General features: G+C 39.4%; 65 protein-coding genes (2 of these 65 running past the window's edge). 22 read left to right on the top strand and 43 right to left on the bottom strand.

What is annotated here, in order from left to right:
* The 31 genes from FTU80_RS02370 to FTU80_RS02215 all read right to left on the bottom strand — a co-directional run.
* A protein-coding gene (locus FTU80_RS02370; protein ID WP_180084089.1) for a tape measure protein crosses the window boundary here: on the bottom strand, window positions 1-3,441 show its 5' portion. The gene continues 207 nt to the left of window position 1, outside the view; the window shows 3,441 of its 3,648 coding nt (coding positions 1-3,441); its start codon is at window positions 3,439-3,441; its stop codon lies off the left edge, out of view.
* A gap of 504 nt (window positions 3,442-3,945) precedes the next feature.
* Window positions 3,946-4,416: a hypothetical protein gene (locus tag FTU80_RS02360; protein WP_180084087.1), complete on the bottom strand. Its 471-nt coding sequence runs from the start codon at window positions 4,414-4,416 to the stop codon at window positions 3,946-3,948.
* Window positions 4,417-4,865: 449 nt separating this feature from the next.
* Window positions 4,866-5,456 (bottom strand): hypothetical protein, encoded by a 591-nt coding sequence (locus FTU80_RS02355; protein ID WP_180084085.1) that lies wholly within the window; start codon window positions 5,454-5,456, stop codon window positions 4,866-4,868.
* A gap of 71 nt (window positions 5,457-5,527) precedes the next feature.
* A complete protein-coding gene (locus FTU80_RS02350; RefSeq protein ID WP_180084083.1) occupies window positions 5,528-6,286 on the bottom strand; it encodes a hypothetical protein in 759 nt (252 codons plus the stop codon).
* A gap of 9 nt (window positions 6,287-6,295) precedes the next feature.
* Window positions 6,296-6,718 (bottom strand): hypothetical protein, encoded by a 423-nt coding sequence (locus FTU80_RS02345; RefSeq protein WP_180084081.1) that lies wholly within the window; start codon window positions 6,716-6,718, stop codon window positions 6,296-6,298.
* Window positions 6,693-7,208: a phage virion morphogenesis protein gene (locus tag FTU80_RS02340; RefSeq protein WP_078193407.1), complete on the bottom strand. Its 516-nt coding sequence runs from the start codon at window positions 7,206-7,208 to the stop codon at window positions 6,693-6,695. Before FTU80_RS02340 ends, FTU80_RS02345 begins: the two co-directional genes overlap by 26 nt.
* 7 nt (window positions 7,209-7,215) lie before the next feature.
* Window positions 7,216-7,656 carry a gp436 family protein gene (locus tag FTU80_RS02335; RefSeq protein WP_180084079.1) on the bottom strand — a complete coding sequence of 147 codons (441 nt, stop codon included), beginning with the start codon at window positions 7,654-7,656 and terminating at the stop codon, window positions 7,216-7,218.
* Window positions 7,657-7,663: 7 nt separating this feature from the next.
* Window positions 7,664-8,020 (bottom strand): hypothetical protein, encoded by a 357-nt coding sequence (locus FTU80_RS02330; protein WP_180084077.1) that lies wholly within the window; start codon window positions 8,018-8,020, stop codon window positions 7,664-7,666.
* 10 nt (window positions 8,021-8,030) lie between these two features.
* The gene (locus FTU80_RS02325; protein WP_180084075.1) at window positions 8,031-9,107 is read right to left on the bottom strand and encodes a major capsid protein; all 1,077 of its coding nucleotides are present in this window, start codon (window positions 9,105-9,107) and stop codon (window positions 8,031-8,033) included.
* A gap of 3 nt (window positions 9,108-9,110) precedes the next feature.
* On the bottom strand, window positions 9,111-9,494 hold the full coding sequence (locus tag FTU80_RS02320; protein ID WP_180084073.1) for a hypothetical protein: 384 nt from the start codon (window positions 9,492-9,494) through the stop codon (window positions 9,111-9,113).
* Window positions 9,494-10,468, bottom strand: coding sequence for a hypothetical protein (locus FTU80_RS02315; protein WP_180084071.1), 975 nt, complete (start codon window positions 10,466-10,468; stop codon window positions 9,494-9,496). Before FTU80_RS02315 ends, FTU80_RS02320 begins: the two co-directional genes overlap by 1 nt.
* 53 nt (window positions 10,469-10,521) lie before the next feature.
* Window positions 10,522-11,136: a hypothetical protein gene (locus FTU80_RS02310; protein WP_180084069.1), complete on the bottom strand. Its 615-nt coding sequence runs from the start codon at window positions 11,134-11,136 to the stop codon at window positions 10,522-10,524.
* Between the two features lie 43 nt (window positions 11,137-11,179).
* Window positions 11,180-12,382, bottom strand: a complete 1,203-nt coding sequence (locus FTU80_RS02305) for a phage minor head protein (protein WP_180084067.1) — start codon at window positions 12,380-12,382, stop codon at window positions 11,180-11,182.
* A complete protein-coding gene (locus FTU80_RS02300; RefSeq protein WP_180084065.1) occupies window positions 12,360-12,707 on the bottom strand; it encodes a hypothetical protein in 348 nt (115 codons plus the stop codon). The genes FTU80_RS02305 and FTU80_RS02300 overlap by 23 nt, the downstream gene beginning before the upstream one ends.
* A complete protein-coding gene (locus tag FTU80_RS02295) occupies window positions 12,707-14,167 on the bottom strand; it encodes a DUF935 family protein (RefSeq protein ID WP_180084063.1) in 1,461 nt (486 codons plus the stop codon). Before FTU80_RS02295 ends, FTU80_RS02300 begins: the two co-directional genes overlap by 1 nt.
* Before the next feature lie 12 nt (window positions 14,168-14,179).
* A complete protein-coding gene (locus FTU80_RS02290) occupies window positions 14,180-15,427 on the bottom strand; it encodes a PBSX family phage terminase large subunit (protein WP_180084061.1) in 1,248 nt (415 codons plus the stop codon).
* Window positions 15,428-15,439: 12 nt separating this feature from the next.
* Entirely contained in the window at window positions 15,440-15,865 is a 426-nt protein-coding gene (locus tag FTU80_RS02285) for a DUF2280 domain-containing protein (protein ID WP_180084059.1), read from the bottom strand.
* 58 nt (window positions 15,866-15,923) lie between these two features.
* Complete coding sequence (locus FTU80_RS02280) at window positions 15,924-16,565, bottom strand: putative metallopeptidase (protein ID WP_180084057.1); 642 nt, start codon at window positions 16,563-16,565, stop codon at window positions 15,924-15,926.
* On the bottom strand, window positions 16,534-16,962 hold the full coding sequence (locus tag FTU80_RS02275; protein WP_180084055.1) for a DUF559 domain-containing protein: 429 nt from the start codon (window positions 16,960-16,962) through the stop codon (window positions 16,534-16,536). Before FTU80_RS02275 ends, FTU80_RS02280 begins: the two co-directional genes overlap by 32 nt.
* 77 nt (window positions 16,963-17,039) lie before the next feature.
* Window positions 17,040-17,858, bottom strand: coding sequence for a hypothetical protein (locus FTU80_RS02270; RefSeq protein ID WP_180084053.1), 819 nt, complete (start codon window positions 17,856-17,858; stop codon window positions 17,040-17,042).
* A 133-nt stretch (window positions 17,859-17,991) separates the two neighbouring features.
* Entirely contained in the window at window positions 17,992-18,570 is a 579-nt protein-coding gene (locus FTU80_RS02265) for a tetratricopeptide repeat protein (RefSeq protein WP_180084051.1), read from the bottom strand.
* 887 nt (window positions 18,571-19,457) lie between these two features.
* Entirely contained in the window at window positions 19,458-19,640 is a 183-nt protein-coding gene (locus FTU80_RS02260; RefSeq protein ID WP_180084049.1) for a hypothetical protein, read from the bottom strand.
* A gap of 392 nt (window positions 19,641-20,032) precedes the next feature.
* Complete coding sequence (locus FTU80_RS02255; protein ID WP_180084047.1) at window positions 20,033-20,473, bottom strand: hypothetical protein; 441 nt, start codon at window positions 20,471-20,473, stop codon at window positions 20,033-20,035.
* The gene (locus FTU80_RS02250) at window positions 20,470-20,880 is read right to left on the bottom strand and encodes a hypothetical protein (RefSeq protein WP_180084046.1); all 411 of its coding nucleotides are present in this window, start codon (window positions 20,878-20,880) and stop codon (window positions 20,470-20,472) included. Before FTU80_RS02250 ends, FTU80_RS02255 begins: the two co-directional genes overlap by 4 nt.
* Window positions 20,880-21,122: a hypothetical protein gene (locus FTU80_RS02245; protein ID WP_180084044.1), complete on the bottom strand. Its 243-nt coding sequence runs from the start codon at window positions 21,120-21,122 to the stop codon at window positions 20,880-20,882. Before FTU80_RS02245 ends, FTU80_RS02250 begins: the two co-directional genes overlap by 1 nt.
* Window positions 21,119-21,889: a hypothetical protein gene (locus tag FTU80_RS02240; RefSeq protein WP_180084042.1), complete on the bottom strand. Its 771-nt coding sequence runs from the start codon at window positions 21,887-21,889 to the stop codon at window positions 21,119-21,121. The genes FTU80_RS02245 and FTU80_RS02240 overlap by 4 nt, the downstream gene beginning before the upstream one ends.
* 1 nt (window position 21,890) lies before the next feature.
* Complete coding sequence (locus FTU80_RS02235; RefSeq protein WP_180084040.1) at window positions 21,891-22,778, bottom strand: replication protein; 888 nt, start codon at window positions 22,776-22,778, stop codon at window positions 21,891-21,893.
* Window positions 22,775-23,083, bottom strand: a complete 309-nt coding sequence (locus tag FTU80_RS02230; RefSeq protein WP_180084038.1) for a hypothetical protein — start codon at window positions 23,081-23,083, stop codon at window positions 22,775-22,777. Before FTU80_RS02230 ends, FTU80_RS02235 begins: the two co-directional genes overlap by 4 nt.
* Window positions 23,080-23,346, bottom strand: coding sequence for a hypothetical protein (locus tag FTU80_RS02225; protein WP_180084036.1), 267 nt, complete (start codon window positions 23,344-23,346; stop codon window positions 23,080-23,082). Before FTU80_RS02225 ends, FTU80_RS02230 begins: the two co-directional genes overlap by 4 nt.
* Window positions 23,347-23,400: 54 nt before the next feature.
* On the bottom strand, window positions 23,401-23,847 hold the full coding sequence (locus tag FTU80_RS02220) for a phage regulatory CII family protein (protein ID WP_180084034.1): 447 nt from the start codon (window positions 23,845-23,847) through the stop codon (window positions 23,401-23,403).
* 21 nt (window positions 23,848-23,868) lie between these two features.
* The gene (locus tag FTU80_RS02215) at window positions 23,869-24,117 is read right to left on the bottom strand and encodes a Cro/CI family transcriptional regulator (protein ID WP_180084032.1); all 249 of its coding nucleotides are present in this window, start codon (window positions 24,115-24,117) and stop codon (window positions 23,869-23,871) included.
* Window position 24,118: 1 nt separating this feature from the next.
* Here FTU80_RS02215 and FTU80_RS02210 point away from each other — a divergent pair, with 1 nt between their 5' ends.
* From FTU80_RS02210 to FTU80_RS02115, 20 genes are all read left to right on the top strand, one after another.
* A complete protein-coding gene (locus FTU80_RS02210; RefSeq protein WP_180063588.1) occupies window positions 24,119-24,898 on the top strand; it encodes a LexA family transcriptional regulator in 780 nt (259 codons plus the stop codon).
* 2 nt (window positions 24,899-24,900) lie between these two features.
* Window positions 24,901-26,133 (top strand): N-6 DNA methylase, encoded by a 1,233-nt coding sequence (locus FTU80_RS02205; RefSeq protein WP_180084030.1) that lies wholly within the window; start codon window positions 24,901-24,903, stop codon window positions 26,131-26,133.
* Window positions 26,123-27,004, top strand: a complete 882-nt coding sequence (locus tag FTU80_RS02200; RefSeq protein WP_180084028.1) for a hypothetical protein — start codon at window positions 26,123-26,125, stop codon at window positions 27,002-27,004. The genes FTU80_RS02205 and FTU80_RS02200 overlap by 11 nt, the downstream gene beginning before the upstream one ends.
* Window positions 27,005-28,969, top strand: coding sequence for a hypothetical protein (locus FTU80_RS02195; RefSeq protein ID WP_180084026.1), 1,965 nt, complete (start codon window positions 27,005-27,007; stop codon window positions 28,967-28,969).
* A complete protein-coding gene (locus tag FTU80_RS02190; protein WP_180084024.1) occupies window positions 28,966-29,874 on the top strand; it encodes a hypothetical protein in 909 nt (302 codons plus the stop codon). Before FTU80_RS02195 ends, FTU80_RS02190 begins: the two co-directional genes overlap by 4 nt.
* Window positions 29,875-30,073: 199 nt before the next feature.
* A complete protein-coding gene (locus FTU80_RS02185; protein WP_180084022.1) occupies window positions 30,074-30,325 on the top strand; it encodes a WYL domain-containing protein in 252 nt (83 codons plus the stop codon).
* A 356-nt stretch (window positions 30,326-30,681) separates the two neighbouring features.
* Window positions 30,682-31,107 (top strand): hypothetical protein, encoded by a 426-nt coding sequence (locus FTU80_RS02180; protein ID WP_257221403.1) that lies wholly within the window; start codon window positions 30,682-30,684, stop codon window positions 31,105-31,107.
* Complete coding sequence (locus tag FTU80_RS02175) at window positions 31,107-31,784, top strand: ERF family protein (RefSeq protein WP_180084020.1); 678 nt, start codon at window positions 31,107-31,109, stop codon at window positions 31,782-31,784. The genes FTU80_RS02180 and FTU80_RS02175 overlap by 1 nt, the downstream gene beginning before the upstream one ends.
* 15 nt (window positions 31,785-31,799) lie before the next feature.
* Entirely contained in the window at window positions 31,800-32,981 is a 1,182-nt protein-coding gene (locus tag FTU80_RS02170) for a hypothetical protein (protein WP_180084018.1), read from the top strand.
* Entirely contained in the window at window positions 32,978-33,235 is a 258-nt protein-coding gene (locus tag FTU80_RS02165) for a hypothetical protein (protein ID WP_180026396.1), read from the top strand. The genes FTU80_RS02170 and FTU80_RS02165 overlap by 4 nt, the downstream gene beginning before the upstream one ends.
* A gap of 94 nt (window positions 33,236-33,329) precedes the next feature.
* Window positions 33,330-33,533 carry an AlpA family transcriptional regulator gene (locus FTU80_RS02160; protein WP_111884584.1) on the top strand — a complete coding sequence of 68 codons (204 nt, stop codon included), beginning with the start codon at window positions 33,330-33,332 and terminating at the stop codon, window positions 33,531-33,533.
* Window positions 33,534-33,647: 114 nt separating this feature from the next.
* Complete coding sequence (locus tag FTU80_RS02155) at window positions 33,648-34,232, top strand: aminodeoxychorismate/anthranilate synthase component II (protein WP_218945341.1); 585 nt, start codon at window positions 33,648-33,650, stop codon at window positions 34,230-34,232.
* An 18-nt stretch (window positions 34,233-34,250) separates the two neighbouring features.
* Window positions 34,251-35,297, top strand: a complete 1,047-nt coding sequence (gene trpD / locus FTU80_RS02150; RefSeq protein WP_180084016.1) for an anthranilate phosphoribosyltransferase — start codon at window positions 34,251-34,253, stop codon at window positions 35,295-35,297.
* Between the two features lie 16 nt (window positions 35,298-35,313).
* Window positions 35,314-36,120: an indole-3-glycerol phosphate synthase TrpC gene (trpC, locus tag FTU80_RS02145; RefSeq protein ID WP_180084014.1), complete on the top strand. Its 807-nt coding sequence runs from the start codon at window positions 35,314-35,316 to the stop codon at window positions 36,118-36,120.
* 106 nt (window positions 36,121-36,226) lie between these two features.
* Complete coding sequence (locus FTU80_RS02140; protein WP_180084011.1) at window positions 36,227-37,210, top strand: hypothetical protein; 984 nt, start codon at window positions 36,227-36,229, stop codon at window positions 37,208-37,210.
* A 111-nt stretch (window positions 37,211-37,321) separates the two neighbouring features.
* The gene (locus FTU80_RS02135) at window positions 37,322-38,011 is read left to right on the top strand and encodes a Smr/MutS family protein (protein ID WP_078191970.1); all 690 of its coding nucleotides are present in this window, start codon (window positions 37,322-37,324) and stop codon (window positions 38,009-38,011) included.
* Between the two features lie 95 nt (window positions 38,012-38,106).
* Window positions 38,107-38,655 (top strand): GTP cyclohydrolase I FolE, encoded by a 549-nt coding sequence (gene folE / locus FTU80_RS02130; RefSeq protein WP_171262632.1) that lies wholly within the window; start codon window positions 38,107-38,109, stop codon window positions 38,653-38,655.
* 120 nt (window positions 38,656-38,775) lie between these two features.
* Window positions 38,776-39,132 carry a cupin domain-containing protein gene (locus FTU80_RS02125; protein ID WP_180084009.1) on the top strand — a complete coding sequence of 119 codons (357 nt, stop codon included), beginning with the start codon at window positions 38,776-38,778 and terminating at the stop codon, window positions 39,130-39,132.
* A 249-nt stretch (window positions 39,133-39,381) separates the two neighbouring features.
* Window positions 39,382-39,831, top strand: a complete 450-nt coding sequence (locus FTU80_RS02120; RefSeq protein WP_180084007.1) for a hypothetical protein — start codon at window positions 39,382-39,384, stop codon at window positions 39,829-39,831.
* A 70-nt stretch (window positions 39,832-39,901) separates the two neighbouring features.
* The gene (locus FTU80_RS02115; protein ID WP_180084005.1) at window positions 39,902-40,453 is read left to right on the top strand and encodes a DUF4385 domain-containing protein; all 552 of its coding nucleotides are present in this window, start codon (window positions 39,902-39,904) and stop codon (window positions 40,451-40,453) included.
* A gap of 8 nt (window positions 40,454-40,461) precedes the next feature.
* Here the strand turns inward: FTU80_RS02115 and FTU80_RS02110 are convergent, their stop codons facing one another.
* From FTU80_RS02110 to hemE, 5 genes are all read right to left on the bottom strand, one after another.
* Window positions 40,462-41,853: a diguanylate cyclase gene (locus FTU80_RS02110; RefSeq protein WP_180084003.1), complete on the bottom strand. Its 1,392-nt coding sequence runs from the start codon at window positions 41,851-41,853 to the stop codon at window positions 40,462-40,464.
* 106 nt (window positions 41,854-41,959) lie between these two features.
* On the bottom strand, window positions 41,960-43,864 hold the full coding sequence (locus tag FTU80_RS02105) for a DUF4105 domain-containing protein (RefSeq protein WP_180084001.1): 1,905 nt from the start codon (window positions 43,862-43,864) through the stop codon (window positions 41,960-41,962).
* A gap of 79 nt (window positions 43,865-43,943) precedes the next feature.
* Window positions 43,944-44,414 carry a DUF3015 family protein gene (locus FTU80_RS02100; RefSeq protein WP_078190276.1) on the bottom strand — a complete coding sequence of 157 codons (471 nt, stop codon included), beginning with the start codon at window positions 44,412-44,414 and terminating at the stop codon, window positions 43,944-43,946.
* A 150-nt stretch (window positions 44,415-44,564) separates the two neighbouring features.
* Complete coding sequence (locus tag FTU80_RS02095) at window positions 44,565-45,356, bottom strand: DUF817 family protein (RefSeq protein WP_180084189.1); 792 nt, start codon at window positions 45,354-45,356, stop codon at window positions 44,565-44,567.
* 40 nt (window positions 45,357-45,396) lie between these two features.
* Window positions 45,397-46,467, bottom strand: a complete 1,071-nt coding sequence (hemE, locus tag FTU80_RS02090; RefSeq protein WP_180083999.1) for a uroporphyrinogen decarboxylase — start codon at window positions 46,465-46,467, stop codon at window positions 45,397-45,399.
* 205 nt (window positions 46,468-46,672) lie between these two features.
* On the opposite strand from hemE, the gene FTU80_RS02085 reads away from it, so the two are divergent.
* Window positions 46,673-47,893 (top strand): L,D-transpeptidase, encoded by a 1,221-nt coding sequence (locus tag FTU80_RS02085; protein WP_111884592.1) that lies wholly within the window; start codon window positions 46,673-46,675, stop codon window positions 47,891-47,893.
* Window positions 47,894-48,084: 191 nt separating this feature from the next.
* The gene (locus tag FTU80_RS02080; protein ID WP_180035541.1) at window positions 48,085-48,780 is read left to right on the top strand and encodes a pirin-like bicupin family protein; all 696 of its coding nucleotides are present in this window, start codon (window positions 48,085-48,087) and stop codon (window positions 48,778-48,780) included.
* A 948-nt stretch (window positions 48,781-49,728) separates the two neighbouring features.
* Here the strand turns inward: FTU80_RS02080 and FTU80_RS02075 are convergent.
* The 7 genes from FTU80_RS02075 to FTU80_RS02045 form a co-directional block, all read right to left on the bottom strand.
* Window positions 49,729-50,928, bottom strand: coding sequence for a hypothetical protein (locus tag FTU80_RS02075; protein ID WP_218948579.1), 1,200 nt, complete (start codon window positions 50,926-50,928; stop codon window positions 49,729-49,731).
* A gap of 103 nt (window positions 50,929-51,031) precedes the next feature.
* On the bottom strand, window positions 51,032-52,462 hold the full coding sequence (locus tag FTU80_RS02070) for an aspartate ammonia-lyase (protein WP_180083997.1): 1,431 nt from the start codon (window positions 52,460-52,462) through the stop codon (window positions 51,032-51,034).
* Between the two features lie 183 nt (window positions 52,463-52,645).
* Window positions 52,646-54,286, bottom strand: a complete 1,641-nt coding sequence (locus FTU80_RS02065) for a thiamine pyrophosphate-binding protein (RefSeq protein ID WP_180083995.1) — start codon at window positions 54,284-54,286, stop codon at window positions 52,646-52,648.
* A gap of 50 nt (window positions 54,287-54,336) precedes the next feature.
* The gene (locus FTU80_RS02060; protein WP_180083993.1) at window positions 54,337-55,803 is read right to left on the bottom strand and encodes an aldehyde dehydrogenase; all 1,467 of its coding nucleotides are present in this window, start codon (window positions 55,801-55,803) and stop codon (window positions 54,337-54,339) included.
* Between the two features lie 19 nt (window positions 55,804-55,822).
* Complete coding sequence (locus FTU80_RS02055) at window positions 55,823-56,614, bottom strand: aspartate dehydrogenase (protein WP_180076850.1); 792 nt, start codon at window positions 56,612-56,614, stop codon at window positions 55,823-55,825.
* Window positions 56,615-56,623: 9 nt separating this feature from the next.
* Entirely contained in the window at window positions 56,624-57,418 is a 795-nt protein-coding gene (locus FTU80_RS02050) for an SDR family oxidoreductase (RefSeq protein WP_180076849.1), read from the bottom strand.
* A 9-nt stretch (window positions 57,419-57,427) separates the two neighbouring features.
* A protein-coding gene (locus tag FTU80_RS02045) for an alpha/beta fold hydrolase (protein WP_180083991.1) crosses the window boundary here: on the bottom strand, window positions 57,428-57,671 show its 3' portion. It continues 605 nt past the right edge of the window; only the last 244 of its 849 coding nucleotides appear in the window; the start codon falls outside the window, past its right edge; the stop codon is at window positions 57,428-57,430.

The raw sequence follows: 57,671 nt of genomic DNA, 5'->3' as shown, positions 1-57,671 counted from the left end.
TTCAACATTGCTTAAGCCACCAAAGAAACCAAAGCCTGATGATTTATAGCCATTCACGCCTTTGGTGCCTTCATAGATATCTTTGGCATGCTGTTTAGCAGCTGCATCCGAATATCCCATGGCTTTAAGCTCAGCTTCGATATCTTCAGCATTTTTAGCCATCTTACCTTTGGTACCTTTTCGAGTCTCATGCATACCACTCGAAGCAGCACTAACGGCTTCTTCCCACGCGCTTTTAACTGAATCCGCTTCGTCTCGACCAGTCTGGCCAAGGTTGCGGAATCCATCTTCAGCGCCAGAGGTTGCATTTCTGACTCGATGCACTGACTGTTCAAGATCAGACATGGATTTAACAGAAGCTTTTCCAGTCTCATCTATTTGGACTTCAAGGTTACGTCCTGCATTCATTGCATTTACAGCTGCAATACGTCCAGCATCACCAGAAGCCGCTGCGGCTTGAGCTGCTCTCTCATAAGCTTTTTGAACGCCCTCAGCAGTTGCTTGACCGCTATCGCGAACATTAATGAAATCCATCAATGCTTGCTGAGCGGCTAGTTTAAGATTTTCCTTTGTCTCAATTCCTAGCCGCTTAAAAGATTCTGTTACTGGATCTATATCGTCTGGAAGCTCTTGAGCCTGAAACTTAACAGCAATTAAGCCCTGCTCTACCTGAGATGTAGAGATTTGACCTTGGTCACCAAACTCCTTTAATTTGGCTTTGGCGAAATCAATTTCAGCCTGACTTTTGGCTGTTTCAAGCCACTTTAACCAGGCCTGGTATGTTACATCTCCAGCCTGTTTGCCAGTAACTCCTGCTTCACTCAGTCGGTTTCTAAACTCATCTAACTCATTCCCAGAACTCGAAAATGATTTGGATACTTTGTTCAATGAAACATCAAGATCGACACCAAATAGTTTTGCCGCGGCTGAAGCTCTTGAGTACGCAGATTCAGCAACTTGACCAGAACCAGTTGTAGCATTGTTGAGTTCGGCAATACGGATATCACGGTTATTCTTAAGCTCAATTTCCTTAGCGTTAATAGCATCTATTGATGCTTGTGCTGAGGCTAATGCATTTAAGTCACCAGTCTTTTTAGCCTCCTCGATCTGCTTATCCAACAAAACTCGCTCAACTGCAGCTTGTTTTTGGTAGGCAAGCAATTCTTCGTCAGCTTTTTTGACATTGTCCTTGGCTAGCTTTAAGGCCTCTTCTTTTACTCTGGCATTTTCTGCTGCCTGCGCTGCGCTTTCACCTGCCTGAACTGAAACCTTACCAGCTTCATCAATGGTGACGATGTAGCCCTTGGTTAATAGATCGGCTTGCATCACGCCATCCATCACACCGCCATTGGCGGCAATGGCAGCTTCAGCAGTTGCTTGAGCTGATGCTAATAAATCGCTATCCAGTTTTGCTTTGGCTGTGGCATGTTCTTTTTCACGAGCTTCCAGTTCATTGGATTTCTGAAGGATTGAATCAATGGTGGACTGGTTGCCGTCCTTGCGAGCCTGATTGATCTGTACATCAATTGCTGCACGCTCATCTGCCAATGACTTGGATTTTTGAGCAAAGTCCTCGTTTTGTTTGGTTAATTCAGCAAAAGTCTCTTTGTTTTTTGAGAGGGTTTCAGCATTTTTTTCGTCTTGGGTTTGCGCAGCTTCCTCCATACGCTTCAAGCCTTTCGACTCAAATGCCATTGCATCCTTATCAGCTTCAGCATAATACTGCTTTGCTTTGTTTTTCATAACATCGGCATTGGCAGCGAATTGTTTACTGACATCACCCCATGTGACTGCCGCTAAGACACTATTCGCAGCTGATGCTAAGTCGAAGAATGCTCCTGCTAGAAGATTTACACCAATTTTTATTGCAGCAGCGCCGTCAGCGATAAAGCCAAACGTGATAGATAACCCTTGAAGTACTCGCTCTAGGAAACTAACCTGCTCACCTGCTGCTGTTGCCCCACCTGTAAATGATGAAAGGACAGCCAAAGCATTGGTAATTGATGTTCCTAAAATATCAACAAGCGTTTTGCCGAAATCAAATAAAGTTGATACAACGTCCTTAATTGCATCATAAGCACTTGTTAGAGCAGATTTAAGGCTTTCAAATATAGATACATCAATAAATGAAAGCTGATCACCAATCCAAACAAAACCAGTACCAACATCATTAAGTAGTGTTTCAACCACACCCATATTGTCAGCAAGTGTCATAAGCCATTGCGCTACAGTTGCTGATGCGCCGTTCGCCTGATCCATGGTGCCGATCAAGATTTGCCATTGTGTAGAAATACGCTGTAATGCATTCCCAATGGTTGTCGGAAATTTAGCGTAATCAGCCTCAATCGCTGCTGACTGATCTTGCAGTGCTTTAATTACTTTTTCTGCTGACAGCTCACCATTTTCAGCCATCTTGCGCAGCTCACCAGTGGTAACACCGAGTGATTTGGCTAATGCTGTTGAAATGCCCGGAGCTTGCTCCATGATCGAGTTGAACTCATCACCACGAAGTACGCCAGATTGCAGAGCCTGAGTTAATTGCACAATTGCGGCTTCACTCGCTTGCGCTGATCCACCACCTGTTTGGATGGCCATGTTAATGGTCTTGACCAGATCTAAGCTTTGCTGCTGAGTCATTCCCATTTGCTTGCCGACATCATTCACTTTCGTGAATAGGCCTGCTGTGGCGTCAAGGCTTGTATTTGTCATCAATGCGACTTGATGAACACCCGCCATGGCCTGAGTGAAATTCCCGCCTTCACTTGTCGCAATGTTGATACGTGCTGAAAGATTAGTATAAGCATCTGCTGTTTCAGCTAGTTCACGAATTCCCAGGCCAACACCAATGGCAGCCATAGCACCAACAAGAGCTGTATACCCAGTCTTAAGACCAGCAATACCTTTCTGGGCGGTTTGAGCAGCACTATCAGTTTCTTTTAAATTATTATTTGCCCTGCCAACTTCAGCGTGAAAATCATTAAATGCTTGGTCTGCTTGCTGAACTTCTTTTTCAAGTTGATCGACTTGTCGTTGTGCAACTTCAATATCGGCTGGTGATGCATTTGTTTTTGAGAATGCCTCTAAATTTCGTTTAGCTTCAGTCAAGTCACTTTTTAATTGACCTAAAGCTTTTTCAGCCTTGTTCCCAAAATCAGTAAAATTACCCGCTGTGGATTTAGCATTATCCCCTGCATCCTGAATGATCCCAGTTGCCGCTGTTAGAGATTGAGTTAATTTATCAGCTAATTCAGTCGTGCCCTTTGGAATAATATTCCCAACTTGGCTTGACGCTGCTTCTGAAGCTTGTTTAATTTTTTCGGATTCAGACTTAATTGAATCAAAAAGTCTTTTCGTTACATCCTCCGATTGCTTTGCAGCAGTGACCAGGCCTTTGCTATCACCATCCAGAATTAATTTAAAAGTAAGATTTTTCCCAGACATGGCAACCTCGAAATATGGGCAATAAAAAAAGCCGACTTTTTAAAAAATCGACTTCGCTTGGTTAAAACTTTCAAAACGTATCATTTTAGAACAATTAGGTGAAAAGCCCGATTAAGCCTTAACCAAACAGAGACTAGAACTGTCATGGAGATTATTATGAATAATATCAACGACCAGCATTTTCATAGTATTTTCAATGACTTCTTACAAGAAAAAGGCTTACACGAAAAAGCTACTGCTGTCGCAATAAAACGCGTTATCGCATCGTAAATAGCCGAAGATATGAAAGCTCAAAAGTTAATTAAAACTACCATGGCTGCATAAATGCACACTAGTCGCGCATCCTTATACCGCCTACTTGATCAGGATGACACTAGCGTTACGCTGACCACACTCACAAGTGCTGCAAACGCTTTGGGCCAAAGAATTCATTTAGGTCTTGTCCCTGTATAGAGTGTTTTTAGATTTAGATATAAAAACCAGAACTTATTGGGTCGGTTTGTTTTAGATAATTTCAGAATCACTCAGATCCTTGGAAATATTTAAATTAATTTTAAAGTCATCATTCTCTCCCCCTATGCCCCAATCACCATAAATTAGAGCTTGTACATTAATTCCAGATTTTTCTGAAAGATTACTTAACTTTAATAATTTTTTAAATTTAACAGCATCCTCGTCTGACAAATACCCTAGTTTGATGTCATTTACCAAAACCATAATTGCATATTCCCTATCTTGATTATTAAGATCCTGAATCAAAAATGCAGTTACGACTACTTCTACAGATTCACCTAATTTTGGGCCAATAATTTCAATGAAGGAATCTTGATAAATATTGCTGTCTAAAATTTTGTGCTGAAATTTATCTTTTTTAATGTGTTTAAATTTACCTGATAGCTTAAAATTTTCGTTAGAGTTCACCATAACAAAAAATGTAATTGCTATTAATAATAAGATAGTAATCAATAGCCACATATTGAGCTCTTTGCCAGAAATTGTGGAATATTTTTAATTGTAGCATTCATCATCTTCAGCAAAGTATTTTGCTTAACTCAAAGTGTTAAAGTACTACTTATAAATATTAGATAAGTCGCCGAAAATCATATACAAACTGCAATATTTTTTTTATTTACCGCAGTGAGAATAAACCCATCTATTTGCAACAGCGTAGGCAGGTTTTGCAATAATATGCCAAAAGAATGTTAACGACTATATAAACAACCAAATACGAGCTTTAAAAAAGATAATATTAAATAAATACATTAACCAGCTAATTTCTTTGGCGTTTTTTAATGAAATTTTGGTTACCACATGTTTTACAAAGCATCATTTGCTGTGCCACTTTAGTAGCCATAATCCAATTCCCCTTGACCGCTTAAACTAATATTATTTAGGCACATATTAAGTGAAAACCGTAACTTACCTCAATGTTTACTTAGCTCAACCTGGAATGCTGTAAAGCCTTTTTTATCGGCATGTTGCGCTGCTCGAATTATATTTGAATCAAACTTGCCTCGGTTGCGTTGATACTTTTCAGCCGCTTTTAAGTAGCCAATAAAAGCCCCATAGGACATTTGCAGAATATCGTCTTGTCTATGGCCATATGCTATCAAGTACTGGAATGAATCAAACCAAGTTTGTTCAACACCACCTTTCTTCTTACGAATTTTAGGGCCTGGCTTAACGTCTTCATTGAAATATGCACCATTTACTTCGATCACATGTTTAAGAAGATGGCTAAACTCCAACGGATCTGATTCAGCGAGATCTAATAGCGTCTCTATTTCAGTGTTTGTACACATTGAGCAAAGTTGAAATACATGCGCGCCATAATCTTTAACCAGGCCTGCGCCGATTAAATCTGAATAATCACTTTGCTTTAGTCTGTCACGAATAACTGATGCAATCGGTGACCAGATATCAAAGTTTTGCATCTGCAGCTGCTTCACTTCCACATCATTGCCAAGCACTTTAATTGTGATCGAGCGATTATTCGCTAAAAAGAAATCATTCATGATTGAATCTCTAGAATTCAGGCACAAAAAAAGACGCTTATGCGCCGTGGAGTTCTTTGTGCCTGAGTTTGTTAGTCTAAGTATACAATTCGACCGAAGCCACCTAACTTTTCATCTTCTTGGCGCACAACGTCAGCTAAGGCCGAGCCATTAATAGCGATTTCACCAGTTTCTTCGTTGATGAAATTCATACTACCGTCAACAGCCGGCTTAAAGCGCCACAGTTCGAGTGACAGACGTTTATCATTAATTGAGTTAATACCTTTGAATAAATAGTAATACTCAGCATCGTCTGGCAATGAGAAAAGCACGGTTGCTTTTGCTTCACCCGTCGTGTAGTCGACAACAAGTGGTTGAGTAATACCGTCTAAATCTAAGATCTTAATCGTTCCATACTCTTTATCTACAGAGTAATGCGTACCCTCGGTAAGCTCAGTCGGAACATCTAGTTTGGAATCACTAACCATTACATCGGAAATATTAAATCCTTCCAACTTAATCTCATCGCCAGCTTTTAGGTCTGGACCTAAAGACACATCCTGAACTGGTGTTGATGTAATTGGCTTAATTTCCGCCTGAAATGCTAATGCAATATCTTCAGGTTTTTGCTCATCCATGGTGATTGATAGAGATACATCGCGAGTCTTGGTCCACTCGCCAACTTTTTGGCGCTTACCTGTTTTTGTTTCATAACGAGCGTACGTCTCTGATGAGATTCCAACTTCAACGTCAGTTTGGTTTCCCAACTCACGTAAAACTTTAGCGCCGCCCGGAACATTGCGTGCTAAAAATGATGCCCCTTGCAGGGATAAAAAATCATAGCCACTCATGGCTTACTCCTAAATAAATTTTTGTGATTCAAAAATAATGGTGATGTACGCAAAGCCAGCACTATATCCATCACGAACAGAAATCAGATCTAATTCATTACGAGAAGACTGCGGCTTCCACCCCGAAAGAAGTTGAATTACTTTTTCAGTTAATAGCCCTGCTTCATCACTGACTGCCCGACCATCATTCTGCTGCGACTGGGCATTGCGACACGCCACTGTCACAGCCCACTGTTGACCTATCTGATTAATACGCCCTTTACCCGCGCTGGCTTTCTTATCTATACGTACAAAGTTGATATGCGCCGATGGAGTGACCTGCGACATTTCTGTGACCACTACTGAATTTAGCGGGGTATAAATCTGCTTAAATTCTGAAATTTCTTTCAGTTTTTCAGCAATCTCATCACGTACCGCGAAGAAGGTACTCATCTATAAAACTTCCTACGATATTTAGGATCATTTCTTCATCTGCAGAATTGATACCTAATTGTGTCCTTGGAGGATTAACCACCTGTTTTACTTTTCTGTATTGACCACCAACAGCAAAGGTAATGTATTGGCTTGTCTTTGGCAGAATCGTAGCACCGAAGTGAAGGTATGGCGCATAAAAGACGTTTGTCCCAACCTCAACACCATTCGAAAGAACGTTGTATGTGTAAGAATTCATCAAGCGCCCAGTATCACGTAGCGTTTGACCACCTTGCATACCCTCTCTTCCCTGCATGCTTGCACGCCAAGATATCTTCCATGGGTTACCATCAACATCAAACCCACCAATGAATCTTTCTTGAACACTGGTTGTTAATGCCAGGCCAATGTCTTCATAAAGTCGAGCTTTTTCAGCATCAATATCCAGCAATTGACTCATTACCGCCTCAATTGCTGAACTATTTGAATCAATCTTGATTGCAAACGCCATATCAGCCTCACTTGATGCTAGGCATCATATTTAAGACATCGTCACCAAATACCCCACCACGATAAGTACTACCGATAGGTAAAGTACTTGGCTTCTTTGTAGGCTCATCATCAATAATCTCGTCCGATTCCTCAGACTGGATCTGTAAATGTGCCTTGTTTTCAGCCAAGCGCTTTAAGAATGAGATTGCATCCTCATAGCGCTTTCGGACTTCTTCAGTTGGTTGCTGGAAATACAAGCGATAGCGTGCAATATCACATGCCATACGTTTCAAGTTACTTGGCACGTTAGGTAGCGGCAAAGAATAACGACCACCTATGTGACCGTTAATTTCCTCTGTCGCGTCTTGAATTGCATCTTCTACAGCAGTGACATTGGGTAGCATCATTAACAATTGCTCCAACTCACCACCGAACCGCGCTACCAAGTCAGATTTAGTCGCATACATAGATCACCTACTTGGCTTCTGCAGCAGCCTTCTTCGCGTCGGCAGTTGCCTTTTTCAGGGCAGCGTCAGATGCAGCCAATGCTTTTTCAAGCTCTGCAACCTTCGCTTTAAGCTCACCATTCTCCTGATCTGATTTGACCTTTTCATCAGTCATCAGCTTATTTGCTGTAAGAAGATCAGTATTGGCTTTTTCAAGCTCAGCTAAGCGAGCGGCTGAACCATCAGCCTTAGGTTCGTCTGGAGCTTTTTCTTCTTCAATAACCCCAGATGCTAAAAGGGCCTGAAGTTGTTTAGCTTCAAGCCCCGTGATTTCTTGGCCAGGACGAAAGTGTCCAAGCGACTGCTTTGCAATGTACTTCGTCATAATAATTTCCTTATACGAACCCGCGACCGCCTACCAGGCCATTCTTATTGTTTGGAATCGCTAGAGGAGATGATTCTGCAAGCATTTGAATGCTTGAAGGGTTCTTTTCTTGCCATTGGCTTAGATAGAACTCTAAAGCTTGGCCAAAAGCTTCTACGTTTTGGATAGCGCAGTGAGCAATCCACCCATTAGCATCTGAGATTAGACCGAAGAAATCTTCCGGAATAAAACGTTCCGGTGTACCGCCACCAATACTGTGTTGAACGTCATACGTCCAAATTTCAATGTTGTCGACCGTACCACGGAATTGTGGCTTATCGATTTGATCAAACGTTGGGGTAAGAGGAACGCTAATGCCTGCATAAGGCGCAATGAACTTCTCCTTGAACTCAGGATCTTTGATTAGTGTGTTGTAGACCTTCGATGTGGTCAGTGCCATGTTTGGAGACGTACCTGAATGTTCTACAGATAGATCAATCATGGTTTGGATATCTTTTACAGGTGTCGCGCCCACTTGCCCCCATTTGATTAATGGTGCAAAAGTACAGGCTGCGTTACGTTCGTAATCGACTTGGTACATTGGGAAGTCAGCAGAAGCGAATGTTGTCTTACCATAGAGCAATACATCACGAGCAATCAGCAACTTTCGATTTTCAATGGACTGGCGCAGGTATAAAGCCTTTTGAGCCTGATCAATCAATAGAAGATCTGCATCGCTTAAACGGTTTGAACCTGTTGCAATGACACCAAATTTACGCAGTTGAGTGATTAGCGCAGTATTTTGCACATCACTTGGCATGACCGTCATCATCGGCTTTAAATAAGCCGGTTTAACAAATTTCACGTTGCCAGATTCACCGACTTTAATTTGGCGACCAGCAGCTGTTGGTGTCACGAATGGCGCGAGCGGCGTTGCTGTATTTAACTCACCTACAGGAACTTCTTTTTTGGTGTACGAGACACGTTGAGGAAAGAAGCGATCCATTAACCACGTGTCTACCTTCTGAGTAGTATCCGTTAATAACACCAACTGAGGTACATCCAGTAGTTCAACCGGTGCGTTCTGAAATGTAAAAGTTTGACTCATTGATTATTTCCCCACGACTTTACGAAGTTCAATTTTGTTAATTAAGGCCTGGGCACGTACCGCATCATATTGAGCTTCCGTTAACGGCGTACCGTTCACAGTTACCACAGCAATATCAAAAGCACCCTGTACGTAAATTGGCATTTCCAGGCCATTGGCCGCATGATAAGTAGCCTGCTCCACAGTCATATCTGTATTGGCAATGGCATTCCAATCACCAACCGCACCTTCTGTTACCACGGGGTGATCTGCAAGGTTGTTTGTAGCCACCTTCAACAAATCACCGCGTTTATATGCAGTCGCCGTTTTTACTTTGGCATTTTCCGTACGTACACCATCACCGACTACAAGCTGTGTAGTGGTGATTGTTTGAGTAATTGTGCCCATTAATTTTTTGCTCCTTGTTGTGCTGCAGCAAATTGGTTAAACGCATGGTCTAAGGCTGTACCTTGCTGATCGCCTTGGCTTTGTTGCCCACTTTGATTGCTATTCGCCTGATGAGTGAATAAGTGTGCAAATTGCGGCGGCACCGTAGTATTTTGCTGTTGTTGCTGACCAGCTGGTGGTTGATTACCAGCAGAGAATTGCTTTAACTGCTGCGACATAAATGCAAAAGCTGCATCATCCATTTCGGTATAGGATTTCTTTTCTTCAGCACTGAATTGTTTATTCATTGCTGTTTCAAGCGACTTGATGTCTTCTTCACGCTTATCAGCTTTGAACTTCTTAAGTTCGGCCTGAGCAGCATCACGATCTGTTTCAGCCTGCTTTAATTTGGCCTGGGTTTGTTCTAATTCGGTCACGTCTGTGTCCTCTTTGGTTGGGTTTGGGTTAGCTTTGCCCGAAAAGGCTTTGATTGAGGTATTACGATCAGCCCCAGTGGAACAGATCGTGAACTCGCGAATGCGGTTTTGACGGAAGATTGTGATAGGACCTTCAAATACTTGACCATTCACAGTGACTGTCTTGCCTTGTGAGACTTCTTCAATAGATCCAGGATCAATCATCATTGACATCTGGAATGGAAAGCCATCATCAGAGTCCTGAACGATTTCCTGCGCCTTAGCATTCGTAAGAAAATCGCCTGAAACATCAATCTTTCCGTTTGTATCTACCGTCTGAACAACACCAATTCGACTTGAGCTAAAGTGTTCTTCAAGTAAGGCTGCTGGCTTATCAATCTCAATCCCATCAAGATCAAAGACCACACCAGAACGGCCCCAATACCAATGTCCATCTACACGACCACCAGCATAAGCAGTGCCGTTAAATTTTCGTTTTTGCCCCTCTTCAGCCTTCGGGACTTCAATAGCTGCAGCATTGAATAGATACTTCAATCGCTCTTCACTTGGATCTGGCATTTTCATGCTCCATAAAAAAACCGCCCTCGTGGGCGGCTTTGTGTAATTCTCTATTAAACCTTAATTGCATTACTCTCGAACTTGTCTATGAAACGTTTGATTTCATTGTATTGGGCTCCTTCAATTAGTAAAATTATGGCAAGCATTGCAGATAGAATTGGCCATGCAAACATATTGAAAATAATTAAATATTGCTTCGAAGCCATCTGACTTTCATAGATTTCAATAAACGAATTGATAAACAGAAACGGTAGTAGAGCTAAAATTGCAAATACAACATAACCAACAGAAAAACCGAATACCTTTAATCTGGAATGAGGATGGTGAATTTTAATTATCTTGCCATTACTATTTTGGATTAACTTCACTTTGTCTTTGCATCGAATGTAATCATTAATCCATCGTTCCATATCACTGTACTGATAAAAAAATAAGACCTCAAAGTAGGTGATTTTCTTGGTCATAAATAATTGCTGAGCAAGTCGATCCTTAACTAAATGAGAAGTTTTCAATTGATGAATTTCCTCAAATCTTTCAGCAATTTTTACATCTTCCTCAAATTCATCTTTTGTGTGTTTCCTTGATAAATGACGATTGTTCCAAAAGGCAATTACTAAAGGGCCAATAATCGAAGCAAGTACTGTTAGTGTTTTTAAAATAAGTTCCATATTATTTTTAATAAAAAATGGTGCCTTAATCTAATACATATAATCAGTTCATTAAAGTTCTCAATTTATAAACCATCACCCCCTCAACCATCTCTATCGAAACAACTTCAAAAGAGCCCCCCAAAGGCAACAAGACTCCTTCACCAGCATTCAACTTTTCAAGATCAATCCCCAGGCCACTCGCATTTTCAATCCGAATCATGATGTTTGACTGACCTGCTAAAAGCATCGGCGCATCTAGAGTCACCACCTTACCCACTTCAAGTGAAGCTGCGTAAGCCAGTGTGGTTGTGCCGGTAACAACTTCAGCAGTGTTTTTAGCAACAGCATGAATCGCTTCTATATCCTGAACCAACCACTGCTTAAGCACTTGGTCAGCCTTAGAAATAGCTTTGCTATTCAAATAGCCTTTAATGGCCTGGTCATTGCCTTGCACATAGTCCAAGAAAGTACGAATAGCACTTGGTCGAATCGATGGATCTAATGGAATAACGGTTTTGGCCACCGTATCGAATAGGTCCCGAGTCTTATCATCCATAGGAGCAAATAGGCTCGTAAGCTTTTTCGATGCAGTCCATTCAGCCTTGATGACTTCTTTCTGCTCGAGCAGGTATTCCTTATCCAGCACTGACACATTGATCTTTTTATCTACCAATGCCTCTAGATCACCAAACTGCAATGGATGAGATGACCAGTCCAATGCCTCAGCAACTTCTGGCAACTTATCATCCGGTGTAATACCGTATTTGAGTGCCTGAGCCTCTGTGAGTGCGATAACAATACAGCGACAACGGAATCCCAACGGCGGGTAATGAGTCAGCCAAAATGGGTGATCAATTGGTAAGACAATTCGATTCAATGCCAAATGTGCAGGACGTACACGACTATCATCGATCGCCGAATACATCAGGTAAGGACGCTTGGCTTTATTTCGATTCTGCTGCTGCCATCGCCCGTGACCATAAGCACTTTGGATATTAGTGCGAAATACAGTATCTAGATAATGCTTAGGTAGAATAATCTCTGATTCAGCAATGAGTTTTTGAAAGTCATTGAAGGTACCACCATTGGCCAAAGTCTTATTCAAGGACTTAATGACTGTCTCAACTTGCTCTAGACTCGATAGAAAGCTCACAGTTGTCGCCATCTGCCGAGTCTTTAAGTCCATTGAGTAAAACTCATCAGGCAGCACAATCTTTTTGTCATGCGCGTACTGCAATGCCTCAAGGAACGTAACCGGTTGCATATAAGCACCCCACAATCCCAACTATCAAACCCAATACAAAGTAAATGGCGGCATGATAGAACCATGGGTGAATAATTTTAAATTCAGAATCATCCAAAGCAATCAAAGGGGGTGGCGGCACAAAATCAGGAATAGCCTCAATACTATTTCTTTTAGAGTAAAGAGGATTTTCACGTAAATCCTTTTCCATAGCCGCTTTAAAATCCTCATGCTCGATCGCAGTCATCGGGGTAGCATAAATACCTTTTTTGCAACTACATGGCGAGTAGCCATTACCATTTCGGCCAATAAAGCCACGGCGACACGAATTACATTTCATATTCATCACTTACCACCCTGCGCAGTCGCATACCCCAATACATCTGCAGCATATAAAGCCTGATCTAAATTGGCCTTAAACTGAGACTCAGATACAGACGGTATCAACTGCATTAAATTGAATGCTAGGCCTTCAGGACTATCAGACTCAGCAACAAGCTGCTTAATCTGCTCATTACTTAAAAGCTGCAGATCCTTCTGGCCATCGGTTAATTCCTCAACTTCTAGCTGTTCAGCAGAAAGTTTATTGGCCTGGGCTTTAAAGCTAAATGCACGTTTGGGTATAGCGGAGAATTGGGTGTTTAGAAAAGGTTGGTTTGACTCAGCGATATCACCATCCTGAAGCCCGTACTCACGCTGAAAATACTGTGGCGTTAGGTTTGCACCAGCATTCTTAAGATGAGCATCACGCTCGGCTTGATCCTTATTGAGTGGTTTAGGTTTTTCACCGAGCATAACCTCATACGCACCCCAACCATTAAGAGCGCATAGCGCATTCACCACTGCTTGCAAAGTAGGCGTAACCAGTCGAATGTCAGATTTGAGTTTATCCATCCTTACATTTTCATGGACTTGACCTAATGCCCTACTACCAACACCATCAGTCCCACTAGTAAGTGTTTGCCCTAAGATGACTTTTTGAATCTGTCGTACAAGCTGATTATTGAAAGACTCAAACGCAGCTCCAGCAGTACCACTCGCACCAGATGTACCCAGTACCTGAACATCGTCTTCAGCATCGATCGACAATACACTTTGAGCATGAGCATTTAATAATGCTCTATTCATGTCTTCAGTTTCGGTATCTTTACATTTACCTAAAAGAATTGGCGTACCAAACCGCTCTAAGAATTTAGCCCAAAATTTGAATCCATTCTGCTTAAAGAAAAATAGCCAATACAGTGTTGCTAGCAATGCTTTTCCATAAGGTTGTTCATATGAAGCTTTACGACGCGTTAAGAAGAATTTAAATACTTGATCGACCTCCTGCTCATTAGCAATCCCTTCCTGACGGTAAATTAGTCGACCATCATTTTTAGGTTCAAACCATTGCATTGGCTTTTCACCAATCCATTCCAGGCCGATGTAACCCTCTGGTTTAAGTTCATAAACAGCTTCTTGAACCGAATAGCCAAAAAACAAGGCATTCAAAGAACCGGCTGCAATCTCATGAAACCATTCTTTGAGAACAAGTGTTAATTTTTCAGCCTCATCTGTATCACTTGGTTCAACTCTTAGCGGTGTAGCCAGTAGTGCATCTATGCGAGTCTCAACGGCCTGGGCAACTTCATCATCATCTAGCAATACGCGTAATCTGTGACGTGTAATGCCAGCCTTACGAAGCACCTCATCGGTATCTGGTTGCTTGCCAAAATTAACTAAAAAACGCGTTACCGCTTCTTGAGTGTATAGGTTGCCAAGAGACAAAGCCTTCTTTGACGCTTTGTCTTTTTTAGACTTTGCCATGTGTTTTCCTTATCAATAAGTTCGACTACCTGCACCAGCAGGTTTTTTGCTGCTTCGACCCTTAATCAATGGCTGTAAGCCATAGCGAATACCATCCATATGATGGTTGTTGAGATCCAAAATATCCGGCAGTACATCACCTGCACGATTGACCTTGTATGAATACAACTTGAACTCTCTAGCTGTTTCAGGGCAATCAGGGTGAATAATGATTTGCTTGAATTTCTTCATATACGTCACACCGTCTTCTACAGATCCAGGCCATTTGTCTGCTGCCTTAATCTTGAAACCTTGGCGTTTCATATAGCTAATAGTTTCAGGTCGCGAATTATCAGCTCTGATTTCGTGAGTACGTACGCCCGGCACTTCATCAAAAAGATTCGGAAGATGATCAATCTCACAACCCACTTGATGAGCTTCATTACGTATATAGAGAATATCGTCATGAATAAAAATACGGTTTAGTGTTGTTGGATCTTGTGAGAACCCCCAATCGGAACCGTAGTACACTTCTGTCCAGTCAGCATCAGGTTCAAACTCATCAACCACATAACGACCAGAGAAGATAATGGCCTGGCTAAATTCAAGGTAAGCACCATGCCAAACATGCTCAAACATAGGCCATGCATTTTCATCACCTGCAGCCTGCATCCTAATTGCACGCTTACGATCTTCCTCGTATTCGTCCAACAGTGTTTGCGGAGCAAATGGGTTGTTGTTGATGTTTACTTCAATAACGATGGAGTCTTCAGGTGCAAACTCACCACGTAGAAAATCATCTATAGGGTCGTCTTTCGATTCGGGGTTCCATGTCGCCCAAATTTGTGACCCCTCAGCACGCATTGTTGGACGTAATAGTCTGAGGGATTTTGCTGAAAGCCTATTAGCTTCTTCAATCCAAGCTATCTTAAAACCCTCAAGGGATTTGATTGAATCAGCTGTGTGGTCTTGCATACCCTGAAAAAGAATTACTCCCTCACCACCCTTTCGCTTGATTAGGTCACGTTGCACATCAAACAGATGTGATACGCCTAGAGCCTTAATCTTGTCCTCAATAAGCTGCTTACTTGAGTACTTAATCGATTTCTGAATCTCACGAATACATACAGCGCGAAGATCTTTATCAATGACGCATTCCTCTACCAGCTGCTCACCTACAAAATGTGACTTACCTGATCCACGCCCCCCATGAGCACCCTTATATCGTGCTGTCTTAAACCAAGGTTTTGACCAACGTGGAGTTTTGATTCTAAGCTCCACAGTGGAATCCTTCTAATCTATAAACTCTCGAATAACTTTGATTTCCAAGTCAGCACCATCTTTACCAGTGTGCTCCTGACGAATTGTCCTGCCATCAGTTTCTTGATGTGCAAGCTTTAATAACTTTTGTTTTGCGACTTTGTTCTTCCCAGAGTCGTCATACATCTTTTGGATTTCTTTCAAACGGTAGAACTTGTTCGCAATTGGAATATCGATTAATCCTGCATCGAAATCCTGACGGGTTTTCTCAAACAATTGGACATATTTCTTGCTTAGGTTTTTCCCACGTCGCTTGGTTGGATCGTACAAAGCCACCTGAGATCGATCGAGAATCAGATCAAACTCTTGCTTCACAAGATCCGCGACCTCTTGAGGGGTGTCACGGCAAGCAAGAGACTGAATTATAAAAATTTTCACAGGCTCTTTAAGTGTTGCCATAAATTCCTCTTTGTGTCGCTACGTGTCGCAAGATAGGCAAAAAAAAGAGCCTTTCGGCTCAGTTAATCACACAGTTTCCGCAACACGCTGCAATGTTTGTCTCCGATACAAATGGAGCATTTTTAGCAATATCCAATAATCGTTGTACTGAGCTATCAATTCCATGCTGGCGTATTTCACCAAAGAACACTTCAACATCATGGCCAGCCAAATAATGCTTCGGCAATCCAGTCATATCGCTATAAATGATCTCACCATCTTCATTGCGCTCTACACCGATGTGATATAGCTCATGTTCAATCAAACGGCAGAATTCACGATCAGAGGTTTGCTCACAAAATGCTGCATCAATCGTAATTAAGTACTGAGGCACAAAGCCGAACCAGTCTCGCATTTGTTGTTCTTGACGAGCTTTCTTCCATCCACCTTGGTTAAACATCACTTTTTCACATTGACCGAGTACCATGCGCTTTTTGGCCATAGCCGCTGAAGATGCCCATGCAAATGCCAAAAACTCTTCATCGTCGTGAATCAGCTCAGCGATATGATCATGGTCTGGGTTATGTAGTTGGCCACCCATAGTTAGGTAATTATCTTTCACCCAGGCCAGTAATTCTTGTGCTGGTGCAAGACGTATAGCGTCTTCTTCCTCAGCCTGATCCATAAGTTCAGTCGGTGGGAATGGTCTGATCTGTTCCATCTACTAATCTCGCTAATTGACTTTGAATCCAATTAATCACTTGCCCTGATTCAATCGCATGCGGATCAAAACGTATAATCTTAAAACCTTGGTCTTCAGCAAGGTCATACTTATTTAGTGAGTTTGCTGTCTTTTTCCCGCAACGACCAACGGCCCATGAGCTGCCCGCAATCTCTATAAGAAGATTCAGTCTTACAATATAAAAATCAAAACGCCAATTTTTGGTTGCTTCAAATTGAAACTTCCGTCGATATCCGATTCGTCGTTCTTCTAATTCTTGGAATAAAGTTTCCTCAGCCTCTAGATATTTTTCTTTAGCTTTAGGTAATGGCCTGGTGCGCGGTTTCTTTTTGGGAGGTAATTTGTTGGTTAGGGTTTTATATGCGTTAGGTTCCATATTTCACCCATTAAAAAACCTCCCGCAGGAGGTTAAATTTATTAGTGGTAATGCGATAACTTTAGCGATTTCTTAAATTACGTATATTTTTTAGCTAATTCAATAATTTTATTTTCAGCTTCAAACTCAGCAAGGGCTCCATCTATATCACCAGTAATAAACTCTTGCTTATTAAAATCTTCAACTCTTGTGGGAATAACTGTAACCTTCACCAACTTAGAACTTGCTTTTCTAGCATTAAGATCAACCCATTTATCCGCATTTTGTCGGTTGAAAAATGTATCAACAGTAACCTCTCTGCGAACAGTCTCGCCTTTCAATAAGCCATTATTTTTCTGACCATAACTATAAGAGTCAACAGCATTATAAGTGGTATAAGGCTCCTTCTCCCCATTAAGGAAAAGTTCTAATCGCCATACGATTAAAGAAATATCTTCTTTACTACCGTTGTGGACATCAAAAGAAATTAAAGGATGCCCTTGTGTCATAAATTCTGAACTGGAGCCTAGATGAATATTACTTGCCTTAATTTTCGAGAGATCATCATAAGTGGCATCCCACGATGGCTTTAATTCTTTTAATCTTTGTAATTCATCAGAAACTATTTGCTCTCTATTTTCAACAGCTTTTTTTAAAATAATTCTATAAGTTACTTTATCGCCATATTGTTCTTTAAAACCACTTAAAGACTGAATGTTATCTAATCCAAGCGTTTTTACGGCCCAATCTGAGACTTTCTTCTCGTCCTCGTCCATCAGCTTTAATTGTTTTGAAGAAGACTCAGATACAGCGTTTAAGCTGGACATATCTAATGGAACATCTAATGGATCTTTACTACATCCAGCAAAAGAAAAAACAGTAAATACGAATATAGGTATAATTAAATTATTCTTCATAATAGTCATATATCATAAAAATAGACCGTTGATTTTAATATACTAAATTTATTTTTTAAAGATTTTATGACTTAAAAATCCAATACCTGCATACAGAAGCTCTACAACTTTGGTTGTTATAGATATCCAGATTTCAGTTTTTATTTTCATTTATCTTTTTGGCTAATTCATGGAGTTCATATGCTTTGTTTTTATCCACAATAACTCCTTCGCCATGATAATACATGTAAGCCAATATCTTAATTGCACTTTCATTCTTATGTTGTGCTGCAGAATTGATCAACTCAAATGCTTTACTTAAATTTTTCTCTACACCAAAACCATTTCTATACGCACTGCCCAATATTAACATCCCAGATATATCCCCTAGTTCTGCACTTTTTCTGTACATTAGAGTGGAAAATTCTGGATTTGCTGGTACGCCATTACCGTTTGCATAAATAAGACCCAACATATTATATGCCTTGGCGTGTTTTTGATCAGCTGCCTTCAGAAACAATTCTTTAGCTTTAAAATAATCTATTTCGTATCCATGGAGTCCATAGTAAAAATTTAATCCAATTATGTGCTGTGCTTCCGCACTACCAATTTCAGCTGATTTTGCTAAAGCTTCTGTTTGCTCAGAGGTAAAATAATCCTTGGCGATCGATAAACTTGAGCCTAATGTACAAATGGCTACTATTGAGCTCATAATTATCTTCTTATACATCATAGATTCCTCCGTTAATTTAATAAACAAATCAAATAATATATAAGTTATTCAAAATTAGTAAGTTAAATTTATCATTTATATAAAAACATCAATTAAAATAATCTAATTAGCCCCTTGGTTAATTTCAATGAATTGATGATTCAATCACATCTACTTTGCAGATTTTTCTGAAGTATTCTTGTAAAACTAAGTATAAATTGCTTCACGCAAATTCCGAATGCGATCTTTCAGCTTAATCATGATGCCATCTATTGCTAGCATTTCATTTCGCGTCAAACCAGTGCGACTAAGATTCTGATATTTCGACAGCTCAGCACTGCAAAATTCTAAGTCGTGTTTTGCCTGTACTTTGTCTGTCATAGGTACCACCCATAAGAAAAGAAAAACCCCTCAACATCTAGAATGCGAGGGGCTTTTGTGTGCCGTAATACGTTCGGCGACTTTCAATCAAAAAAATGCCCACATCATTGGGGTTGATGTGGGCGAAACTTAAAATCCAAAATGTGGAGGTTTCCAATAATCGGTAAAATAGTATGTATTTTATTTGAGATCTAACTCATTTTAAAAAAAACTATTAATTACTAAGTGGTTTTAACGATTAAATTGAATTATGTCACTTTATTTCTTACAAACAACTACGACAAACTCTAATCTCATCACCATCAATGGCGTGGTCAATCTCCGTCACGCCATGCAATCCAAATAAACACATTAGAACTTGGAACATTGTTTTCCCCCATTCAAAAAAAAGCCTACTTTCAGGGAAGTAGGCTCGAAGGATTACCCGTTAGGGTGACAGAAACAACAGCGGTTTCTATTGGTTATTTTCCAAACTATTACATAACTTTACACTGGCGAAAAATGACAATATTTATAACCATATGAATTTAATTAATTGATTTTACAACCCAATTTACAAACTTTTCTTTATCAAAAAATTCCGGTGCAGCGTCCGCATATATCTTTTTTTCAACCCCATTGAATACACCAAAATAAGTAAAGGGTTTATTGGCAATGAATCTGTCTTTTGTCGATTCATGAAGTTCTTCAAAGAAGATATACATCTGCATGTATTTACTCTTAGATTTAATGCTGGGCTTCATGCATACGAAATTATAGATTTGCTCAATCATTAAATGTGAATTTCTATCTGGCATTTTCACTTAACCATACTAAAACAGTCAACTATATATACCACATAAGAAATAAAAATAACCCTATATTTTTTATCAACTTTTCTTAACAGCTTTATAACTAATATTTAAAAAATCGTTCAGTGTGACTTTAATTTTTTGACAAAAAAATACCCGCCTAGGAAGGTCGGGTATATCAACTGTTAATTTCATTAAAAAGCCTAATCATAAGACTAGGCTATTAGCTTGCATATTTATCTAAATAGGTTCAGTGAATTACTACAACTTCGTCCACTATAGCAGAAATATGCCATATCCTGTCCGGACAGTCAAATGATTCTTAATCGCTTATCATGCCCATTCAAAAAGTATTTCCCTGCAAAAATCATGCTATCCAAAGCAGTTCTTCCAAATTTGAATTGATGCTCCATTTGGCGAAGCGACATCCCACGCACATTCTTTTCAATAAAAAGATTAACTGCTACTTTGGCTGAGTCGCAAATACGTGGCGAATACTTTAGATCAATAATCATTTTGCGTACTTCTTCAGCTTCAAAATCTGAGATAGTGCAAATTAATTGATTTTTTCTCGGTGCAACCCCTTTATTGTTCTCACAAATTAACCAGTAAATTTGATTTATTCCCAATGTATCTGGAGTATTCCCTGATTTCATTCTGCAGGTCTGAATGTAAGCACCATATTGTTTAAACCATTCTTCGGCTGTGTATTTAGACCAATCCATTACTTCTAGCTTTGCCGCTGCATTCATCCTAAATCCCCTACCATCTTCTCAATCTGCTGAATTGCTAAACCTGACTTCACTTGCTCTGTACTAAACCGTATAACCTGATAACCCAGCATTGTTGCCGCGTTATATTTCTCCATATCACCGATATACCCTTTACCCCTTGTATGCCGTCCACCACTCCAAATGCCACCTTCAACTTCAATCAAAATCATTCTTCCCTTTAGGTGGAAATCAGCCCTCCATTTGCGACTCTGGTGAAACTTAAATTCCTGTTCGAAATCTATCTTTAATGCTTTAAGCTCCAGCGCAAATTTCGCTTCAAACTCATTGGGAACCTTTTGACTTTTAACCTTAGGTCTTTTGGTGCCTCGTTTAGGTTTGGCACCACCGATCATTTGTTTGTATTCAGCAATTGAGTAGCTGGTCACTACTTCACTCCAAATAACTGCTTTGTTTTTTCAGTAGCGGTATAAGCACGTTCTGCTTGCTTGCCATTACTTTGCAGATACCCTGCTTCTACAAGCTTCTTAAGATGTAAATTTAATTGGCAACGGCCCCAATCAGTCACGTTTTCCTCAAGCTCTAAAGCAGTCACCTCAGCAGTAGAAAATGCGATGTATACAAGTACGTTTTTAATCTCTTCAAATTTTTTAACGAATGAGGTGTTCATGAAGCACCTCCCAATACACGATTAAATCCATTCGCCATCATTGACTGGTATTCACTTGGATTTTCAAATGGATCTGGCCAATCGTTTTGAATCACTGCGCTCGATTTATTTGCCTCTAATTTTTGCGGCTTCGGCACATGACGATTGCGAACATTTATTTTGGCTTTCAGATTGGCCAGCTGTTGTTGAGCTTCATCATTCGCAACCGGCACATGTTTTTTCTCAGATTCACTCCAGGCCAAACTTGGTCGTTCTTGATACCACTCTTGAAATCGCCCCTTGATCTGAGCTTCCAACACATATGCCTCATACAAGCGAATGAATTCTTCTTTAGCTCGGTACATTTCACCGTCATTGATGAGCAGCATGACTTGATCTAATGCGAACTTGGCCAAGGTCGTAATGTCTCGATATTGAGAACTTCCATCTGCCAAAATAACTGGTTTAGGCTTCGTAATTTTTGTGTACTCACATGCTTTGATCCAAGCTTTTTGAGCATTCCACCAATCTTCGCCAATACACATTGTTCGGAAGTCAGCAAAGCTAGGCATGTACTTATTTCCACTGGTACTCAACAAGAGCAAACCACGTTGAAACTGTTCCGTAGTCACCCCAATCATGGCCTTAGCAACTCGGTCTTCAACAACTTGCATTGGGATTGAGTTCTTACCCTCTGCTGGGAAGTTTTTATTGAACTGTGATGCGTAGAGTGTTCGCAAAGTTGCAATCAACTCATGTACGTCGTCACGACAAACCAAGTGATTCATCTCAATATCCTCCGACCAAAGCATAATCTTCTGGCGTCACATCGATGATGCTCGATCCACCTTGTTGATCAAAAGACTGAGCGAAATAACTTGGCTCCTGAATTCCAGTTTGGTCTTGCTGCAGATTCTGCTGTTTTGGAGGGAAAACGCCTTGGTAATTTCCAATGATTGAATTTTCCAAGGATTGGTCTGCTAAAGATCCGTATGACTCGAGTTTTTTCAAAATGAGTTTTACAGCGTTTTCAGTGAGTGGCTTTTTAGCAGCTGTTCGCATATCCACAAATTGATTCCATAGATCCTGATTTACCAATCTTGGTAATTCACATGATTTCGGGTCATATGATTTTTGAGTTTCAACTTTTGGTTTTTCAGTCGAAGGTTGTTCTGGAACACGGGATCTTTTTTTATTTATTTTTTTATTTTGATTAGTGTCTTTTGATAGTGTTTTTTGTGTGTAAAAATTTTTTACTAGCAATGGTAAAAATTCTTTACTAGCGGGGTAAAATTTTTTTACTAGCAGTGGTAAAGAATCTTTACTAGCAACGGCTGCTTTTTCACCTAGTAAAAATTTTTTACTAGGGAATTTTACAGTCCAACCAACACTTGTTTCGTCACCAAGTTTGAAGGTATTTCCATAAATCGTGCTTGGTAATTCAACCAACAATCCAACGTTAATCAGCTCGTTTTTTGCTTTGATGACTGTTGGACGGCTCTTACCCGTAATTTCCTCTAACTGGCTTAGTGATATCGAATCCATCACTTTGTTCCATCCACGTGTTTTACGGCACACCACAAGATAAATCTTGCATGCAGCATCCGAGATTTGGTTAAGCACTTCGTCCACAAATGCGTTAGGCACTTGAAAGCTATTGGGCGTAAATTGGCTCATTTTGAGTTCACCCCTTCATTAATCTGTATAAAACGTCCAAACATCAAAATCATTTCTGAACGCAGTAAGCTTGAGATAATTTCACCGGCATACCAGGCCGAGATCCGATGTTCATTGGTGAGCATTTCGATAAACTCATCACGTGTGACTGCAGCATTGGCTTCATCACGATTGATCTTGCGTAAGTTGGCCTTACGGATATCCAGTATTCCATTAAGCGTGCGTAGCGCTGGGTTATACCAACTCTGAACGCCTTGCAGTTGTTTATGCTCAGGCTGCTTTTTAATTGCCTTGTTGGTGATCATGGAACCTCCGCAAGCGCTTGTTCAGCCGCACTCAATCGACGTTTAGCCAATACCTCTGCAACTGTTGCCGGACGCACTAAATGGCTCAGTGCAAAGTTGTGATTTCCATCCAGTAACACACCATCACTCTGTACTTTGTGTACGGTCATCAAGTGGTCTGGTTTGATTGGATCAGTGAAGACCACGACGTCGCCCGATAGGTAGTCGGCATTTTTGTCTGTGCGTATACCTTTGTTTTGTGGTATATTTGATTTCATATTCATTTGTGATTCCGTCATATTTTGAATTGGAAGCCTGATGTTCGAGATCAGGCTTTTTTATTGCTCGACACATTTGTTTATTTGCATTTCTAGCTCTGCCAAGATCTCGTGCAGCATGTGAATGACCTTTGACATATCAATCGCTTCGCCACGCGTAATTCGGCCATCTGCCATCATTTCTTTGAATAGCGCACATATATCCCCACCCCCCATTCCAAAACTCAGAACTAAGTCCGTCAGCGCTGTATCTCGACATTCGGGAATATTCGGCAAGTTAATGGCCACTTTTCCGTGATGAGCATTCAGTCTTTGTAGGATTCGGTAATCCCCAGTCAGCTCCATAAGTTTTGAAGCCTCAAGCAAGGTGATGTGGTGCGTTTCCGTATTGGGATTCACTTTGCTGTTCAATACCGCTGGGCTTTTAATGCCCATTCGTGGCGCTAATGCATTCGCTCCACCTTGGTAGTCGTGAACTGTGTTGTAAGCAGCATCCAATATGTTCATATCGGTGTCCTTTGAACGTGGTTATTGGAGGGCTGGGTTATTACTATTTTTAGTAGAACGAATGAAAGTCCAATTAATGTCTGGGCGCAATTGCTCAGCTTTAACTTTAGATTTAGTTAATTCTTCGATTGGCAAACAACGTTCTTCAGGAATTTTATTGAAATTCCATTTACTTAGAGCCCAAGGTGTTATGCCTAATCCACGGGCTAATGAAGACTTATTGCCAGCAATTTTTATCGCTTTTTCTAAAGCATCTTTTGGAGTTGACATAATGCACTCATTAAAACTACTTAAAGTAGAAGACAATATACTACCTAAAATAGAATTGGTGCAACTAAAAATACGAGGTAAACTTCTACCATTGGTAGAAAATGGAAAGAAATCCAAAGTGCAGACAGCAAAATATCTTGAATTTGCATCAAGACTTAAAGGCCTTATGGATAAGGAAGGATCTCCTATTACAACTGTTAATCAGTTGAAAGATGCTATTGATGTAACGTATGAGATGGCTCGTAGATACACGCTTGGTATTGCAAAGCCACGTGAAGAAAAAATGCAAATTCTTGCTGACAAATTTAATGTTGATATTAGTTATCTAGATCATGGCACTGGTTTAGAACCAAATGTAACGGCCCCTTTTCCAGTTGCAGGTCGATTAGTTCCAGTTATTTCATGGGTGCAAGCTGGCTCATGGACCACTGTTGATTCTGTCCCAGCTGGTACGCAGTTTGAGGAATGGTTACCGCCGAATCCTAAATGCGGAAAAAATGGCTATGGTTTGGAAGTGGTTGGAGAGTCAATGCTCCCCGACTTTCGGCCTGGCGATAAGATTTATGTAAATCCAGACTTTCAAATAACAGATTTAAAAACAGGTGATTTAGTTATTGTTTCCTGCCAAGGCGATAGTGAAGCGACGTTTAAGAAGCTTATTGTCGAGAGCGGAAATATGTATTTGCAGCCTTTGAATCCTGACTGGCCAGAGAAAACCATTGCTTTAGAGGATGGTTGTAAGTTAGTTGGCAAGGTTGTTGGATTGTATCGGGATGTATAATAATGAATGAATGTGTAGATTTATCATTATTTTATAAAAGTCAAATTAACAATCGTAAGTCTTCGGATAAGCTAGGGCGATATTATACGCCTAGATTAATTGCAGAGACTTTATGCTTACAACTTGGTAAGTATAACAATTGCTCAATTCTAGATCTTGGTTGCGGATCTGGAAATTTAATTACTGGGTCTTTAAAATATTGGAATGATTGCATTTATCATGGGTGTGATATTGATAATAATGCTTTAAATCAATTAAAGAGTCTTAACATTAAAAATTTAAATTTACATAATATTGATATTATTCATGAAAGTTTAAAAATAAATAATTTTGATGTTGTAATTAGCAACCCTCCTTATATTTATCTATCAAAAGATAAAATATTAGACAAATTAGATAATAATACTTTATTAGAAAATGAAATATTAAAGTTAAATAAAATCCCAGCAGCTTTAATTTTTTTAACAAAAGCAATCAAAGCATTAAAACATAATGGCAAAGTAGGAATAATTGTACCTAATGGAATCTTAACAAACCAAAAATACCAAACAATAAGGGACGTTTTAGTTAACTCTTATAAAATTGATTCAGTAATTCAATTGGAACCCTATGTGTTTGAGAAAACAGAAACTTACGCGCATATATTAATTATTAACAATACTAAACCACAAGAAACTCACAAAATAAGCTTCTCTATACTTAAAAACAATAAGCTTGTAAATCAAGATATTAAAACCAATAAAGATGTTTTGGAACGTTTGGATTTTTACAATACTTCACAAGCTGGCTCTATGTCTCTTGGGGATGTTATTCAATCGATTTCAAGAGGAAATCATTCATCTAAATTCATCAAAAATAACCCTGATTGCAATATTTTCCACACTACAGATTTTGATGATATTAATGCAAAATATATTTCTAATAAATTTTATACTGATGAACCCAGATTTGCTAAATATGCTCAAAAAGGCGATGTAATAATTGCCCGTGTCGGAAGGGATTTCTTTAAAAAAATTAAAGTTGTTCATAAAAATTATTTAAAAATTTCAGATTCAATAATTGTAATAAGACCGATTAAAAACAAAACAGATTTTATTTACTCATATTTGAAAAGCAAACAAGGTCAGATGCAATTAAAGGCTAATTCTCAAGGTACTGGGGCTAAATACATTACCCATAGCCAAATCTTAAACCTCCCAGTAATTGATAATATGGACAATATTAATGATTTTTAATTCAAATTTACTTCAATTGAAAAGGGAAATAAAGCAGCTCAGTCAAATTGATCTATGGGATAACATGACTCATGAAAATGTTAAAATTTGGTTGAAGCAATTTAAATCACCAGAGGAAACATTATTAGGGCATTTAATAGTTCGCAATCTCATTATAAGAAATAAAAAACAGATGACTCAATTAATGCAACAAGCTGTTCGAAGGGCAATTTCTAATTTTGTCAAAGAAGAAGATCGTTATCGTTTCAATTGGCTTCAAATACTAAGTGAAGGATACAACAGTAAAACTTTTTATATGGGGCCTGTAAACTTCAATATAGATGGTTTTGGAAAACCGGGAAAAAGTGGCGAAGTAATTATGCCTCTTTTAAAAAATATTGTACCTCGTACAAATTTTCGCTATCCAGATATGTATAAAAATGGATTAAATGCTAAAGAGGCTTTCTTTTTAGTAGATGATGCGATTCTAAGCGGACATCAAATCGAAGAATGGATTAATCAGCATTATAAGGACTTAATGTCCTCTCCAGAGGCGGCTCTAGTGGTAGGGCTAGCCCATGAGGAAGCACTAGACTACTTAAAAATTAAATTACCTGAGCTGAAAGTTTTTTATGGTGAACTACTTCTTAAAGACAATTCATTTACAAAGTTGTGTGATAGATGGTGTGATTCGGGCTTATGGCCTGCAGATTACCCTCCACCATTAGATGTTTTTAATGTTATAAGTGATAGAGCTAGATTTGCAAATAAAGCATATTTTGGTCATTTGAACCAAGCATTGTTATTAGCATATTCATATGGAACACCAGATAATACCATTCAAATCTTAAGAGAAAATTCCGATAATTGGGAATGTTTAGTGAGTAGATAAATGAGCATAATTGATTACAAATTACTTACGAAAACACGAGCCGAAGAACATGATGCAGATGTTTGGGGTTCATTTTATATACCGCCTTATTTTGAAAGGCTAAATTTAGCTAACGCTACAAAGCCAACATATTTTATTGGTAAACGTGGTTGTGGTAAGACCATGCTTTTAAAATATTTGTCATATCAATCAAAATTTTCATTACGTCGTCATCAGATTCCTAAAAGTGAAATTGAGAATATTGGAATTTACTGGCGAATAGATACACATTTTTGTAGCTCTATGTTTAAACGCAACAAATCTACAGAAGAATGGATCAATATTTTTGAAAATTATTTTGCAATTGTTATCGCAAATGAAATTTGTAAGTCATTGTATTATATATCAAGTAGTAATTATGAGCACTTTACACATAATGATTTAAAAAATATTGAGCTACCTGAACTAGCAGATTTTGATTTAGATATCCCTACAAACTTACTGGAATTAGAGTCGTATCTAAAAGCAAAACACAGATCCTTTAGTGCGTGGATCTCTAATATTGAGGTTGTTAAACCCCAGGCTTATCCTCCTGGTTTAAATTTTATTCATACCTTTATTGAATCATTAAAGTCTAATGAAGTTCTTAAAGATATCAACTTTTATATTTATATTGATGAAATTGAGAATCTTCTAAATCACCAACGAAGATTTATGAATACAGTATTAAAACATTCTCAAAAACCATTTATTGTTAATTTTACATCTAAAGTTTTTTTTGATGAAAATATGACAATAGGCAATGAGTCAATCAATGCTACTCATGACTATAATTATAAAGATTTAGATGAACTTATGAAGGAAAATGAAAGAAGATCTTTTTTTTCCGAAGTGTTTTTAAACAATTTTAATCTAACTTTTAAAAATCCTGATTTTGATTTAAGCCTAGTTACAGATGAAACAAGGCTAAATGAAAGAGCTAAGGAGCAATATCAAGATGATATACTAAAAAAAATTAAACAGAAATTTCCAAGCATCACTCTTAAAGAGCATGCTAATAATGCTTATAATTTGAATCGAATTAAAAATCGAGTCGATACACGAATAAATGAACTACTCGATAGTAGTAACATTACACTTGAAGACTTTAAGATTAACAACTTCCAACCAGAAGCATTATTAATTACCCCTTTCCTTTTAGAGAGAAAAAGCAATAATCCAAATGTATTATTACAGGAATATCTAGATTATCATCAACAAAATAAGGGAAAATATAAAGATTGGATTCATAATAATTTATTTGGAGCATTACTAGAACTTTATAGGCCCTTCAGTGACCACAAATGCCCTCTTTTTAGTGGTTTTGAAGCTTTCTATACCATGGCAAATGGTAACTTAAGACATTTCTTAATTCTTTGTTATAAAACGCTTGAAATTAATGAGATGCTTGATTTTGAAAATCATAGTTTTGGTATTGAAATTCAGTCACAATCGGCCTATGAAGCGTCTAATGCTCTCATTAAAGAAATTAGAACGCTAGGAAAATATGGAGAAAAGCTGAGAATATTCACCCTAAGGCTTGGAAATATTTTTAAAGCTTTACAGGAAAATCCGCTTTTAAGTGAACCGGAACAAAATCAATTTACAATTAACTCTGGGAATCGACTTCTAAATAGCGAAGAGCTCGAGTTCATAGAAGAAGCCAAAAAGCATAGCATTTTAATTGAACACTCTGAAACTAAGACTAAATCTAAGGTTGGTTTAGATATAGTAGACTATTTATTAAATCCTATTTATTCACCTTATTTTAACATTTCATATAGAAGAAAGAGGAAAATTGAATTTTCTGTCGAAGATTTTCATTATTTAATTAATGGAACTGAAACAGAGTACAAAAGTTTATTGACGCAAATTTCGCGTCCAAAAAAACAAAATATCAATCAAATTCAAGAGTTTGAAAACATTCAGCTAGGTTTCTTTGAATGATAAAGCATAAAGCACATATTTATACCGATGTATTTAGAAGTTTTGATACAACTGACCTTAATAATATCCATATTTTCAGTGGGCGCGTTTTAGATGATCGTGGTCGTGAATTACTTTCAGTTTTCAGTGATTCTAAGTCTAACATTCATTTAGTTGAATTTAATGCTAATCAAATGCAATTTTCAATCGATGGCCATGTTATTGATTTTAATGACTCTAAATATTTAGAGTCTATTATAAATATAGAAAATAATGTGATGATTGATAGCACAACTTTGGGCTTACCGGAAATTTATTACCTAATTAAACAATTCATTAATCTAAACTTCTTAGAGTTTAAAATCATTTACATAGAGCCTTTGACTTATAATAAGGATGAAAGTGATGAATTTTATAGATTATCCCATTACCCAATAGGGTATAAACCAATTCCAGGTGCTGTTGGTGACCTTCATCATGATGACCTGGAACTTGGTATTTTCTTTATTGGTTTTGATTCTTCGAGAATGGAGATCGCTCTAGAAGAATTCCAGATGATACAAGGAAAATTGATTAAAACAATTTTTGCTACCCCAGCCTTCAGTTCAGGGTTAGAAATGGAATCTATTGTTCCTCATTTAAACATATTAACCGACAATCCCAAATTTGAAATTGATTTCTGTTCTGCACTAGATCCAACCTCTTCTTTTGAGATGTTAAACTTTTATAAGAGATCTTTGGATGACGGAAAGAAATTATTTATTGCCCCTCTCGGCACAAAGCCGACAACAATTGCCACGGCTTTATTTGCGAATCTAAATTCAGATGTAAGTTTATTATATGATCACCCTATGAATCTCGAAAATAGGACATCTGGCGTTAAAGATTGGCACATTTACTCAGTTTATCTAACACCTATCGTATAGTCACAACCCGCATAAGCGGGTTTATTTTTTATATAATTTAATTCAAATTTATGGATTACCTTGCCATAAGGTATACACACATGATGAGATTGTGGAAATCTTTAATTCATTAAGACTAAATACAACATTCAGTGTTAATTAAATATTAAAAACTGCGAACCCGACGCAGTCCTTTAGAATAGATCGGGTGGAGAGTCAAGTGAGCTTTAAAGATGTAATCGCTTCAGCTGGTAGAAATCTGCATACAATCATCATTACAGCAAGAGAAGATGATGGATCAATCGAAACACGAGAAGCTGAACCATATAGTTTCCGCATTAAAGGCGGTACTGAAAAATTCTTCTGTTATGACATTCAGCGCGGCGGCATAAGAAACTTTCATGTTTCTAAAATACTTTCAGTTGAAGAAACAACAAATAGTTTTACCCCTCGGTGGTCTGTCGAGGTGTAGCAATCTCCAAACCAAATTCAATACGGTGTGTGATTGAATCAAGTCTATCGGCGGCAGATGCTAGTTCCAAACAGGCGTGTCGCCATTTTTCATTATTACCAATTATTGAAGCCTCCAACTCAGCTCTTTCTCGTATTTCTACTAATTCTTCGCGCGTCCACATATAAATAAACTCTACTCAATCCACCACCACGGTGGTTATTTTGTTTACTATAAAGCAAAAAACAATTTAAAGTAGTATTATTTTCTACTAAGTATTGACAAAAATTCTACTTAAAGTAGTATTTATCTCACAAACAACAAAAAAGCACATCGTCCTTCTAACTCCGATGTGCTTTGCAAACTGCGAGATAAGTATGAACAAAACATTAACCCCTTTCAATAGCCTCAAGGTAACACTTGTCGCTGCAACAGTAACAGTCGGTGCAATAGCATTCGCTTATAAGCCACAAGCTCTCAACACTCAGGTGCTTCATAAAAGCTTTCCTGAAGTTACTACCGTCGCTGCAATGGAACTCACTTCTAAAACTTCAGGTAGTGCTGTTATCCGTTTAGACAACTTCACCCTAGACGTAAGCTTTGACTTTGAACCATTCGAAGACAGCTACGGGGTACCAGGCAGTGAGTTTGAAACGGCTGAAATCACCCAGCTTTCTATCGAACACATTACCGATGAATACGGCAACCCGTTCCCCGACTTCACGGACTACAACGACCACCGCAACATCAATGAAATGCTGGTGCAGCACATGATTAAAAACCGTTTGTTGGGAGAAGTTTGATGAATGCCTTACAACAAATCCAGTTAGAACTGAAAGCGCCAAAAAGTAAGTACAACAATTTCGGTAAATTTCACTACCGTAGCTGCGAGGATATTCTTGAAGCTGTTAAACCACTACTCCAGGCCACAAAATCCACGTTAATTATCACTGATGAAGTTCAGCAAGTTGGACCAGTGGTGGTGGTTACTGCAAAAGTAGTTTTTACAGATGCTGAGGGTAAAGAAACTGTTGTCACGGCACATGCTGGAGTGGAAATTGAAAAGAAAGGTATGGATGTAGCACAGACATTTGGTACCTCTAGTTCGTATGCAAGGAAATATGCGCTTAACGGCATGTTCCTAATTGACGACACAAAAGACTATGACACTGATGAATATCATAACCAAGTAAATCAGCAGCCCAACCGAGGCCAATCCAATCAAGGTCAGCAGCGTCAATCGGCTCCGGTAAACACTGCACAGCAAAAGCCGTTAGATCAGCGCTTTCAAGATGCTTTGGTATCTATTCGAAATGCGAAGAAGCCTGAAACTTTAGATAAAGCCATTAATACCTTTGGTAATACTAAATTCAACAATCAAATTCGTCAGGCTTGTCGTGCTCGTGCGGATCAGATGGGTTGGTCGGAAGCGCCTCCACAGCAAAATAATCATCAACAGCAAAGTAATGTTCGACATTAAGGGAGTGTACTAAAAATGAATAATATTATTACAAGCTCTCTCGCATACGATGCACTAATGGCTGGCAAACATGTTATGTGTCGCCCAATTGGTGACATGTTAGATTTTAATGACTTGGATCAATTTCCAGCGACAATTTTTGCTAAAGAGGGTTATGAGTTCTGCATCAAAATTGAAACTATAGAAGTTGCAGGCATCACCTTTACTAAACCTCTTAAGCTGGATGAAGTTCAGGTTGGTGATGCTATTTTTGTTGTCCAGGCCAGCGGTGAAATTCATCACTATAAATATGTGGTATGCCATGAAATTTTGAATCAATCGATTGCTCGAGGTTTTGCCCAGCGTGATTTGGAAAATGCAAAGTTACAAGCCGAAGCTTTTTGTAAGCTATTTGATCGTGTATATCGTGCATCCAATGTTATTGAGATACCGGAGCAATCTAAAAAACGCACACGTAAATCTAAAATTGATGAGTCGGATAAGGTTCAAAATTCAACTTCAAATGATGTGGAAGCAAAGACATTCGAACAATCTGCAGTTGAAGAGATTGAAACAGATCCAGTGAAACTGATTGAAAAGTTCACTATGCAAATTAATGCCTGTACCACTAATGATGCGGTACTAGCATTACGTCCGGTGTTCATGGCAAATGTTCATTTAGAACGTGAACACACTCAGCACCTATGTAAATTAACTGAGGACAAGCTGCTTGAACTAGATCCTGAGCAATATAAACCTAAGCCAGAACATACGACTGACAACTTAAGTGTAGAAGAACTCAAACGTTTGCAGGTTGAGGCCGAAAAGTTAGTAGCGAAAAATAAGTTAGCTAGTGAATCAACAGATGATGAATATCAAAATCTTTTGAAAGATTTAATAACCAGTGCAACAAATGCTCAAACACCTAAAGAAGCTACCGTCCTTACCGGTTATACACGCAACTGGACTGAAGCACAGCGCAAACCATTACTAGATGCTATTCATAAGCGCCTACGTGAGCTTGCACCTGCAGAAGCTGAAATTAAAACTCCACCTTCACTTATGGTTCAGATTCAGAATGCACCTGACTTAACTACATTAGATGCTTTGGAAATTGATGTTTCTGCACGTAGTCCTGAAATTCAACCAAAGTTAATGGACTACGTTAAAAAGCGTCGCTTCGAGCTTGAAAATCAAGCAAGTGAGGTGAGCTCATGATTTGTCCTAAATCATTAGTCCCGGCCTTCACAATGTTTTTAGCAAGTGATGGATATCAATGCGTAATTAATAAAATTGTTGGTGAAGCTGTTTTCACTAAAGCAAATAAACCTGGTTTGAAGATTGATAATGCGGGAAACATGAATGGTGCTGCTCAAAAGCGTTATGAACTTTTTCTTAAATTATGGCTAAAGAATGGCAAAGAATTTATTCTTCGCCTTCAAGCCCAGGCCCTTATTTTAAAGGTGGCGTGATGGATCCCAAAGGCGAAGATACAGATATAGGACATGAAAGTATTTCTGAGGATTTTCTTGAATCAGTGAAACAAATTTTAAAGGAGGTGTCTTGATGGAAATTGATCGTCGAGTTCGGGCTAATGATTTTATGAAACTTCTCTCTGTTGGGAAAACTAAGTTCTATAGAATGTTAAAACAAGGAGAGCTTCCCGAGCCAATTCGTTTAAGTGAAAAAGATGTTTTTTGGCACGAATCTCAAGTGAAGAAAGAAGTCGAAAAATACAAACAAGAATCTGATAATATAGCCTGCACTTAGCAGGCTTTATATTTTGTGCCTGATTTAAGTAAAGTTTTTAAAACGGGTAACGTTACGGGTAACAAAAACCTCTAAACAAAATATTAGTATAAATTTCTTAGGGATACGCTTGATATGCTTCTCATGATCGACAATTATGACTCTTTTACCTACAACATCGTCCAATATTTTGGCGAGTTAAATCAGGAAGTAAAAGTTGTACGTAACGATGCCGTGACATTGGAAGATATCGAGCGATGGCAACCGAAGTATTTAGTCATTGGTCCTGGCCCTTGTTCGCCAAGTGAAGCAGGTATTTCAATTCCTGCGATTCAACACTTTGCGGGAAAAATTCCTTTACTGGGTGTGTGTTTAGGCCACCAAGCCATAGGACAAGCTTTTGGCGGCGATATTATTCGCGCTAAAAAAGTGATGCACGGACGTTTATCTGACATGTATCACAGCGATCAAGGCATTTTCAGCAACCTCCCTTCTCCTTTTGCCGCTACTCGCTATCACTCTTTGGTGATTGATCAAGCGACTTTGCCAGAATGTTTAGAAGTGACCTGCTGGACCAATGAAGAAGATGGCACGATGGAAGAAATCATGGGAGTCAAACATAAGACATTGCCTGTCGAAGGCGTGCAGTTTCACCCTGAATCGATTCTTAGTGAACATGGCCATCAAATCTTTAAAAACTTCTTAGAAATTTACGCATAATCGAGTGCAAAAAATATTATGAATATTCAACAAGCTTTAAATAACATCACGAAAAATATTGAACTCACTCAACCTCAAATGGAAGAAGTGATGCGCACCATCATGCAAGGTGAAGCAACCGATGCTCAAATTGGCGCACTGATGATGGGCTTACGCCAAAAAGGTGAAAGTATTGATGAAATCACTGCCGCAGCACGTGTAATGCGTGAGTTTGCGATCAAAATTGATGTCAGTGATTTACCACATTTGGTGGATATCGTTGGTACAGGTGGTGATGGTCAAAACTTATTTAACGTCTCTACTGCGTCTAGTTTTGTCATTGCAGCAGCAGGTGCAACCATTGCTAAACATGGCGGTCGTGGTGTTTCATCAAAATCAGGCTCTTCTGATCTTTTAGAACAAGCTGGAATTAACCTTGACCTGAACATGCAGCAAACTGAACGTTGTATTCGTGAAATGGGCGTGGGTTTCCTCTTTGCACCTAATCATCATAAAGCCATGAAATATGCTGCTGGTCCACGTAAAGAATTGGGCTTCCGTAGTATTTTCAACCTACTTGGCCCGCTTACGAATCCGGCCGGCGTAAAACGTTTTGTGATTGGTGTTTTCTCTACAGAATTATGTCGTCCTATGGCTGAAGTTTTAAAACAACTCGGTGCAGAACATGTCTTGGTGGTGCATTCAAAAGACGGTTTAGATGAAATTAGCCTTGCATCAAGTACTTATGTTGCTGAACTCAAAGATGGCGAAGTCACTGAATGGGAAATTCAGCCGGAAGCTGTAGATATCGAGTCGCAAACCTTAACGGGTCTATCTGTAGATAGTGCTGCTGAAAGTCTAAAATTGATCAAAGATGCTTTAGGTAAAAACAAATCTGCACTCGGTGAAAAAGCCGCGAATATGATTGCCCTAAATGCAGGCGCAGGTATTTATGTTTCAGGCTTAACCAAAAGCTATAAACAAGGTGTTGCATTAGCACATGACATTATCTATGGCGGTCAAGCCTTAGAAAAAATGGGCATTTTGTCTGAATTTACGAAAACTTTAAAAGAATACGAAGCTTAAGATTAGGACTCAAATCATGGTAAATATCGCCAATACAATTTTAGGTAAAATTGTTGAACGTAAAAAAGAAGAATTTGCAACCAGTCTTAAACAACGTAGCTATAAAGATGTCGAAGAGCTAGCCCTAGCAGCTACACCCGTTCGAGGTTTTGCACAAAACCTCGGCTCTAAACGTCCGGGGGTGATTGCTGAAATTAAAAAGGCATCACCATCGAAAGGCATTATTCGTGAAAACTTTAACCCTGCTGAAATTGCGCAGCAGTATCAAGATGCTGGTGCGGCATGTTTGTCTGTTTTAACCGATGTGGATTTTTTCCAAGGTGCTGATGAAAACATTCAGATCGCACGTTCGCACTGTGACTTACCTGCGCTTCGTAAAGATTTTTTAATTGACCCTTATGGTGTAATTGAAGCACGCGCTTTACATGCGGACTGTATTTTATTAATCGTGGCTTGTTTGTCTGATCAACAACTCGAAGAAATGTCGAAAACTGCTTTTGAGCACAATCTCGACGTGTTGGTTGAAGTACATGACGAAGAAGAACTTGAGCGTGCAATGCGTCTTTCTGACAACTGTCTACTAGGCGTCAATAACCGTAATTTAAAAACCTTTGATGTTGACCTCAATACATCATTACGTTTGAAGAAGTTACTTGAGCCTTCTCGCCTACTTGTGACAGAAAGCGGTATTGCAACACCTGCTGATGTCGCGATGATGCAAGAACATGACATTCATGCATTCTTGGTCGGTGAAAGTTTTATGAAGCAGCCACGTCCTGATCAGGCGTTTAAGGAGCTGTTTGGTGTGCCTGATAATATATAAATGAAATATGTAGGGTGAGTTCGCTCACCCTTTTTCTCCTTTGCATCCATATTAAAAAAATTACACATCCTTTTTATAATTTTTATTCAATTGAGAATTAAAAATAATGAAGTCGATTATTACTTCTACTCTTCTATTCATTTCATTAATCTTGGTTTCACTACACCAGATAAGTTGGGCAAAAAATATAACTCTTTATACTGGCTCACCGTATCATATTGACCAAAATCATATCCTCTACTTTAATATTTCCACTATGCCCGAAGGCATCATTGCTGCGCAGATTGACCTAAATCAAATTTTTCCAAATATAAATACTAACGTGCTAAAGGGCAAAAATTATGATTTCAATAATAATCAAATTGAAATCATTAGTTATCAAGGCTTACCAATAGTCATTAATTACTCAATCAATACTAAAAACAAGAATATTGAAAATTCAACCTATTTTTCTATTTCTAAAGGACATAAAAATTCTTTATCAAAACCAATCAATATTAAATCTCACCCTATTTCCATGGAAAAATTAAATCATTTTGAACAAATTTTTTATAAAGATACCCCTCATTTATTGAAAAAGAATTTAGCTGATGAGCCATATTTAATAAATATATTCATGTTCCATGCAGCAATAAATGATTTTGATGATATGAATGATTTTTTCCAAAATGCGATAAAGAACCTGACACAGAAAAATGATATTGATAATTATGAAAAAGCCAAAAATTTGTATCTTGAATATTTAAATTTTGGTGAAAACAATGAATTTTATGATACCACCTTAATTATGGCGGCTATCGAGCACACAGATATTTCTTTAATCAAAAAAATGAAGCTGAGAAAAATAAATGAACTTGTAGTAGATGAAGTTGAACCACAAACATATTATTTCACTAGATGCTCCCCATTAGGTAAAGCTATCCGCCTAAATCAATATCAGATAATTTCTTATTTACTTGAAAAAGGCGCTTCAACCGAAATCGTGTGTATTTCTAAATTTAATGAAGAACAATCAGCATTAGCTCTTGCAGAACAATATAAAAATAAAAAAGTTATTAAATTAATTAATTCAACTTTGAAGCCCAAATAGGACTTGTAATGAATTAAGAGATCTTCTTTATATAAAGTCTTTCCAGTTCAAATCAGTGCCATTTAAGGCTATAATTGCACTAAATTTTTGTATATTTCCCGTTTTTTCATTATGAGCAAACACGATTCTTCGCTTTCAAAAGATCAGTACAACCTACTGAAATCTTTTAAAAAGCAAATTACGAATCCACATTCCTCAACGATTGCTAAACAGCCTGAGCCAACGCCAAAGACTGTTGAACAAGAGCAGGAAGAAGACTTCGCGCTTTTCCAAAAGCAAATGCAAGGTGTTCAAAAAATGAATGCAGGAAATATTGCAAAAATGGAAAAAGTGGGTCGTAAAAAACCTGATGCGCAAACGTTGGCTAAACGTGCTGCTGCAATTGGTCCTATGGAAACAGATGATGCATTACTTTCTGATACGCAAGCGATGCTCAACCCTGTTGCCAGTCAAGCTGCTTTAAGCTATCGCATTGCAACCTTACAACATAAAGTTTTTGAAGATTTGAAAGCTGGTAATCTACGTTGGTTTGAAGCTGTCGACTTACACGGTTGCACTGTTGAAGAAGCCCGTTCTGCCGTGCTGCAAATTATTCAAATGGCGAAAGATGACAATCAAAACGTCATTAAAATTGTGCATGGCAAAGGTCCAGAAGCAATTTTAAAAACTTATGTAAATAGTTGGTTACGTCAACATCGTGATGTATTGGCATTCGTGAGCGCCCCAGAAAAACAAGGCGGCACAGGTGCTGTACTGGTTCTGCTTAAACGTGCAGAAAAGAACCCACAGTTTAAACAATAATCGGATTTAACTCCAAAAGAAGGCATTGTAATAGTTTTCTGCTACAATGCCGTCCTTGTTCAATCTCTCAGTGTAAGTGAACACGTCTTATGTCTATGCAGCAATCCTACGCAAATATCCTAACTGCCGTTGGTGAAGATCTGAATCGCCCGGGTCTTAAAGATACGCCTATGCGTGCTGCTAAAGCTTTTTCATATCTTACTTCTGGTTATAGCCAGACACTTGAAGAAGTGACCAACAATGCGGTTTTCCCATCCGATAACCGTGAAATGGTCTTAGTTAAGAATATTGAATTCTATTCATTGTGTGAGCACCATTTATTGCCTTTTTATGGCCGTGTACATATTGCTTATCTCCCAGAAGGCAATGTTTTAGGTTTATCAAAATTCGCACGTATTACAGAAATGTTTGCCCGTCGCTTACAAATTCAGGAAAACCTCACTCAGCAGATCGCTGAAGCTGTGGCTGAAGTGACTGGTGCGCGTGGTGTTGCTGTGGTGATTGATTCAGCTCACATGTGCATGATGATGCGTGGTGTAGGTAAACAAGAGTCTACAACACGTACCGTTTCTTTTGTCGGTGACTTTAAAACCAATAAAGAAGAACGCCGTGAATTCTTAAGTGCTGTGCCTGAAAGCTATTAACAGAACATTCAGCGTTAGCACTCATAAAAAAAGCCTCAAACTCTTGAGGCTTTTTCTATTTATGTTTTAATGTCGCAGATCGATTTTTTTGATTGCAAAACACCAATTTCAGGATGAATGATGTCAGATGTATATATTGCCGGTCAGGGTTTAGCACAAGCCCAACACAGCATAGACTTCCCTCGCCCAGACCGTTTGGTTCAGGGCAATCCTAAACGTGAAACTGCAAGCCTGTATGTACACCCCAATATGGACTGCGGGATTTGGCAATGTGAAGTTGGCGCATGGAATATTGTCTTTGCACCGAACAAACAAGAGTTTTTTACAATCCTTGAAGGTTTAGTACGTATTCATGATCAACAAGGCGGATATATCGAAGTTTCTGCTGGCCATGCGGGCATTATTCCCCCATCGTTTCAGGGCAAGTTTGAAGTTGTCGAAGCCGTCAAAAAATACTATGTGGTTGTAGAAGTTTAATCGCCCAAAATATTTATTTTGAAAAAATTTTTTTTAAAAATATTGTTTGTAACCGTGCTGTAAGACTTGTAACTCAAAACTACAGCATAAAATTGATATCAATTACTTAATGTATTTCTGTTCATAAATTAAACATTTCATAACATGATTTCACCCCCCATATTCAAGATTAGTCCGTACATTGAAAACAAGATGAATCCTTTAGATTCATTGCTATTTTCTTTTTTTTACTAACTAAGGGTGATCACTATGGTAGCCGCAAAAAAGACAACTGAAAAAGATGAGAAAAAGACAGCGAAAACTACGGCAAAAACTGCAAAAAAAAATGAGGATAAAGTAAAAAAATCAGCTAAAGCATCGAGTCAAGATTCAAAGAAAGAAACAAAGAAAACTGCTGAAAAAAAATCTAAGGACAGCACTTCTAAAAAAGAAACTGCAACTAAAGATGAAAAAGTAAAAGCTAAAAAATCTGCGTCAACTAAAAGTTCGCCGAAATCTAAAGCTGACAAAAAAGAGGCCCCTAAAAAAGCCAGCACATCAAAAACAAGCACTAAAGTTAAAGATGAAAAGCCAAAAGCTGAGAAGAAAGCAACAAAAAAATCTTCAACAGCAAAGAAAACGGATGCTAAGGCAAGCAAGTCTAAGGGAGAAAAACCCAAGACGACCAAAGCCAAATCCACCAGCAAAAAGACAAAATAAAAAGTAGCCCCAACTGGGGCTACTTTTTTAGCTTAAGCTTGAAATAGAGTAAGGTTGTAATGGAGTGAATATGAATAATAAATCCATCCCCACACCTAAGCGTGTATCACGCGTTCATTCCAATAGTTTTGATTACAGTTTAGATTTTAAAAAAATAAATTTTCGCGAACACCCTGAACTTTATAGAATTGGACGTGGTGAACAAGGTGTATTACTCGTAGAGCCTTATAAATCTGAAATTTTGCCTTATTGGCGATTTGCTAATGAAAAAAAAGCCATCGAAAGCAGCACCAAAATTTGGCAACTTTTTGAAGAGTATTTAGACGCTGAAGATTTTGTCGGTGCAGATATGGCACGTAAATTTTTGCAGATGGGTTTTACACGTGCACGTCGCTATGCCAACCATAAAGGTGGTAAAAAATATGAGGGTCCAGTCCCTAATGATAAAAAAGGATTAAGTGGTGCACATGGACGCGAAGAGCTTCCAAGACAAAAAGAGGATTCCGTCAAAGCAGCTGCTGCACGAGTATTTAAACAAAAATGGGATGAAGCTAAAGTTCATCCCAAGTATGTAGAGCAAAAAGCAAAATTTTTAGATTTTCTACAAAGCAAAATTAAGTGAATATCCATTTAGGATGAAGATGATCTTGTTTGCTGATCAGTTTTAGCAACGTAAATACGGTTACGACCAGTATTCTTGGCAGCATAGAGTGCTATATCGGCAGCATCTAGTAAACGTTGATAGTCAGGATGACCATTATACTGCACACAACCAACGCTAACGGTTAAACTAAATTGCTGACCTTGTACTGTTCGGATCACTCCGTTTTCAATATATTGGCGAATATTTTCTGCAACTTTCATCGCACGGTTTACATTGGTGTCCACCAAGAGTAACAAGAACTCTTCGCCACCAATACGGAATGCATAATCGCTACCTTGGCTGTAACGCTGCAAAGCTTCGGCAATAAATTTCAGTGCAAGATCACCTGCCGCATGACCAAACTTATCATTGATCATTTTAAAGTAATCCGCGTCAAAGGCTAGCAAAGACAAAGGCGTTTGATTTTGACGTGCAAAAGTAATTTCACGTGAAATAATAGTACTAAGATAACGACGGTTTAAGAGTTGCGTCAAAGAATCATTGCCTGACTCAATATATTCAGCCACCTGAAATAATTGATCGACTAAATGCTGAATTTCACGATTTAAGTCTCGAATCTGTTGAATCAAATGTTGCAGTTGATCTTTATCCGTTATTTGTGTGGTTTGCTGCGTTAGCTCATCCACTTGATAAATTCGATCAATAATTAATTGAACCTGATCTGAACCCGAAAAAGCATATGCCGCTTTATGAATAAACCACAATCCAAATTCTGACTTTGAAAGTAAGGAATGATAAAAACTGACATTTCCCGAAAAGATTTTAAACATCAATTCATTTTCCCAATTGAGCAATGAACCACGTTGTTTATCTTTATGCACTGCAACATCTTGCATCGCTGAAAATAAGCGATAATTATGCTTGGTTTCTTGTTTTTTTTCCGTATTGATCTCATAAGATCTGCACATAATTTCTGTGCTAAATCCGATAATTTGTACAATATAACTGCACATATGGAGAATATTTTGCGTATGGTTTAGCTCTAAAATTTCAAATATTTTACGTTCTATTTCACGTACACCACGCATAATCAACCATGACGGAATGCCGACACGCGCATGCACCATTCCAACTTTTTGCTGCCTTTTAACCGAAATTTCAAAATCATTATTTAGTGCAACATTAAATGTTTCTAATAACCATTTTCTTAAGGTGTCGATGAGCCTTTTTTGAATAATATCGTCTTTAAAAAATTCAGCTGACGCTGGTTCTCTCGACATTTGTTCATAAAAAACAGTAACTAAATGCTCAACATGCTTCTGGATAAATTGCAAAGCTGCAAGATGTTCATTTTCAGTATATTGATCACAAATATCTTTCCAAGTCTGACTTAGACCTGTAATACATTCTTGATTCATTCGGTGACACAAACCACAGCGATTACAAAGCTAGCAATCATACCTTGCTTTACTTACATAAAAAAACAAATTTATTTGATATTTCACATTTTATCTATCTTAAAAATTAATAGAAAAATACATAACTCAATTTCAATTTATTCCAATCTTGATCATCTTGTTGCTGGTATTCGTATCCTAGTCTTAAAGCATTTTGTTGGTTGACGATATATTGTAATTCAGCATCGAGTTTCAGATTCCATTGATGTGTATCTTCCCAATACGGAAGCTCTGCCTGAACCAAACTGTTGAGTTTTTCTGACCAAATATTTTGACAACCCAGTGTCGGCCCAAGGCTCACTCGCCATCCATCATCTAGAGACTTACCGCCCTGCACTTGCATTTGAGACTGCACATAACACAAATGCGTGCGTTCTTGATTGGCCCAGCTATATCCAGATTGCGCTTTTAATTCAGCTACGCCATGTTGTTTCGTTTCGCTAAATTGACCTGCATCTACAGACACTTGCTGCCAACCAAAATTAAAACCCCAGCTTAGCGGTGTTTTAAATGGCGTGATCGGATTGTAGGAGTTGACCGATAAAAAATCAAAATGATTGAGTTTGAGTTGGTCGTCTCGATATTGGATCGAGCCATCCCAAAACATCAACTGCGTACCAATCCGAAAGCCACCTTGCGGATCGATCAAATCATGATAAGCCTGACGATGACCGAGTTCGATGTATTTTTCACCTTGAACTTCGCCTACTGTAGCTGAAAAATTTCGCGCATGATGTCCATTGACTGGGTCTAGACTTGGCTGCTTAGGTTCAGTCCGTTGTTTTGGTTGCGAAGATTGACTACGTAAGGCCAAGATTTGACGTAATTTAGGCTGCGTTTCTTCCGCACTCACCTTTCTCCCAATCAGTAATAAATACAGATGGTCATACGCCATTTCTAATATTTTCGCTTGCTCTACTTCATTAAACTGAGCGAGTGCTGTCGACATGTTCTCAGGTTCAATTTCAGCGAGCTTATGCGCTTCGCGTGCTAAACGATATCCATGTTGCTGCGCTTGTGACAAAAGCTGCGTTTCTAATGCAGGACGATAAACCGCTGCTTGAATCAGTTGTTCATCATTGATCGCTTTGATCGTCTCAACGGGAATGGAAGCGACTTTAAATTTCTGGGTTAAATTCAGTGTCGGGCGAACCAAATCCATTAGGCCCAATAATCGATAGGCACAGTTATCGCTGGCAAAATAATAGGGAAAACTGACATTTTGCATTTCCCAAATATGTTTAACCAAATAACTGGTTTCTTGCTCGGTCAGTGCTAACTCATATTCCCACAAATCACGACTTTCAAAATCGCCATATTCTTTCACCTTCCTGTAGTACGGCATCAAGGAATATTCGCCAGGATACTGCCCTGTTAAGCCTTTCCATGCATAAGACCAGTTATCTTCACCTGCAACTGTCGCTGCATAGTTAATGGCATAGGACACCAAATTTAGTTCTTTCTGATCTTTCGGATCGAGACGCAACAAGGTATGTCCAAACATAGAACTTGGATTACCCATAAAGTCTGTGGCGTAGATTAACGTGGCTTTATAAGGCTTAATTTTCCCAAACCATTCATCAAACTCAGGACAACTCACGACAGGTAACTGCTCTGAACGGATGGATAATTCTTGCATCAGCCACTGACTACGCGCAGGGAAACGACAACGAAAGGCTTGATTAGGTTCGGCGGCTTGAAACAGTGCAGCGACATCTGCCTGTAATTCGGCTTGAGCATTTTGACGGCCATTTTCAGCCAAAAAGTAACCTGTATAGGTAACTTCACTTTGTCCTTTATGATCTGTATATAAAAGTCGTTGCCAACTGATGTGTTCAGACAGTTTTTTTGATTGTGCAAGTTCAATATATCGCTGTAGCTCTACGGTTTTAGAGGGAGTAGAATCTACAACTTGCTGAGCATATATGATGCTCGGAATCATAAAGGTACAAAATAAAGCAATTGATTTCATTCAGTTATATTCAAATCCATTTTTATATATTTTAGATAATAAAAAACCCTGCCGAGAGACAGGGTTTTGAAAGCATCGATTAAACGTATGCTTTAAGTACTTCATCTTTCGCCATTACGCTTTGTAATGAAGCAAGTACTTGTAAAGAAGACTGGTTTTCAGCTGAATAGATTTCAGCAAAATTTGCTTTAGACACAGCAAAGAAACGTGCTTTATCTGTTGATTGAATGTTTAAAAGCTCAGCCAATACATTCAGGCTCTCACCTTGACCAACTGCCATATCACGAGCAAGTGATTCAGCATTTTCATTGGTAAATGTTACCGCTTGAGCAGTTACTGTACCTGTACCGCTACATCCTAAAGTACCAAAGGTAATACCAAGTAACTGGTTAGTAAAAATACCGTTGGTAGTCGCAGCTAAAATTTTAGGAATTTTACCTGATTGACCAGCCCAAACTTGAGAACCAACACCACAACCTACGTCACGGTCAGCAAAAGCAGCTGTAGAACCTAGTGCAACGACTGCAACTAAAGCTAATTTTTTTAACATGGCACTTCTCCAGGGAATTTTATTCCATTGTTTTTAATTATTAAAACATGTGTAATTTTGATTACACACCTGTAGATTAACTTGATCTTTCAGATAAGGCAAAACATTTTCATCTAAAACTTTTGGCTAAAAATAATACGTTCTTTTTCACTATTTTTTGAGCAACCAAGTACCATTTTCATCACGTTTTCCAAGGATTTTGAGTACTAAAACCAGACTGAGTAATAGCAACAAATACCAAGAACCGAGTTTCCCCCAACCGACCATATGCCATGCATCGACCTGACTTGGATATAACCAAATTTGATAGAAGGTACTGATATTTTCTGCGATCCAAATCAAGAATGCCAAAATCAACAATACTGGTAACATGGGCAACTGAATCACATGATTTTGTAATTGAAAACTCAGCTTGGTTTTCCAAAAGATCACCACACTCCAAGCAAACAAAAACATACGAATATCTGGTACAAAAAATTTGGTCATAAAATTAAGATATGACAAAACGGCTAAGCACAGCATATTGCCAAAACGCGGTAAGTTACTGAACGACACCTGATATAGACGTAACGAACGTGCAAAGAAACTCCCCACCGCCGAATACATGAAACCTGCAAATAATGGCACGGTCAGCAGTTTGAAAACCGCAGGCTGCGGATATTGCCATGAGGCAATGTGTGGATGGGTGAGAAATATTTCCATCCCCATTGCAAGGATATGAAACAGTGCTATGACTTTGGCTTCCGCCCAAGACTCGAGTTTCAGGTAGAGTAAACACACTTGAATAATCAGTGCATAAAACAATAAATAATCATAACGGAAAAAGCCAAAATATTCCAGACTTCCCATTACTGCAGTTAATGCAAAAGCGATCAGCAGTAATATCCCAAATAAGGCAGCCGAAGCTGCCTTATAAGAGAACTCAAAACATGATTTTATCATCTTGACCACAGTTGAATCCTAAACCTATTTCCTTGAAGCCTTATAAATACTTGGCACTATATTCGTGTACCGTATCAATAAAGGCTTTTGGATTGGCTGGATCTACCCACTGAGTAATACCATGACCTAAGTTCGCCACATAACCGGTTTTTTCACCGTTGGCATATGCATCATCTAACATGGCACGCGTCGCTTTCGCAATCGCTTCAGGCGAACCATATAATGTTGCTGGATCTAAGTTGCCTTGCAATGCTGCACGGCCTGCGACTGTTTGACGCGCCACATTTAATGGCGTAGTCCAATCTAAACCAAAGGCATCTGCACCCGTTGCAATCATTGGCTCTAACCATTGACCACCACCTTTGGTAAACAAAATCACAGGAACTTTGCGTCCATCTTTTTCACGCTGTAATCCTGCCACGATTTTTTGCATGTAGTTTAGTGAAAATTCAATGTATTCACGGTGTGCTAATGCCCCACCCCAACTATCAAAGATTTGTATGGCTTGCGCACCTGCATCAATCTGCGCATTAAGATATTCAGTCACCGCCACAGCCAAACGGTCTAATAAGGCATGCAGCACTTCAGGTTGTGCATACATCATTTGTTTCGTAAAACGAAAATCTTTGCTTGAACCACCTTCCACCATATAGGTTGCCAATGTCCAAGGACTGCCTGAGAAGCCAATCAAAGGAACTTGTCCGCCCAATGCTGAACGAATCGTAGTCACAGCATTCATGACATAATCTAAGTCAGATTTGGCATTAAACTTAGGTAAATTCAGTACATCTTGTTCGGTACGTACAGTTTTATGAAACTTCGGACCTTCACCTGCTTCAAAATACAGTCCCAAACCCAACGCATCAGGTACAGTCAAAATGTCTGAAAATAAAATGGCAGCGTCTAAGTCATAACGACGCAAAGGTTGTAAAGTAACTTCACAAGCAAATTCTGTATTTTTACAAAGGGATAGGAAATCACCTGCTTTGGCACGTGTTTCACGATACTCTGGTAAATAACGGCCAGCCTGACGCATCATCCAAACCGGAGTTGCATCTACCGGTTCACGTAATAAGGCACGCAAGAAACGATCATTTTTTAAGGTCGTCATTCACTTTCCCAACTTAATTCGATATTCGCATCATCATATCAAAAAGGTTGTAAATATAATAACTTCTCAAGCATTTAAAAACCGATCATGTTGAGTGCCAAAAATGATATTTACACAAAACAACTACTGCATCTCCACTTTTTTTCTGTAATACTTAGCCAGTTTTTAATACACAGTAAATGAATAATTCTTAAGGTTGAATTACATGTTCGTTCGCACCATGCTCGCACTGAGCCTAAGTTGCATATTTGCTGGTACAGCTATTGCCGCATCTACTGCTGAACAACCATTAACGCCAAAAAAAGTGACTAATGTTGCAGTTCAGGATCCCATTGATCCGTTAGCGACTGAAGCTTCATCTGCAACTAGCCAGATTAGCGCTCAAGAACAAGAAGATCTGAACCAAGCATCGCAAACTTTAGACAGCCTGCAACAATCAGAAGATGTCAAAGCCGACATCGGTGCTGCACCTGCTACAGCGACTGCTACAACTCCAACATCAACTTCGCCTGCTGCCAAAGTTGCTTGGGGTTTAAATGACCTAAATAATGCACAGTGGTATGACAACATTGGTAAAGGTCAGTTCCCTGTTTATGCACGTGCGCATGTCATGCTCAATAATGCACATGCTTCACCGGGTGCAATTGATGGTACCAGTGGTAAAAATACCCTAAAGGCGATCGCTTCATTCCAACAAATGAATGGGTTGAAACCCACAGGGACTTTAACTAAAGAAACTTGGGATGCGCTGATTGCGAAACAAGGTTCTAAACCTGCATTTATTGAATACACATTGACTGATGCAGACTTGAAAGGTCCTTATGCAGCATCGATTCCACACGACTATGCATTACAAGCAAAAATGAAAGGCTTGTATTACACTCGTGTGACTGAAATGTTGGGTGAAAAATTCCACATGGACGAAGACTTTTTGAAAAAGTTGAATCCAAAAGCGACATTTAAAAAAGTTGGTGAAAAAATCTTAGTAGCGAATATTCGTAACGAAGTTCCTGAAGATATTCACTTAATCGTTGCACATAAAGGCGCGAAACAACTTTACTTGTTTAATAGCCGCAACCAAATGATCGGTTCATTCCCGGCAACGATTGGTAGTTCAGATACACCATCGCCTACAGGTACATATAAAGTAACAGGTGTTGCACCAAACCCTTGGTACAGCTACTCACCGTCTAACTTTGTTCAAGGCAACAACAGAAAACCATTGTCTTTACCACCTGGTCCAAATGGTCCTGTTGGTAATATCTGGATTGGCTTGAGCAAGAAATCATTCGGTATTCACGGTACACCGAACCCATCTGCAATCTCTAAAACTGCGTCACACGGTTGTATTCGTTTGACCAACTGGGATGCAAATGACTTAGGTAAGAAAGTGAAATCTGGTGTGACTGTTAAATTCTTAGAATAATTTTAGTCATATTTAAAAAAGCCTGCTTCGTGCAGGCTTTTTTATAGTTGCGCCTTTATGCATAACAAAAGACTCAATCTTGGCTGAGCGTTGCAAAAATAGGATGAATTGTCGCTAAAAAACTATATATCCCGATTTAGTTCAATCTTAAAATAGGCACATGTTCAATAATTAAGATAAGGATGAATGCCATGAATGCTTTTTTACATCCAAGTGAAAACCGTGGTCACGTAAAAATGGGCTGGCTTGAGTCTAAACACAGCTTTTCTTTTGGTAACTGGTATGACCCGAAATACATGGGCGTTAGTGCGCTTCGTGTAATTAATGATGACTTAATTGCAGCCCATGAAGGTTTTGGTCAACACCCACATGACAACATGGAAATTTTGACCTGTGTGTTAAAAGGCACCATTACGCATAAAGACAGTATGGGTAATCATGGTGGGATTTCTGCTGGTGAATGGCAGCTGATGAGCGCGGGAACTGGTGTTCGTCACAGTGAAATGAACCAAGGTGATGAAGATGTTCATTTATTGCAAATTTGGATCATTCCAAACGAACGTGATGCTGAACCGACCTATCAACAAATTAAATGTGATCCACGTGATCAACCCAATCAATGGCATTTAATTGTCGGTCCAAATGACAATGCAGCTATGCATATTCGTCAGCAGGCGGAAGTTAAATCTGCATTTTTGACGAATGGTCAATCTTTAGACATCCATGCAACACAGCATATCAATTATATCCATGTTATTTCAGGTTCAGTTCAAATTGCTGAACATAAAGTTGAAGCTGGTGGTGCAATTGCCTTCTTAGAAGATAGCAAAATTGAAGCGCTTGAAGATGCTCAAGTGATTTGGTTTGATTTACCCGAAGTAAAATAATTAAAAGCCCTCAAATGTGAGGGCTTTTTTTTATGCCGCTTGGCTTAGGCGTTCACTGCGTTTATACAACCACATCAACACCAAAGTTGGAATGATAAATCCAGCAGCCAGCATGGCTATATGTTTTATTGGAAATGTGCATGGTGACATTAGTAGTACCAGTAAAGCGAAGAAACTGAGCTGCCAAGTTATGTTTTCACCTTTTTGAGCATGCTTTTTATATTCATAAGCCAATATATGGCAGCAAATCCAATGTCAAAGACCTAAGATCAAGTACCCCATTCCCCCATAAGTCTAAACCAAAGACAATTTTGCAAAAATATAAGTTCATATCTGCATAATACTGAAGGATATCGTCGAAAAATGCAGAAAACATGACAAGACTCTAATTGTCGCAATATGCTTATCTTTAGCCCCAAATATGTATTTTAAAGAATAAAGCAAATTACCTCCCTCACGAGAGAGTGATCCAAATCTATAAAAGTTAAATTAAAATATAAGTATGGAAATGTTTGAAGATTTGAATTTACTTGTAAAAGGCGAAATTACCCGTTTACCTTATAAAAATTAGTAACACAAAATGCCATTAAATCATCTGACCTTGCATACCAAAGCCTGAATAAAGTTTTTGCTATAGCCATGCTCTGCAATAGCAGCAAGCGATTATCGAGGAGATTTTGACAATTTTCTAAATTTTGATCTGCTTAGGACATGGTTTAACTAAGATAAACTGAGAGTTAAATGAACAGATGCTCAGTTAATTCATAAACGATTTTTTTTATTTTTAGTAAATCTTAAATTTAATACGCCATAGCCCTGATTTAATTTAAAACAAAGACATAAAATATGAAGATTAAATACATCTAAATGCATCTTAAGTGTTCCAATAAAAAAACCTCGATCAAAGCCATTTTGCTTTAACAGAGGTTTTAGCTTGTTGGATATCGATCAGAAGTTAAAGCCAATATTTAAATTGACGCGATACAGCCATTTATCGCTATTTTCAGATGTTGCTGAAGTAAAGCCTGTGCCATTGGTTGCCCCACCAATAATATTGGCATTTTTGCCCCAAGTATAATCTGCCCACACCATAAATGGTGTAGCGATAAACATTGCACCTGTGGTATTCATTTGCGAAGCTGACCAGTCACTGCGTTCTTTGTCTAAATAACTGTAGTCATTGTAAAAACGAATGGCTTTGAGTTTACCCATATTTTGAACAGGTAATGTATATGCCAAATTGACGCTTGAAACTGTACCTTCAGAGGCAATGAAATAGGCTGGTGTTAAACCATTTGCGCCCATCAAGGTCATGTCATTACTTACACCTTCAGGGTTTTCAGCATCATATTGATAATGAATCACCGAAGACTGTAAATTCCAACGTTGGTAGTTGCTGTTGGTATGAATCCCAGCGGCATAATAACTACCTTCATCGCGGGTCGTTTTGTTATGCAATTGTGCGGCAGATCCAGATATACCGACCTCGTGTTTCCCGATTTGATCATTACCGAATTTACGTACAATACGAGTATTCAGCTGATTGTGCTTTTCGTTTTGATAAGCAGCTTGAAAGGGTAAATGATTCTCTGAAAGATCATCATAAGTTGCAGATTCAGGTGAATAGCGTAAATTGGTTTCCAACATACGTGGGTAGTAACCAACTTTCACATCCCATTCAGGATTATTGTAATTCCAGTTAATCCCCGGCGCGATGTTGTTGCCATAGCCCAAGAAGAACGGGATATGATAGGTCCAACCATTTTGCGGATATGGATAAAGCGCAAATGGCTTATAGACAAAACCTGCTTCGATGCTGTTGTTTTTGTCTAGGTTATAACCCACATAGGCTTTTTCAATTGAGGTTTTTTCCTGATCTTGAATTAAATAGCTCGCATTCAAATAGGCATCACCTGATTTGCCTTTTAAGTCGATACGGAAAATATCAAAATCCAGTTTGCCTATGCCGCGTTTATCACTTGGCTCCCACTGTTCATAACGATGATTAAAACGTAAAGCTCCACCCAATTTAAACGATTGTGTGCCATCGTCGCTTTTCCACTCTAATGGATCCTCTTTGGCTTGAACGCTAGCGGCAGCTGCGCTCAAAGACAGCATCATCGCTGTTATCAATATGGTTTTATTCATCTCAAGCACCTGTCCTTATTTTGTTTTGCATGCAAAACTTTGTTTATTTCCATATTTAACTAAAAAAAATTTATTTAGCAGTCACTGCGAACTTCATTTGCAATTAAGCAATGTCTTGCAGCGGTGCTTCGAAGTTTCGAACTTCCGAGATTAAATTTTCAAAAGAAAAGACTTCTTTCAATTGCTCTTCCGTCATCAATCCCTGAGACAGCACCACTTCTTGAATGGTTTTGTTTTCAGCAATACATTGTTTACCAATGGCATCACAGCGGTCATGTCCAAGAATTGGATCAAGCAAAGTCACAATGCCAACACTACGCATGACCATGTCATAGGCTTGTTGTTCATTGACTTGAATGCCTGCAAAACATTTTTCATCCAAACTGCTGATGCCATGTTGAAGCAATTCAATCGATTCATTCAGTGACAACGCAATCACAGGTTCCATCACGTTCAACTGTAATTGTCCTGCTTCAGCTGCCATGCTGATGGTTAAATCATTACCCATGACTTTAAAGGCAATTTGATTAACCACTTCAGGAATCACTGGGTTCACTTTGGCGGGCATAATGGATGAACCTGCTTGCAATTCTGGTAAGCGAATTTCGGCCAGCCCAGTACGTGGACCTGAGCTGAGTAAACGCAAGTCGTTACAGATTTTTGATAGTTTGCATGCCAGACGTTTTAGGGTACTTGAAATCAGAATGAATACGCCGCAGTCACTGGTGGCTTCAACATAGTCTTCGGCGCCTTTGACTGGTAATCCAGTGAGTTCAGCTAAACGTGCCGTAATATGCTGCGCATAACCTTCAGGTGTATTCACCCCTGTACCAATTGCCGTTGCACCTAAGTTGATTTCCAATAAAAATTCACGCATTTTCTTAATCAAACGCATATCTTCATTCAGTAAAGTGGCAAAGGCTTGAAACTCTTGTCCCATGGTCATCGGAACCGCATCTTGCAACTGTGTACGGCCCATTTTCAACACATGTTTAAAATCAGCTACCTTCGCACGAATGGTTTGAATCAATTTATCCAGTGCTAAAAGCAGGTCTTCTATACGGTGATATAAACTGATCCGTAGTGCTGTTGGATAAACATCGTTGGTCGATTGGGATTTGTTGACGTGGTCATTCGGATGCAGAATCGAGTAACTCCCCTTTTGCTCCCCCAAGTATTCCAAACCAATATTGGCAATGACTTCATTACAGTTCATATTGACCGATGTACCTGCCCCACCTTGGTAACAGTCAATTGGAAATGACGCTGCCCATTGCTGTGGCTGTTCAATCAATTGATCAGCTGCATATTCAATGGCTTTAAGCTGTTGCTCACTGATTTTTTTATAATTAAAATTACTTTGTGCAGCTGCTTTTTTGACAAAGCCTAAAGCACGAATAAAATGCAGTGACTGTCCAACCGTTAAATGGGAAATTTTAAAATTTTCTAATGCACGTTGGGTATGAATGCCGTAATACGCACTAAATGGCACTTCTTTAGCACCCAGTAAATCATGCTCAATCCTTGTTTGCATATCCACTCACCTTGTTTTGCTCTACCTTAGTCTGCTGAACTCAGGTTTTATGTCCTTTGACTTTACATGTCGTCTGACTGTAACTCAGGTGCAATTCCCCTTCGGGGAAATTACACCGTTCAATTTCATTCACTTTTGTTTGATCAAAAGGGTTTTAGACTTTACTGATCCAATTCGGATGGATTAGTACAATTTCTTCTGTGGTGGACCCGCAAATTTCAATGGACCAATTGCGTTCATATCAAGCTCAATAACCGCTGGACCATTCAAATCAATGGCTTCTTTGATTGCAGTTTTAAACTCTTCCGCGCTCGCTACTTTCCAGCTCTTCACACCCATTGAATCACCAAGCAATTTGTAGTCTGGCGTATGCAGTTCGTTATAGTATTGACGACCGCCAAAGTAGTTATTTTGAATGCCACGCATGACGCCATAACCACCATCATTCATAATCATCAGCACCATATCGGTGTTTTCTTGCGCCATCGTCGCAATTTCACCAATACCCAGCATCAAGCCACCATCACCCACTAAGCCCACAACTTTTTTGTCTGGGTTAGCAATCGATGAACCAATGGCATGTGCAAGACCTAAGCCGATTGCACCAGCCAATGAGTGGATGTTTTTGTTCGGTGTTTGTACTGGGAACAAACGGCTGCCCCAAGTACTGCCTGACATGGTGATGTCACGAACAAAAATACCGTCTTCTGGTAATGCTGCACGTAAGTGATCACAAATTAATGCGTATTGATCCATTTGCGTACGTAGTGCATCTACCGCATGTTCACGCGCAGCCTTAACATCTGCATCATATGCAGCATCAATTTTGCTTAGGCCATTCAATGCGCTAATGACACGTGCAAAAGTATCTTTGGTATCTGCACATACAAATTGTGAAATCTTGTAGTTACGTTGCTGTGCAACTGGATTTGCATCAATTTGGATGATGTTTTCAGGGAATTCAACTGAGTAAGTCTTGGTTTCATTACTGCGTAAACGTGAGCCTGCAACAATCAATAAGTCCGCTTCTTTCATCAGTTTTTCAACGGCTGCAGAGTTATGGAATGCACGTAAGCTACGTGGATGATCATCTGCCAATACACCGCGTGCATGCGTAGATGAAACAACTGGAATACCTAAGTCAGCCAGCGCTTTCACTTCTGCAACTGCATTTAACGTACCGCCACCAATCCACAGTAATGGACGTTTCGCCTTTTTCAATGCATCTGCAATCATGTTAATTTCAGCATTTTCCGCTTGCGGCAGTTGCATGGCTTTTACTGGGCCAAGATTGGCTGGCAAATCAATTTCAGCCGCTTGCACATCAATTGGAATTTCTACACTGACTGGCCCCATAGGCACAGTCGTCGCAACGCGAATCGCTTCACGAATAACACCAACAGCATTGTCTGGGCTGGTAATACGAAAAGCCGCTTTGCTTGATGCTTTTAAGAAAGTCAGTTGATCTTTAGTTTCATGAATAAAGCTTGCATCGCGATCTAAATATTCACGTTCCACTTGACCTGTTAAATGCAACACTGGACTGCCTGCATTCATTGCTTCAATCAGTGAACCCACAGCATTACCTGCACCAGCACCAGTACTGGTCAAAGCTACACCTAAACCTTTAAAGCGTGCATGTGCGTCTGCCATAGTGACAGAACCTGCTTCACCACGCGCTGCGACAAAGCGCATTTTTTCACGGCGGCCTACGGCATCTGCAATAGGCAAGTTGTGAATAGAAATCACGCCATACATGCTGTCTACATTATGCTGTTCTAAAACTCGAGCGATTGCTTCGCCTACATTTACACGTTCAGTCATTGTTCTTTCCTTAAATTCTTGAATTTTTGATTACTAATTTTTTGAGTCTGCTAGTCCGACCATGGATTGGCTTGCTCGTTTAAACCTAGATAAATACTTTTTTGCTGCATATAAGACAGGATACCGAGACGGCCTTTTTCACGGCCAATTCCACTGTCTTTAAAACCACCAAAAGGTGCGCTGATGGAGAATTTTTTATAGGTGTTAATCCACACCGTACCGACTTCCAGCAAACGGGCAATTTTCCATGCTTTACGGTAGCTTTCTGTCCAAATCCCTGCCGCTAAACCAAAACAGCTATCGTTGGCTTGCTCGAATAAATCTTTTTCATTGTCGTATGGCATAACGACCAACACAGGGCCAAAAATTTCTTCTTGGCAGGTTTGCGCGCTGTTGCTCAAACCCGTGATGATCGTCGGTTTGTAGAAACTGCCTTTGGCAAATTCACCTTCAGTGATCGCTTCACCACCCGTAACAACCGTACCGCCTTCAGCTTTGGCTAATTCCACATACCGATGCACAGATTCCAAATGCTTTTGGTTAATAAGTGAACCCATATGTACATTTGGCTGTTCAGGATGGCCCACGCGTAAACCTTCAGTGATTTCCACTAATCGCTTTAAAAATTCGTCATAAATGGAAGCGTGAATAAACAAACGCGAACCCGCAATACACGCCTGACCTGCTGAACTGAAAATACCGTAAGCAATACCTTTGGCTGCAATTTCAATATCTGCATCTGGCAGTACAATTGTTGGCGATTTTCCGCCTAACTCTAAAGACGTGGTAATCAGCTTTTCAGCAGCAATATGCGCCAAGTGACGGCCAGTAGATGTACCGCCCGTAAAAGAAATTTTGCGTACTAAAGGATGTTGGGCAATAGCATCACCAATCACTGAGCCGCGTCCAACCAACACACTCAAAATGCCTTTTGGTAAGCCTGCTTCTTCAAAGATTTTTGCCAACTCCAAAGCAATTAATGATGTCGCTTCAGCTGGTTTTAAAATCACCGCGTTACCTGCTGCAATAGCGGGTGCCAATTTTTGCACTTCACTGGCAATTGGAGAGTTCCAAGGGGTAATCGCTGCCACCACACCTACAGGTTCATACACACTCATGGTCAAAAAGTCAGATGCACGCTGCGTGGTCAATTCTTCATTAAAAGTTTCACAAGCTGCGGCATTAAAGCGCGCCGTTGCTGCTGCACTCATCACCAAAGCACGTGTTTCGGCTAAAGGCTTCCCGTTGTCACGAGTTTGCAATTTAGATAATTCATCTGCGCGGGCTTCAATAATATCGGCGACACGGTACAAAATTTTTGCGCGCTCATGCGGCAAAGAATTGCGCCACGCTGGCTTACGCCAAGCTTGATCAGCCTTTGTAATCGCTTCTTCAACATCGTCCAACGTTGCGGTAGAAATTTCCGCATTGACTGAATTGTCTGCTGGAAAAACACTTTGAATCACGTTGCCGCGGCCTAAACGCCATTCACCTGCAATATAAATTTCTTTAACCATGGCACTCACCAAATTCCTTTTAAATCTGAATCGCATCTACGCTGTTGCGGCATGCACGGATCACGCTCAATGCTGCCAATGTTGATGTTTTGGGATTGCTCTCCAAAGGCACACCAATCATTTCAATACTCATTTGACCAAACCGCCCTTGGGCAATAATGGTATGTTTGTTTTGGTTAATATGTGGATCGACCGTTAGCTCAACCATGGTTTCATCCATGCCGATACCCGCCAATGCAATGGTGGCAGCCACGTTGGCATTGGCTGGAAAATGCAATGCCGCTTCACGCGCAGTACCGGTATAAAAAACGGTGGCTTCAGTCACTTGATCTAAATCAATGAGCTTTTCTGCATAACTGCCACGCCAACTGTTTGGACTTTTGCAGCCTTTATAAGTGACCTTTTCCAATCCACCTTCTTTGGCCGCTGAAATGCCGTCAATTCCTGCAATCGCACCTGCCAGTAAATGAATGTGTGCACCCGAATGTTCAGCGGTATTTTGCAACTCTTCAAAGAAAGCGCTGTCAGCCAAAGTGCCCACAGAGATCAGGCCAATGTTCCAGCCTTTTGCTAAAACTTTCGTGGCATGTTCTTTCACCGCAGCTTGGCCTGCCACTTCAATCACATAGTCGGGCGTGCCATCACAATCGTCGATATCGGAAATGACCTGCACATCTGCGGCAAGCGCGTCCTGTACACTGGCAATACTGCGCTCTGGTACCACCACCCATTTCAATTTAAGGTCTTTGGGCAAATGGCTGCGAACCTCATTGGCCATTGCGCCAAAACCAATCATCATCAGCTGTTTCATATGCCCACCTTATAAATGCTTGTTAAAGCCGCCAGAAACATCGATTGCGGAACCTGTGGTATATGACGCCATTGGCGATGCCAAGAAAACCAAAGCGCGCGCGGGCTCTTCAGGTTTGCCTAATCTCTCCATTGGAATACCTCGTTTTTTAGCGATATTGCCAATCCATTCTTCCCACGTTTGATTTTGATCAGAACGGGCTGCAAAACGGCGTTTCCACTGTGCAGATTCCACCATGCCCAATAGGATTGAGTTGACACGAATACCGTATTGAGAAAATTCATGCGCCAATGAATGGGTTAAATTCAACAATGCTGCACGTGCAGATGAGGTCGCTATCATGTGCGGTTCAGGCTGCAACGCTAGTAATGAATTGACATTGGTAATCGATGCACACTCTGACTGCTGCAATGCCGGCAAAAATGCGCGGATAGGATGCAGCACACTGAAATATTTTAATTCAACTTCTTTCAGCCAATCTTCATCCGCAGTATTTTCGAAGTTTGAAACACGACCTTGGCCTGCGTTATTAATTAAAATATCCACGCCACCAAATTCTTTTTGAACTTGATCTGCAAATTTTTTCACATCAACTTTATCTAAAACGTTGCAAGTTGAGGTAAAGACTTTGGCATTTGGGTACCGTGATAAAACCTGTGCTTTTGACTCATTCAAACGCTGTTCGTCACGACCACACCAAGCAACTTGTGCGCCTTCGGCTACCAAAAGCTCAACCGTTGCCAAGCCAATACCAGACGAGCCACCGGTGACTACTGCTTTTTTGCCTTCTAATTGGAAGCTCATTTTCCTATCTCACATCCGTGCGTCATGTAGCGACAATAAAATTTGGTTAAATTGCGCTGCTTGATCCAAATAACTCAAGTGGCCTGCAGCGGCAATTTCGTAGCATGGATTCAACTGAAACTGATCCGCCAATGCTTGAATATCCTGTGGAGGCGTTATGCCATCCGCCATGCCTTTAATCACATGAATATTGTACTGTTCTGGGTTTAAATAACTTTGAATCGCGTCATAGGCCAAAAGATACGATGCATCA

The sequence above is a fragment of the Acinetobacter sp. YH12145 genome, assembly GCF_013418335.1.
Taxonomy (GTDB): Bacteria; Pseudomonadota; Gammaproteobacteria; order Pseudomonadales; family Moraxellaceae; genus Acinetobacter; species Acinetobacter amyesii.
The sequence above is the reverse complement of the archived record's forward strand: the minus strand, read 5'-3'. Positions and strand labels throughout refer to the sequence as shown.

Excerpts from the sequence above, each read along its gene's own strand:
- FTU80_RS02280 (WP_180084057.1), bottom strand. The coding sequence starts at position 16,565 with ATGGAACAGATCAGACCATTCCCACCGACTGAACTTATGGATCAGGCT.
- FTU80_RS02120 (WP_180084007.1), top strand. The coding sequence starts at position 39,382 with ATGGTAGCCGCAAAAAAGACAACTGAAAAAGATGAGAAAAAGACAGCG.
- FTU80_RS02225 (WP_180084036.1), bottom strand. The coding sequence starts at position 23,346 with ATGAATATGAAATCAAATATACCACAAAACAAAGGTATACGCACAGAC.
- FTU80_RS02100 (WP_078190276.1), bottom strand. The coding sequence starts at position 44,414 with ATGTTAAAAAAATTAGCTTTAGTTGCAGTCGTTGCACTAGGTTCTACA.
- FTU80_RS02115 (WP_180084005.1), top strand. The coding sequence starts at position 39,902 with ATGAATAATAAATCCATCCCCACACCTAAGCGTGTATCACGCGTTCAT.
- FTU80_RS02215 (WP_180084032.1), bottom strand. The coding sequence starts at position 24,117 with ATGTCAACTCCAAAAGATGCTTTAGAAAAAGCGATAAAAATTGCTGGC.
- FTU80_RS02105 (WP_180084001.1), bottom strand. The coding sequence starts at position 43,864 with ATGAAATCAATTGCTTTATTTTGTACCTTTATGATTCCGAGCATCATA.
- FTU80_RS02270 (WP_180084053.1), bottom strand. The coding sequence starts at position 17,858 with ATGAAGAATAATTTAATTATACCTATATTCGTATTTACTGTTTTTTCT.
- hemE (WP_180083999.1), bottom strand. The coding sequence starts at position 46,467 with ATGACGACCTTAAAAAATGATCGTTTCTTGCGTGCCTTATTACGTGAA.
- FTU80_RS02220 (WP_180084034.1), bottom strand. The coding sequence starts at position 23,847 with ATGAACATATTGGATGCTGCTTACAACACAGTTCACGACTACCAAGGT.
- FTU80_RS02275 (WP_180084055.1), bottom strand. The coding sequence starts at position 16,962 with ATGGAACCTAACGCATATAAAACCCTAACCAACAAATTACCTCCCAAA.
- FTU80_RS02230 (WP_180084038.1), bottom strand. The coding sequence starts at position 23,083 with ATGATCACCAACAAGGCAATTAAAAAGCAGCCTGAGCATAAACAACTG.
- FTU80_RS02295 (WP_180084063.1), bottom strand. The coding sequence starts at position 14,167 with ATGGCAAAGTCTAAAAAAGACAAAGCGTCAAAGAAGGCTTTGTCTCTT.
- FTU80_RS02325 (WP_180084075.1), bottom strand. The coding sequence starts at position 9,107 with ATGAGTCAAACTTTTACATTTCAGAACGCACCGGTTGAACTACTGGAT.
- FTU80_RS02240 (WP_180084042.1), bottom strand. The coding sequence starts at position 21,889 with ATGAATCACTTGGTTTGTCGTGACGACGTACATGAGTTGATTGCAACT.
- FTU80_RS02065 (WP_180083995.1), bottom strand. The coding sequence starts at position 54,286 with ATGACTGAACGTGTAAATGTAGGCGAAGCAATCGCTCGAGTTTTAGAA.
- FTU80_RS02070 (WP_180083997.1), bottom strand. The coding sequence starts at position 52,462 with ATGCAAACAAGGATTGAGCATGATTTACTGGGTGCTAAAGAAGTGCCA.
- FTU80_RS02305 (WP_180084067.1), bottom strand. The coding sequence starts at position 12,382 with ATGCAACCGGTTACGTTCCTTGAGGCATTGCAGTACGCGCATGACAAA.
- FTU80_RS02160 (WP_111884584.1), top strand. The coding sequence starts at position 33,330 with ATGGAAATTGATCGTCGAGTTCGGGCTAATGATTTTATGAAACTTCTC.
- FTU80_RS02080 (WP_180035541.1), top strand. The coding sequence starts at position 48,085 with ATGAATGCTTTTTTACATCCAAGTGAAAACCGTGGTCACGTAAAAATG.
- FTU80_RS02135 (WP_078191970.1), top strand. The coding sequence starts at position 37,322 with ATGAGCAAACACGATTCTTCGCTTTCAAAAGATCAGTACAACCTACTG.
- FTU80_RS02125 (WP_180084009.1), top strand. The coding sequence starts at position 38,776 with ATGTCAGATGTATATATTGCCGGTCAGGGTTTAGCACAAGCCCAACAC.
- FTU80_RS02165 (WP_180026396.1), top strand. The coding sequence starts at position 32,978 with ATGATTTGTCCTAAATCATTAGTCCCGGCCTTCACAATGTTTTTAGCA.
- FTU80_RS02200 (WP_180084028.1), top strand. The coding sequence starts at position 26,123 with ATGATTTTTAATTCAAATTTACTTCAATTGAAAAGGGAAATAAAGCAG.
- FTU80_RS02335 (WP_180084079.1), bottom strand. The coding sequence starts at position 7,656 with ATGTATGCGACTAAATCTGACTTGGTAGCGCGGTTCGGTGGTGAGTTG.
- FTU80_RS02245 (WP_180084044.1), bottom strand. The coding sequence starts at position 21,122 with ATGAACACCTCATTCGTTAAAAAATTTGAAGAGATTAAAAACGTACTT.
- FTU80_RS02170 (WP_180084018.1), top strand. The coding sequence starts at position 31,800 with ATGAATAATATTATTACAAGCTCTCTCGCATACGATGCACTAATGGCT.
- FTU80_RS02050 (WP_180076849.1), bottom strand. The coding sequence starts at position 57,418 with ATGAGCTTCCAATTAGAAGGCAAAAAAGCAGTAGTCACCGGTGGCTCG.
- FTU80_RS02260 (WP_180084049.1), bottom strand. The coding sequence starts at position 19,640 with ATGCAGATGTATATCTTCTTTGAAGAACTTCATGAATCGACAAAAGAC.
- FTU80_RS02310 (WP_180084069.1), bottom strand. The coding sequence starts at position 11,136 with ATGGAACTTATTTTAAAAACACTAACAGTACTTGCTTCGATTATTGGC.
- FTU80_RS02255 (WP_180084047.1), bottom strand. The coding sequence starts at position 20,473 with ATGAATGCAGCGGCAAAGCTAGAAGTAATGGATTGGTCTAAATACACA.
- FTU80_RS02345 (WP_180084081.1), bottom strand. The coding sequence starts at position 6,718 with ATGAGTACCTTCTTCGCGGTACGTGATGAGATTGCTGAAAAACTGAAA.
- FTU80_RS02265 (WP_180084051.1), bottom strand. The coding sequence starts at position 18,570 with ATGATGTATAAGAAGATAATTATGAGCTCAATAGTAGCCATTTGTACA.
- FTU80_RS02060 (WP_180083993.1), bottom strand. The coding sequence starts at position 55,803 with ATGGTTAAAGAAATTTATATTGCAGGTGAATGGCGTTTAGGCCGCGGC.
- FTU80_RS02210 (WP_180063588.1), top strand. The coding sequence starts at position 24,119 with ATGCACTCATTAAAACTACTTAAAGTAGAAGACAATATACTACCTAAA.
- FTU80_RS02235 (WP_180084040.1), bottom strand. The coding sequence starts at position 22,778 with ATGAGCCAATTTACGCCCAATAGCTTTCAAGTGCCTAACGCATTTGTG.
- FTU80_RS02355 (WP_180084085.1), bottom strand. The coding sequence starts at position 5,456 with ATGAATGATTTCTTTTTAGCGAATAATCGCTCGATCACAATTAAAGTG.
- FTU80_RS02300 (WP_180084065.1), bottom strand. The coding sequence starts at position 12,707 with ATGAATATGAAATGTAATTCGTGTCGCCGTGGCTTTATTGGCCGAAAT.
- FTU80_RS02190 (WP_180084024.1), top strand. The coding sequence starts at position 28,966 with ATGATAAAGCATAAAGCACATATTTATACCGATGTATTTAGAAGTTTT.
- FTU80_RS02360 (WP_180084087.1), bottom strand. The coding sequence starts at position 4,416 with ATGTGGCTATTGATTACTATCTTATTATTAATAGCAATTACATTTTTT.
- trpC (WP_180084014.1), top strand. The coding sequence starts at position 35,314 with ATGGTAAATATCGCCAATACAATTTTAGGTAAAATTGTTGAACGTAAA.
- trpD (WP_180084016.1), top strand. The coding sequence starts at position 34,251 with ATGAATATTCAACAAGCTTTAAATAACATCACGAAAAATATTGAACTC.
- FTU80_RS02195 (WP_180084026.1), top strand. The coding sequence starts at position 27,005 with ATGAGCATAATTGATTACAAATTACTTACGAAAACACGAGCCGAAGAA.
- FTU80_RS02140 (WP_180084011.1), top strand. The coding sequence starts at position 36,227 with ATGAAGTCGATTATTACTTCTACTCTTCTATTCATTTCATTAATCTTG.
- FTU80_RS02340 (WP_078193407.1), bottom strand. The coding sequence starts at position 7,208 with ATGGCGTTTGCAATCAAGATTGATTCAAATAGTTCAGCAATTGAGGCG.
- FTU80_RS02175 (WP_180084020.1), top strand. The coding sequence starts at position 31,107 with ATGAATGCCTTACAACAAATCCAGTTAGAACTGAAAGCGCCAAAAAGT.
- FTU80_RS02055 (WP_180076850.1), bottom strand. The coding sequence starts at position 56,614 with ATGAAACAGCTGATGATGATTGGTTTTGGCGCAATGGCCAATGAGGTT.
- folE (WP_171262632.1), top strand. The coding sequence starts at position 38,107 with ATGCAGCAATCCTACGCAAATATCCTAACTGCCGTTGGTGAAGATCTG.
- FTU80_RS02155 (WP_218945341.1), top strand. The coding sequence starts at position 33,648 with ATGCTTCTCATGATCGACAATTATGACTCTTTTACCTACAACATCGTC.
- FTU80_RS02075 (WP_218948579.1), bottom strand. The coding sequence starts at position 50,928 with ATGAATAAAACCATATTGATAACAGCGATGATGCTGTCTTTGAGCGCA.
- FTU80_RS02320 (WP_180084073.1), bottom strand. The coding sequence starts at position 9,494 with ATGGGCACAATTACTCAAACAATCACCACTACACAGCTTGTAGTCGGT.
- FTU80_RS02095 (WP_180084189.1), bottom strand. The coding sequence starts at position 45,356 with ATGATAAAATCATGTTTTGAGTTCTCTTATAAGGCAGCTTCGGCTGCC.
- FTU80_RS02085 (WP_111884592.1), top strand. The coding sequence starts at position 46,673 with ATGTTCGTTCGCACCATGCTCGCACTGAGCCTAAGTTGCATATTTGCT.
- FTU80_RS02285 (WP_180084059.1), bottom strand. The coding sequence starts at position 15,865 with ATGGCAACACTTAAAGAGCCTGTGAAAATTTTTATAATTCAGTCTCTT.
- FTU80_RS02180 (WP_257221403.1), top strand. The coding sequence starts at position 30,682 with ATGAACAAAACATTAACCCCTTTCAATAGCCTCAAGGTAACACTTGTC.
- FTU80_RS02205 (WP_180084030.1), top strand. The coding sequence starts at position 24,901 with ATGAATGAATGTGTAGATTTATCATTATTTTATAAAAGTCAAATTAAC.
- FTU80_RS02330 (WP_180084077.1), bottom strand. The coding sequence starts at position 8,020 with ATGACGAAGTACATTGCAAAGCAGTCGCTTGGACACTTTCGTCCTGGC.
- FTU80_RS02315 (WP_180084071.1), bottom strand. The coding sequence starts at position 10,468 with ATGCCAGATCCAAGTGAAGAGCGATTGAAGTATCTATTCAATGCTGCA.
- FTU80_RS02350 (WP_180084083.1), bottom strand. The coding sequence starts at position 6,286 with ATGAGTGGCTATGATTTTTTATCCCTGCAAGGGGCATCATTTTTAGCA.
- FTU80_RS02110 (WP_180084003.1), bottom strand. The coding sequence starts at position 41,853 with ATGAATCAAGAATGTATTACAGGTCTAAGTCAGACTTGGAAAGATATT.